43 protein-coding genes are annotated in these 47,861 nt (G+C 58.0%); 26 read left to right on the top strand and 17 right to left on the bottom strand.

The window, feature by feature from the left end; translation table 11 throughout:
• Together D8U69_RS26645 and clpS are read right to left on the bottom strand one after the other, a co-directional pair.
• Positions 1-1,472, bottom strand: a 1,472-nt coding sequence (locus tag D8U69_RS26645) for a Clp protease N-terminal domain-containing protein (protein WP_130908488.1), incomplete at its 3' end; no start/stop codon positions are given.
• Between the two features lie 30 nt (positions 1,473-1,502).
• On the bottom strand, positions 1,503-1,865 hold the full coding sequence (clpS, locus tag D8U69_RS26650; protein WP_015094394.1) for an ATP-dependent Clp protease adapter ClpS: 363 nt from the start codon (positions 1,863-1,865) through the stop codon (positions 1,503-1,505).
• A 224-nt stretch (positions 1,866-2,089) separates the two neighbouring features.
• Between clpS and cspD the strand changes: the two genes are divergently transcribed.
• Positions 2,090-2,356, top strand: a complete 267-nt coding sequence (gene cspD, locus D8U69_RS26655; RefSeq protein WP_130908489.1) for a cold shock domain-containing protein CspD — start codon at positions 2,090-2,092, stop codon at positions 2,354-2,356.
• An 81-nt stretch (positions 2,357-2,437) separates the two neighbouring features.
• Here the strand turns inward: cspD and icd are convergent, their stop codons facing one another.
• Complete coding sequence (icd, locus tag D8U69_RS26660; protein ID WP_007972065.1) at positions 2,438-3,694, bottom strand: NADP-dependent isocitrate dehydrogenase; 1,257 nt, start codon at positions 3,692-3,694, stop codon at positions 2,438-2,440.
• Between icd and D8U69_RS29555 the strand changes: the two genes are divergently transcribed.
• The 10 genes from D8U69_RS29555 to aceA all read left to right on the top strand — a co-directional run bounded on the left by D8U69_RS29555 (position 3,693) and on the right by aceA (position 14,812).
• The gene (locus D8U69_RS29555; RefSeq protein WP_177336584.1) at positions 3,693-3,860 is read left to right on the top strand and encodes a hypothetical protein; all 168 of its coding nucleotides are present in this window, start codon (positions 3,693-3,695) and stop codon (positions 3,858-3,860) included. The genes icd and D8U69_RS29555 overlap by 2 nt on opposite strands.
• A gap of 328 nt (positions 3,861-4,188) precedes the next feature.
• Positions 4,189-6,414, top strand: coding sequence for an NADP-dependent isocitrate dehydrogenase (locus tag D8U69_RS26665; RefSeq protein WP_056854610.1), 2,226 nt, complete (start codon positions 4,189-4,191; stop codon positions 6,412-6,414).
• 205 nt (positions 6,415-6,619) lie between these two features.
• Positions 6,620-7,066 (top strand): NUDIX hydrolase, encoded by a 447-nt coding sequence (locus D8U69_RS26670; RefSeq protein ID WP_130906288.1) that lies wholly within the window; start codon positions 6,620-6,622, stop codon positions 7,064-7,066.
• Positions 7,067-7,125: 59 nt separating this feature from the next.
• On the top strand, positions 7,126-8,271 hold the full coding sequence (mnmA, locus tag D8U69_RS26675) for a tRNA 2-thiouridine(34) synthase MnmA (RefSeq protein ID WP_056854612.1): 1,146 nt from the start codon (positions 7,126-7,128) through the stop codon (positions 8,269-8,271).
• The gene (hflD, locus tag D8U69_RS26680; RefSeq protein ID WP_056854613.1) at positions 8,268-8,891 is read left to right on the top strand and encodes a high frequency lysogenization protein HflD; all 624 of its coding nucleotides are present in this window, start codon (positions 8,268-8,270) and stop codon (positions 8,889-8,891) included. Before mnmA ends, hflD begins: the two co-directional genes overlap by 4 nt.
• Positions 8,892-9,015: 124 nt before the next feature.
• Complete coding sequence (gene purB, locus D8U69_RS26685) at positions 9,016-10,386, top strand: adenylosuccinate lyase (RefSeq protein WP_056854614.1); 1,371 nt, start codon at positions 9,016-9,018, stop codon at positions 10,384-10,386.
• A gap of 86 nt (positions 10,387-10,472) precedes the next feature.
• Positions 10,473-11,642 (top strand): cupin domain-containing protein, encoded by a 1,170-nt coding sequence (locus D8U69_RS26690; protein ID WP_130906286.1) that lies wholly within the window; start codon positions 10,473-10,475, stop codon positions 11,640-11,642.
• Positions 11,635-12,060, top strand: a complete 426-nt coding sequence (locus D8U69_RS26695) for a GNAT family N-acetyltransferase (protein ID WP_056854616.1) — start codon at positions 11,635-11,637, stop codon at positions 12,058-12,060. Before D8U69_RS26690 ends, D8U69_RS26695 begins: the two co-directional genes overlap by 8 nt.
• 188 nt (positions 12,061-12,248) lie before the next feature.
• Positions 12,249-13,010, top strand: coding sequence for a secretin N-terminal domain-containing protein (locus tag D8U69_RS26700; protein WP_056854617.1), 762 nt, complete (start codon positions 12,249-12,251; stop codon positions 13,008-13,010).
• A 476-nt stretch (positions 13,011-13,486) separates the two neighbouring features.
• Positions 13,487-14,812: an isocitrate lyase gene (gene aceA, locus D8U69_RS26705; protein WP_056854618.1), complete on the top strand. Its 1,326-nt coding sequence runs from the start codon at positions 13,487-13,489 to the stop codon at positions 14,810-14,812.
• Between the two features lie 293 nt (positions 14,813-15,105).
• On the opposite strand, the gene leuS is transcribed toward aceA, so the two are convergent.
• The 9 genes from leuS to D8U69_RS26750 form a co-directional block, all read right to left on the bottom strand.
• Entirely contained in the window at positions 15,106-17,697 is a 2,592-nt protein-coding gene (leuS, locus tag D8U69_RS26710) for a leucine--tRNA ligase (protein WP_130908490.1), read from the bottom strand.
• A 78-nt stretch (positions 17,698-17,775) separates the two neighbouring features.
• Positions 17,776-18,984, bottom strand: a complete 1,209-nt coding sequence (locus D8U69_RS26715) for an MFS transporter (protein WP_241668700.1) — start codon at positions 18,982-18,984, stop codon at positions 17,776-17,778.
• A complete protein-coding gene (locus D8U69_RS26720) occupies positions 18,981-20,096 on the bottom strand; it encodes a histidinol-phosphate transaminase (protein ID WP_130908491.1) in 1,116 nt (371 codons plus the stop codon). Before D8U69_RS26720 ends, D8U69_RS26715 begins: the two co-directional genes overlap by 4 nt.
• On the bottom strand, positions 20,093-20,836 hold the full coding sequence (locus D8U69_RS26725) for a class II aldolase/adducin family protein (RefSeq protein ID WP_015094383.1): 744 nt from the start codon (positions 20,834-20,836) through the stop codon (positions 20,093-20,095). Before D8U69_RS26725 ends, D8U69_RS26720 begins: the two co-directional genes overlap by 4 nt.
• A complete protein-coding gene (locus tag D8U69_RS26730) occupies positions 20,824-21,807 on the bottom strand; it encodes a C-terminal binding protein (protein ID WP_015094382.1) in 984 nt (327 codons plus the stop codon). Before D8U69_RS26730 ends, D8U69_RS26725 begins: the two co-directional genes overlap by 13 nt.
• Positions 21,808-21,867: 60 nt before the next feature.
• Positions 21,868-22,857: an ornithine cyclodeaminase family protein gene (locus D8U69_RS26735; protein ID WP_015094381.1), complete on the bottom strand. Its 990-nt coding sequence runs from the start codon at positions 22,855-22,857 to the stop codon at positions 21,868-21,870.
• Between the two features lie 106 nt (positions 22,858-22,963).
• The gene (locus D8U69_RS26740) at positions 22,964-23,488 is read right to left on the bottom strand and encodes a MaoC family dehydratase (protein ID WP_015094380.1); all 525 of its coding nucleotides are present in this window, start codon (positions 23,486-23,488) and stop codon (positions 22,964-22,966) included.
• A gap of 10 nt (positions 23,489-23,498) precedes the next feature.
• Complete coding sequence (locus D8U69_RS26745) at positions 23,499-24,326, bottom strand: CoA ester lyase (protein ID WP_015094379.1); 828 nt, start codon at positions 24,324-24,326, stop codon at positions 23,499-23,501.
• 9 nt (positions 24,327-24,335) lie between these two features.
• On the bottom strand, positions 24,336-25,574 hold the full coding sequence (locus tag D8U69_RS26750; protein ID WP_130906284.1) for an aminotransferase class I/II-fold pyridoxal phosphate-dependent enzyme: 1,239 nt from the start codon (positions 25,572-25,574) through the stop codon (positions 24,336-24,338).
• A gap of 383 nt (positions 25,575-25,957) precedes the next feature.
• On the opposite strand from D8U69_RS26750, the gene D8U69_RS26755 reads away from it, so the two are divergent.
• The 15 genes from D8U69_RS26755 to D8U69_RS26825 all read left to right on the top strand — a co-directional run bounded on the left by D8U69_RS26755 (position 25,958) and on the right by D8U69_RS26825 (position 42,827).
• Positions 25,958-26,719: an SDR family oxidoreductase gene (locus tag D8U69_RS26755; protein ID WP_015094377.1), complete on the top strand. Its 762-nt coding sequence runs from the start codon at positions 25,958-25,960 to the stop codon at positions 26,717-26,719.
• A 630-nt stretch (positions 26,720-27,349) separates the two neighbouring features.
• Entirely contained in the window at positions 27,350-27,763 is a 414-nt protein-coding gene (locus tag D8U69_RS26760) for an NADH-quinone oxidoreductase subunit A (protein WP_003223812.1), read from the top strand.
• A gap of 10 nt (positions 27,764-27,773) precedes the next feature.
• The gene (locus D8U69_RS26765) at positions 27,774-28,448 is read left to right on the top strand and encodes an NADH-quinone oxidoreductase subunit NuoB (RefSeq protein ID WP_008032725.1); all 675 of its coding nucleotides are present in this window, start codon (positions 27,774-27,776) and stop codon (positions 28,446-28,448) included.
• A 72-nt stretch (positions 28,449-28,520) separates the two neighbouring features.
• Positions 28,521-30,305, top strand: a complete 1,785-nt coding sequence (gene nuoC / locus D8U69_RS26770; protein ID WP_056854619.1) for an NADH-quinone oxidoreductase subunit C/D — start codon at positions 28,521-28,523, stop codon at positions 30,303-30,305.
• 2 nt (positions 30,306-30,307) lie between these two features.
• Positions 30,308-30,805 carry an NADH-quinone oxidoreductase subunit NuoE gene (nuoE, locus tag D8U69_RS26775; protein ID WP_008020715.1) on the top strand — a complete coding sequence of 166 codons (498 nt, stop codon included), beginning with the start codon at positions 30,308-30,310 and terminating at the stop codon, positions 30,803-30,805.
• Complete coding sequence (gene nuoF / locus D8U69_RS26780; RefSeq protein ID WP_130908492.1) at positions 30,802-32,157, top strand: NADH-quinone oxidoreductase subunit NuoF; 1,356 nt, start codon at positions 30,802-30,804, stop codon at positions 32,155-32,157. The genes nuoE and nuoF overlap by 4 nt, the downstream gene beginning before the upstream one ends.
• A 136-nt stretch (positions 32,158-32,293) precedes the next feature.
• Positions 32,294-35,008, top strand: coding sequence for an NADH-quinone oxidoreductase subunit NuoG (nuoG, locus tag D8U69_RS26785; RefSeq protein ID WP_056854620.1), 2,715 nt, complete (start codon positions 32,294-32,296; stop codon positions 35,006-35,008).
• Positions 35,005-36,012, top strand: coding sequence for an NADH-quinone oxidoreductase subunit NuoH (nuoH, locus tag D8U69_RS26790; protein ID WP_056723843.1), 1,008 nt, complete (start codon positions 35,005-35,007; stop codon positions 36,010-36,012). Before nuoG ends, nuoH begins: the two co-directional genes overlap by 4 nt.
• Positions 36,013-36,021: 9 nt before the next feature.
• On the top strand, positions 36,022-36,570 hold the full coding sequence (gene nuoI, locus D8U69_RS26795) for an NADH-quinone oxidoreductase subunit NuoI (RefSeq protein ID WP_047527653.1): 549 nt from the start codon (positions 36,022-36,024) through the stop codon (positions 36,568-36,570).
• A 9-nt stretch (positions 36,571-36,579) separates the two neighbouring features.
• Positions 36,580-37,083 carry an NADH-quinone oxidoreductase subunit J gene (gene nuoJ, locus D8U69_RS26800; RefSeq protein ID WP_056854621.1) on the top strand — a complete coding sequence of 168 codons (504 nt, stop codon included), beginning with the start codon at positions 36,580-36,582 and terminating at the stop codon, positions 37,081-37,083.
• A gap of 2 nt (positions 37,084-37,085) precedes the next feature.
• Positions 37,086-37,394, top strand: coding sequence for an NADH-quinone oxidoreductase subunit NuoK (gene nuoK, locus D8U69_RS26805; RefSeq protein WP_007946416.1), 309 nt, complete (start codon positions 37,086-37,088; stop codon positions 37,392-37,394).
• Positions 37,391-39,244, top strand: a complete 1,854-nt coding sequence (gene nuoL / locus D8U69_RS26810; protein ID WP_130908493.1) for an NADH-quinone oxidoreductase subunit L — start codon at positions 37,391-37,393, stop codon at positions 39,242-39,244. The genes nuoK and nuoL overlap by 4 nt, the downstream gene beginning before the upstream one ends.
• A 39-nt stretch (positions 39,245-39,283) precedes the next feature.
• Entirely contained in the window at positions 39,284-40,816 is a 1,533-nt protein-coding gene (gene nuoM / locus D8U69_RS26815; RefSeq protein ID WP_056854623.1) for an NADH-quinone oxidoreductase subunit M, read from the top strand.
• 7 nt (positions 40,817-40,823) lie between these two features.
• Positions 40,824-42,287, top strand: a complete 1,464-nt coding sequence (gene nuoN, locus D8U69_RS26820; RefSeq protein WP_056854624.1) for an NADH-quinone oxidoreductase subunit NuoN — start codon at positions 40,824-40,826, stop codon at positions 42,285-42,287.
• A gap of 207 nt (positions 42,288-42,494) precedes the next feature.
• Positions 42,495-42,827: a hypothetical protein gene (locus D8U69_RS26825; RefSeq protein WP_241667766.1), complete on the top strand. Its 333-nt coding sequence runs from the start codon at positions 42,495-42,497 to the stop codon at positions 42,825-42,827.
• Positions 42,828-43,416: 589 nt separating this feature from the next.
• On the opposite strand, the gene D8U69_RS26835 is transcribed toward D8U69_RS26825, so the two are convergent.
• The 5 genes from D8U69_RS26835 to D8U69_RS26855 form a co-directional block, all read right to left on the bottom strand.
• Positions 43,417-44,526: a polymorphic toxin type 44 domain-containing protein gene (locus D8U69_RS26835; RefSeq protein WP_241668552.1), complete on the bottom strand. Its 1,110-nt coding sequence runs from the start codon at positions 44,524-44,526 to the stop codon at positions 43,417-43,419.
• Positions 44,523-44,666 carry a hypothetical protein gene (locus tag D8U69_RS29560; RefSeq protein ID WP_177434341.1) on the bottom strand — a complete coding sequence of 48 codons (144 nt, stop codon included), beginning with the start codon at positions 44,664-44,666 and terminating at the stop codon, positions 44,523-44,525. Before D8U69_RS29560 ends, D8U69_RS26835 begins: the two co-directional genes overlap by 4 nt.
• 329 nt (positions 44,667-44,995) lie before the next feature.
• A complete protein-coding gene (locus tag D8U69_RS26845; RefSeq protein WP_056854626.1) occupies positions 44,996-46,738 on the bottom strand; it encodes an ABC transporter substrate-binding protein in 1,743 nt (580 codons plus the stop codon).
• A gap of 47 nt (positions 46,739-46,785) precedes the next feature.
• The gene (locus D8U69_RS26850) at positions 46,786-47,058 is read right to left on the bottom strand and encodes a DUF2160 domain-containing protein (RefSeq protein ID WP_056854889.1); all 273 of its coding nucleotides are present in this window, start codon (positions 47,056-47,058) and stop codon (positions 46,786-46,788) included.
• A 10-nt stretch (positions 47,059-47,068) separates the two neighbouring features.
• A partial coding sequence (locus tag D8U69_RS26855) for a carbohydrate ABC transporter permease (RefSeq protein WP_130908499.1) occupies positions 47,069-47,861 on the bottom strand: 793 nt, incomplete at its 5' end.

A 47,861-nucleotide genomic window follows, 5' to 3' on the forward strand; every position in this document is an offset into this window, starting at 1 on the left:
GGCTTGTCAGGCGACTTGAGGCCGGCACGGGAGAGCTTGATCGCGGTTGCCAGCGAGTCGATCGCCGCATCCTGGCCAAACACCGTCAGCTTCAGGTCACGCTCAAGGTTACGCAGCAGCTCCTTGTCGGAACTGGTGACGTGCTTTGGCGGAATCCGCGCGATTTTCGCAACGATGTCCTCGACCTGAGGCACTTCGATGCGCTTCACCCGCTTCTCGATCGGTTGCAGGCGCTGGAAGGCTCCCGCCTCGTCGATCACGTCGATCGCCTTGTCCGGCATATGACGGTCGTTGATATAACGCGAAGCCAGTTCGGCAGCGGCACGCAAGGCTTCATCACTGTATTCGATATTGTGATGAGTCTCGAAACGCCCTTTCAGGCCACGCAGAATACCAATGGTGTCTTCCACCGAAGGCTCCGACACGTCCACCTTTTGGAAGCGCCGTGCCAATGCTCGGTCCTTCTCGAAAATCCCACGGAATTCCTGGAAGGTGGTCGAACCGATGCACCGGATATCACCGGACGACAGCAACGGCTTGAGCAGGTTCGAAGCATCCATCACGCCACCGGACGCGGCACCCGCACCGATGATGGTGTGGATTTCGTCGATGAACAGGATCGCCTGCGGACGTTTTTTCAGTTCATTGAGCAACGCCTTGAAGCGCTTCTCGAAATCACCACGGTATTTGGTCCCGGCCAGCAGCGCGCCGAGATCAAGGGAGTAAACCACGCTGTTGGCCAGCAGGTCCGGAACCTGGTTGTCGACAATACGCTTGGCCAGGCCTTCGGCGATCGCGGTTTTACCCACGCCAGCCTCGCCCACCAGCAGCGGATTGTTTTTGCGACGACGCGCCAGGATCTGCGCGACGCGTTCGACTTCCAGCTCACGGCCTACCAACGGATCGATTCGACCCTGGCGCGCGAGTTCATTGAGGTTGCTGGCATAAGCATCCAGAGGATTGCCTGAAGAAGAAGACTCACCGCCCTCGTCGTCCTGCATATCTTGCTCACCTTCAGAGTGGTCGCCGTGCCCGGGCACCTTGGAAATGCCGTGGGCGATGTAGTTGACGACATCAATGCGGGCAACGCTCTGCTGTTTCAGCAGGAACACCGCCTGACTTTCTTGCTCACTGAAGATCGCGACCAGCACGTTGGCGCCAGTCACTTCACGCTTGCCCGAGCTCTGTACGTGAAACACAGCACGTTGCAGTACACGCTGGAAGCCCAGGGTTGGCTGGGTTTCACGATCTTCGTCATGCACGGGGATCAATGGCGTGGTGGAGTCGATGAACTCCTGCAGGTCATGCTTGAGTTTGTCGAGGTTTGCGCCGCACGCACGCAAAACGGTGGCGGCAGCCTCATTGTCCAATAGGGCCAGCAGAAGATGTTCGACGGTCATGAACTCATGACGCTTCGAACGAGCCTCCTTGAAGGCAAGATTGAGGGTGACTTCGAGCTCGCGGTTTAACATAGCTTCACCTCATACCCAAGTGGTCGGCGATTAACCGTCCTTCTCGATTTCACAGAGTAGCGGATGCTGGCTTTCCCTGGCGTACTGGTTGACCTGCATGGCCTTCGTCTCGGCGATGTCGCGGGTAAACACTCCACATACTGCCCGTCCTTCTGTATGAACGGCCAGCATGACCTTGGTCGCCAGCTCGCGATTCAGGTTAAAAAACACCTCGAGCACTTCGACGACGAAATCCATCGGTGTGTAGTCATCGTTGAACAAAACCACCTTGTACATCGGCGGCGCCTGTAAAGCAGGCTTGGCCTCCTGAACAGCAATGCCTGCGGAATCGTCGTCGTGTAAATCAGGGCGATCCTGATTGAATGTTAGTCGAATCTGGCTGATTGCATGCATGGAAAGAAAGGTTCGTCAGTTGTTCGAATACAGTGGTGGGGGCGGCTATCAGCGTTTTCAACTCCGACTGCCGGGTCAGCTTGACTATCGGCAAAAGGGTGTTACAAACAATAGAGCCCACAGTGGGTAAAAAAGGTCCGCGGAGTCAACTTTTTTCGAAGAAGTGACTGCGGATGAACTGGATGATACTCCAGTGATGGAGTCTGTTGCAGAGGGAGTTGGGTATGTCAGGTGTCAAGGTCAGCGGCAAGGTCAAATGGTTCAACAACGCCAAGGGTTACGGCTTCATCAATGAGGATGGCAAGACGGAAGATCTGTTTGCCCATTACTCGGCCATCCAGATGGACGGTTACAAGACCCTCAAAGCCGGGCAACCTGTGGTGTTCGAGATCATCCAGGGACCCAAGGGCCTGCATGCGGTCAACATCATGAATCCTGTGGATGCATCGAAACCGGTGACATCCACCACATCATCAGCTGTAACGGCCTGAGCCCGCACAACATCCAGTCATAAAAAAAACCGCCCGGCTCAAACACTTGAGCCGGGCGGTTTTCGCATGCCTGTCGTTCGCTTACATGTGCGAGATCAACGCATCGCCAAAGCCGGAAGAGGAAACCAGTTTGGCGCCTTCCATCAGACGTTCGAAGTCATAGGTCACGGTCTTGGCGGAAATCGCGCCGTTAGTGCCCTTGATGATCAGGTCTGCCGCTTCGGTCCAGCCCATGTGGCGCAGCATCATTTCCGCAGACAGGATCAGCGAACCCGGGTTGACCTGGTCCTTGCCGGCGTACTTCGGTGCGGTGCCGTGGGTGGCTTCGAACATGGCCACGGTGTCGGACAGGTTGGCACCTGGGGCAATACCGATACCTCCCACTTCAGCCGCGAGGGCGTCGGACAGGTAGTCCCCATTCAGGTTCAGGGTGGCGATTACATCGTACTCGGCCGGGCGCAGCAGGATCTGCTGGAGCATGGCGTCGGCGATGGCATCCTTGACGATAACGTTCTTGCCGGTTTTCGGGTTCTTGAACTGCATCCACGGGCCGCCGTCGAGCAGGGTCGCACCGAACTCTTCAGCCGCCACTTCGTAGGCCCATTCCTTGAAGGCACCTTCGGTGAACTTCATGATGTTGCCTTTGTGCACGATGGTCAGCGAATCACGATCGTTGTCGACCACATATTGCAGGGCCTTGCGCGCCAGACGCTTGGTACCTTGCAGGGACACCGGCTTGACGCCGATACCGCAGTTCTCGTCGAAACGGATCTTGGTAACGCCCATTTCTTCTTTCAGGAACTTGATGACCTTGGTGGCTTCCGGCGTGCCGGCTTTCCATTCGATGCCGGCGTAGATGTCTTCGGAGTTCTCGCGGAAGATCGTCATGTCGACGTCGCCTGGCTTCTTGACCGGGCTGGGCACGCCTTCGAACCAGCGCACCGGGCGCAGGCAGACGTAAAGGTCGAGTTGCTGACGCAACGCCACGTTGAGCGAGCGGATGCCGCCACCCACCGGGGTGGTCAGCGGGCCTTTGATGGAAACCACGTAATCCTTGACCGCGTCCAGGGTTTCCTGAGGCAGCCAGGTGTCCTGATCGTAAACCTGGGTCGCTTTCTCCCCGGCATAAACTTCCATCCAGGAAATCTTGCGCTCGCCGCCGTAAGCCTTTTTCACAGCAGCATCGACAACCTTGATCATGACCGGGCTGATGTCGACACCAATGCCGTCACCTTCGATGAAGGGGATGATCGGGTTATTAGGAACATTGAGAGAATGGTCTGCATTGACGGTGATTTTGTCGCCGACGGCTGGAACCTGAATCTTCTTGTAACCCATGCTGAACTCCATTGATTGGATTGAACATCTGGCTTGGTTCGAGCGTAACCCAGTTGAATCGGCGCGCAAACCCTATGTTCCATTCATCTGCCGCAAAGCCATACAACCAGCGCGCTACAAGCCTGAAAGCAAAGGGAAAAGCGCCAAACTCAAGCACGACGAATGACCATACGCCTTGCTCGCCCCTGCGACCTTTAGACCAATGGACGACAATCGTTGCATATGAACCATCGGCAGATTGCCAGCAACCTATGTATAATGCCGCCCGCTGACTAAAGGGTCACGATGGCTGAACGGCTCTATGACGAGCCTTTGCGCCGCACAATCTGGTCTGTTACCGCAGACCGGCTACTTGACGCCCTACTGATGCACCCAACATCACAGCAACGAAACCTCGATATTCGGCTCATGGATGACTTTGAACGAACGCGCTTACCCGGCGCCCCTCGAGTTTCTGCGCACGCTTTAGCAAAGAAGAGAGAGTTAATCCGAATATGCCCACCCGCTCGAAGATCATCTATACCTTCACCGACGAAGCTCCCGCCCTCGCCACCTATTCACTGTTGCCTATCGTAGAGGCGTTCACCGCCTCGGCTGATATCGCCGTGGAAACCCGCGATATCTCTCTTGCAGGGCGCATCCTGGCCAGCTTCCCCGAGCAATTGGGCGACAAAGCCGTAGCCGACCACCTCGCCGAACTGGGCGACCTGGCCGTTACGCCTGAAGCCAACATCATCAAGCTGCCGAACATCAGCGCCTCGGTTCCGCAATTGCAAGCCGCGATCAAAGAACTGCAAGCCCAGGGCTACGCACTGCCGGACTACCCGGAAACCGTGACCAGCGACGCCGACAAAGACGTCAAGTCGCGCTACGACAAGGTCAAGGGCAGCGCCGTGAACCCGGTTCTGCGTGAAGGCAACTCCGACCGTCGCGCCCCGCTGTCGGTCAAGAACTACGCGCGCAAACACCCGCACAAAATGGGCGCCTGGGCTGCTGACTCCAAGTCCCACGTTGCGCACATGAGCACCGGTGATTTCTACGGCAGCGAAAAAGCTGCCCTGATCGACGCCGCTGGCGCCGTGAAGATCGAACTGATCGCTCAAGACGGCACCACCACCGTCCTGAAAGAAAAGACCACCGTTCAGGCTGGCGAGATCCTCGACTGCGCCGTCATGAGCAAAAACGCTCTGCGCGCATTCATTGCCGCTGAAATCGAAAGCGCCAAGGCACAAGGCGTGCTGCTGTCGGTTCACCTGAAAGCGACCATGATGAAGGTTTCCGACCCGATCATGTTCGGCCAGATCGTTGCCGAGTTCTATAAAGACGCACTGGCCAAGCACGCTGACGTGCTGGCACAGATCGGCTTCAACCTGAACAACGGCATCGGCGATCTGTACGCTCGCATCAAGGCCCTGCCGGCCGAGCAGCAAGCGCAGATCGAAGCTGACATTCAAGCGGTCTACGCCGTTCGCCCTGCCCTGGCGATGGTCAACTCCGACAAAGGCATCACCAACCTGCACGTGCCGAGCGACGTCATTGTCGACGCCTCGATGCCAGCCATGATCCGTGACTCCGGCAAAATGTGGGGCACCGACGGCCAGCTGCACGACACCAAGGCTGTGATCCCGGATCGCTGCTACGCCACCATCTACCAGGCGGTGATCGAGGACTGCAAGGCCAACGGCGCCTTCGACCCAACCACCATGGGCAGCGTGCCGAACGTTGGCCTGATGGCGAAAAAGGCCGAAGAGTACGGTTCCCACGACAAGACGTTCCAGATCAAGACCAACGGCGTTGTCCGCGTGACCGACACCAATGGCACCCTGCTGCTGGAACAGTCGGTTGAAGCCGGCGACATCTTCCGCATGTGTCAGACCAAAGACGCGCCGATCCAGGACTGGGTCAAGCTGGCCGTCAACCGTGCTCGCGCAAGCAGCACGCCAGCGATCTTCTGGCTGGACCCGATGCGCGCCCACGATGGCGTGGTGATCGAGAAAGTTCAGGCTTACCTGAAGGATCACGACACTGCCGGCCTGGACATCCAGATCATGGCGCCGGTCGACGCAATGAAGTACACCCTGCAGCGCACCCGCGCAGGCAAGGACACCATCTCGGTGACCGGCAACGTACTGCGCGACTACCTGACCGACCTGTTCCCGATCATGGAACTGGGCACCAGCGCCAAGATGCTGTCGATCGTGCCGCTGATGAACGGCGGTGGCCTGTTCGAAACCGGCGCCGGCGGTTCGGCGCCGAAGCATGTTCAGCAGCTGCTGGAAGAAAACTTCCTGCGCTGGGATTCGCTGGGTGAGTTCCTGGCATTGGCCGCATCCCTGGAACACCTGGGCGTGACCTACAACAATCCAAAGGCGCTGGTTCTGGCCAAGACCCTGGACCAGGCCACAGGCCAGTTCCTGGACAACAACAAGTCGCCATCGCGCAAAGTCGGCAACATCGACAACCGCGGCAGCCACTTCTACCTGGCGCTGTACTGGGCTCAAGCCCTGGCTGCCCAGACCGAAGACACTGCACTGCAAGCGCAGTTCGCGACGCTGGCCAAGACCCTGACCGAGAACGAGGCAACCATCGTTGCCGAGCTCAACGCCGTTCAGGGCAAGCCAGTGGACATTGGCGGTTACTACCACGCCAGCGCCGAGCTGATCAGCAAGGCCATGCGTCCAAGCGCCACACTCAACGCGGCGATTGCTGCGCTGGTGTAAGGTTGTAAGGAAGTACCACAAACCCCGGCCCTGTGCCGGGGTTTGTGTTTTCGGTACTTAATGATTGGCACAAAAACCTGTGGGAGCTGGCTTGCCAGCGATGACGATTTATCATTCGACATCAACATTGACTGACCCACCGCTATCGCTGGCAAGCCAGCTCCCACAGGGACTGTGCTCCAGCATTCAACATCGAGGAAGCTTCATGACCTGGCAACCCCACATCACCGTCGCCACCATCGTCGAAGACAACGGCCGCTTCCTGATGGTCGAGGAACTCAAGCACGGTCGCGTCGTACTCAATCAACCGGCCGGCCACCTCGACCCGAACGAAACCCTGACCGAAGCCGCCGTGCGCGAAACCCTCGAGGAAACCGGCTGGGACGTCGAACCGACCGGCGTGCTGGGCATTTATCTGTACACCGCCCCGAGTAACGGCGTGACTTACCAACGGGTCTGCTTCATCGCCAAACCACTGAAACACCACCCGGATTATCAACTGGACGACGGCATCGTCGGTGCCAAGTGGTTGACCCGCGACGAATTAATCGAGCAGCGCGATAACTGGCGCAGCGAACTGATCATCCGCTGCATCGACGACTATCTGGGCGGCCAACACTTCAGCCTCGAATTGATCCGTCCTTCTCTTTAGCCTTGCGGGCCTGAGCCTGCTAGAATCGCGTCCTTTTTCAAGACACTCATTGAATCCCTATGCGTGATCCAGCCCCTTCTGACACAAAAAAGAAGCGCGTCATTGTCGGCATGTCCGGCGGCGTGGACTCTTCCGTTTCCGCCCTCCTGCTGATCGAGCAGGGTTATGAGGTGGAAGGCCTGTTCATGAAGAACTGGGAAGAAGACGATGGAACGGAATACTGCACCGCCATGGATGACCTGGCGGACGCCCAGGCCGTGTGCGACAAAATCGGCATCAAGCTGCACACCGCCAACTTCGCGGCGGAGTACTGGGACAACGTGTTCGAGCATTTCCTGGCCGAATACAAGGCCGGTCGCACGCCGAATCCGGACATCCTGTGCAACCGCGAAATCAAGTTCAAGGCGTTCCTCGACTACGCCATGATGCTGGGCGCCGACCTGATCGCCACCGGTCACTACGTGCGTCGCCGCGACATCGATGGCCGCACCGAATTGCTCAAAGGCCTGGACCCGAACAAGGACCAGAGCTATTTCCTGCACGCCGTCGGTGGCGAACAGATCGCCAAGACCCTGTTCCCGGTCGGCGAACTGGAAAAACCCCAAGTGCGCGCAATTGCCGAGAAATACCAGCTGGCGACCGCGAAGAAGAAAGACTCCACCGGGATCTGCTTCATCGGCGAGCGCCGTTTCAGCGATTTCCTCAAGCAATACCTGCCAGCTCAACCAGGCGAGATCAAGACCACCGAAGGCGAAATCATCGGCCGTCACCACGGCCTGATGTACCACACCATCGGCCAGCGCCAGGGCCTGGGCATCGGCGGTTTGAAAGACGCCAGTGACGAGCCGTGGTACGTGCTGGTCAAAGACCTGGAGCACAACGAGCTGATCGTCGGCCAGGGCAACGATCACCCGTGGCTGTTCTCCCGCGCCCTGCTCGCCTCGGACATCTATTGGGTCAACCCGATCGACCTGAGCCAGCCGCGCAAGCTGACCGCCAAGGTGCGCTATCGCCAGAGCGACCAGCCTTGCACCCTGGAAAAGACTGCCGACGGCTATCGCGCGACCTTCGATGACCCGCAGCGCGCGGTCACTCCAGGCCAATCGGTGGTGTTCTACGACGGCGAAATCTGCCTCGGCGGCGGCGTCATTGAAGTAGCAGAGCCATGGACCAGCAAAGGCGCTCTTGAAGGCGAGCAGCAATGACTCCCACCCAGGAACAACTGACGGCGCTGGGCGGCGTATTTCTCGCCGCCGTGCTGGTAGACAAGATCGCCAAGACCGGACAGACCAGCGAAGCCGGCTTGACCTGCATGCTCGGCAGCCTGTTGATCCGCGACCCCAAGGACACCCTGGAAGTCTACGGGGGCGACGACCTCAATCTGCGCGAAGGCTATCGCGCGCTGATCGGCGCCCTCGAACGCGACCCGAGCGCCCTGCAACGCGAGCCGTTGCGCTATGCGCTGGCCATGCTCGGTCTTGAGCGGCAGCTGGCCAAGCGCAGCGACATGCTGGATGTGATCGGCAAGCGCCTGCCGCAAATTCAATCCCAGGTCGAACACTTCGGCCCGGCCCACGAAAACGTGATCGCCGCCTGCGGCGCGCTGTATCAGGACACCTTGAGCACCCTGCGCCAACGCATCCAGGTGCATGGCGACATGCGCAACCTGCAGCAACCGAGCAATGCCTCGAAAATCCGCGCCTTGTTGTTGGCCGGCATTCGTTCGGCACGCCTGTGGCGGCAATTGGGCGGGCATCGCTGGCAACTGGTGATCAGCCGTCGCAAATTGCTCAAAGAACTTTACCCATTGATGCGTAACGAATAACTCGCATCGACGGAACCGAACCTAGCAATACGCGTAATACGCCGGTCAGTTGGCGACGGACCGGCGGATTTTTTCATGTATGATACGCGCCCCATTTCGTTGCCCGACTGTCCGAGAACACCCCATGCAGCTTTCTTCGCTCACTGCGGTTTCCCCTGTTGACGGCCGCTACGCCGGCAAAACCCAGGCCCTGCGCCCAATTTTCAGCGAGTACGGCCTGATCCGTGCCCGCGTTCTGGTTGAAGTGCGCTGGCTCCAGCGCCTGGCCGCTCACCCTGCCATCAGCGAAGTGCCGGCGTTCTCCGCCGAAGCCAACGCTGTATTGAATGCCCTGGCGGAAAATTTCTCTCTGGAACACGCCGAGCGCGTCAAAGAGATCGAGCGCACCACCAACCACGACGTCAAAGCCATCGAATACCTGCTCAAAGAGCAAGCGGCCAAACTGCCGGAATTGGCCAAGGTCAGCGAATTCATCCACTTTGCCTGCACCAGCGAGGACATCAACAACCTGTCCCACGCCCTGATGCTGCGCGAAGGCCGTGATGACGTGATGCTGCCGCTGATGCGCCAGACCGCCAACGCCATCCGCGAGCTGGCCATCCGCTTCGCCGACGTGCCGATGCTGTCGCGCACCCACGGTCAACCGGCCTCGCCGACTACCCTGGGCAAAGAACTGGCCAACGTGGTCTACCGTCTGGAGCGCCAGATCGCTCAAGTCGCTGCCGTGCCACTGCTGGGCAAGATCAACGGCGCTGTCGGCAACTACAACGCTCACCTGTCGGCCTACCCCGAGATCGACTGGGAAGCCAACGCCCGCGCCTTCATCGAAGACGAGCTGGGCCTGGGCTTCAACCCGTACACCACGCAGATCGAGCCGCATGACTACATTGCCGAGCTGTTTGACGCGATCGCCCGCTTCAACACCATTCTGATCGACTTCGACCGTGATATCTGGGGCTACATCTCCCTGGGTTATTTCAAACAGCGCACCATCGCTGGCGAAATCGGTTCGTCGACCATGCCGCACAAGGTCAACCCGATCGACTTCGAAAACTCCGAAGGCAACCTGGGCATCGCCAACGCACTGTTCCAGCACCTGGCGAGCAAACTGCCGATCTCCCGCTGGCAGCGCGACCTGACCGACTCCACCGTACTGCGCAACCTCGGTGTCGGCTTCGCCCACAGCGTGATCGCGTACGAAGCCAGCCTCAAGGGCATCAGCAAACTGGAGCTCAACGAGCAGAAGATTGCCGCTGACCTGGACGCGTGCTGGGAAGTATTGGCCGAGCCGATCCAGACCGTGATGCGTCGCTACAACATCGAAAACCCGTACGAAAAGCTGAAAGAATTGACCCGCGGCAAGGGCATCAGCCCGCAAGCGCTGCAGACTTTCATCGACGGCCTGGACATGCCAGCCGCCGCCAAGGCCGAGCTGAAATTGCTCACCCCGGCCAACTACATCGGTAACGCTGTAGAGCAAGCCAAACGCATCTGATCGACCGCTGGACCCCTTTAAGACGCCCGGCCGCGCCGGGCGTTTTTATTCCCGTATGAAAAGTGCTTTTTTTCAATAGGTTACACATGAATCCTGACACTCCTCTTCAACTTCTGGGCGGCATCACGGCACGGGAATTCCTGCGCGATTACTGGCAGAAAAAACCACTGCTGATCCGCCAGGCAATTCCTGATTTCGAAAGCCCGATCGACGCCGACGAACTGGCCGGCCTGGCGCTGGAAGAAGAAGTTGAATCGCGCCTGATCATCGAGAACGGCGAGCGTCCATGGGAACTGCGTCGCGGCCCGTTTGCCGAGGACGAATTCAGCAAGTTGCCGGAGCGCGACTGGACCCTGCTGGTTCAAGCGGTCGACCAGTTCGTACCGGAAGTCAGTGAACTGCTGGAAAACTTCCGCTTCCTGCCAAGCTGGCGCATCGACGATGTGATGATCAGCTTCGCTGCACCGGGTGGCAGCGTCGGTCCGCACTTCGACAACTACGATGTTTTCCTGCTGCAAGGCCACGGCAAGCGCAACTGGAAGATTGGCCAGATGTGCGATTCCGAAAGCCCGCTGCTGCAACACGCCGACTTGCGCATCCTCGCTGATTTCGAAGCGACCGATGAATGGGTCCTGGAGCCGGGCGACATGCTGTACCTGCCGCCGCGCCTGGCCCACTGCGGCGTCGCCGTCGACGACTGCCTGACCTACTCGGTCGGCTTCCGCGCACCGAGCGCCGCTGAAGTGCTGACTCACTTCACCGACTTCCTCAGCCAGTTCCTGCCGGACGAAGAACGCTACACCGACGCCGACGCCTTGCCGGCCGCCGACCCGCACCAGATCCAGCACGACGCCCTCGATCGCCTGAAAAGCCTGCTGGCCGAACACATGAGCGACGAGCGCCTGCTGCTGACCTGGTTCGGCCAGTTCATGACCGAGCCGCGCTATCCAGAGCTGGTGGTCGGCCCTGAAGACCTCGCAGAAGACGACGTCCTGGGTGCGCTGGAGCAAGGCGCCGTCTTGATCCGCAACCCGAGCGCGCGCCTGGCCTGGTCGGAAGTCGATGACGACTTGCTGTTGTTCGCCAGCGGCCAGAGTCGTTATCTGCCGGGCAAACTGCGCGAACTGCTGAAGATGATCTGCGCCGCCGACGCCCTGCACGTCGACAACCTTGGCGATTGGCTCAGCGACGAAGACGGTCGCGGCCTGCTCTGCGAGCTGGTCAAGCAAGGAAGCCTGGGGTTCGCCGATGAATAAGATTCACGTACGTGTCGCAGACTGGCAAAAGGACAACGCCGAGATACGGCGCATTCGTGAAACGGTGTTCGTCGCCGAGCAATGCGTACCGCCTGAACTGGAATGGGACGCCGACGATGCAACGGCTGTGCATTTCCTTGCATTCGAAGGCGACTTCCCCATTGGCACCGCACGCCTGCTGCCGGACGGTCACATCGGCCGGGTGTCGGTCCTCAAGGACTGGCGCGGCTTGAAAGTCGGCGACGCGCTGATGCAGGCCGTAATCGGTGAAGCCGAAGAACGCGGGCTCAAGCAGCAAATGCTCAGCGCCCAGGTGCAAGCCACGGCGTTCTATGAACGCCTGGGTTTCAGCATGGTCAGTGAGGAGTTCCTCGAAGCCGGAATCCCGCATGTGGACATGGTTCGCCATTCTGCCTGAGGTTTAAGGCTTAAAGTTTGATCCCTGTGGCGAGGGAGCAAGCTCCCTCGCCACAAAAGCTTCGATCGCATCACAAAACGCCCCGACATCGCGAGATGCCGGGGCGTTTTGCTGTCTAGGATTCAACTTGCCCCACCCCAGGCCGACAAACTGGCAATATCAAGCCTTTGATTGCGGAGATAACGGATATGTCCCTACGCACCCTGCTCACCACACTGCTGGTGAGCTGCAGTTTTTCGGTCATGGCAGCCACCGAAATCGTGCCTTTGAATTACCACACCAGCGCCGACATGTTACCCGTGGCACAAGACTTCATCGGCAAGGACGGCAACGTCAGCGCCTACGGAAATCAGTTAATAGTCAATGCCGATCAACGCAAGATCGACGAACTTAAAGCGCTGATCGGCCAACTCGACACCGCACCCAAGCGCCTGCTGATCACCGTCGACACCAACGACAACAACGTACAGGGCGATCAGGGTTATTCAGTCAACGGCGCCAAGCCCGGCCAAACTCGCATCATCAGCCGTAGCACCGCCAGTCGTGACGGCGGAATTCAACAAGTCCAGGCCACCGATGGCATGCCGGCGCTGATCCAGGTCGGCCAGAGCGTACCGCTGACCAGCACCCAGAGCGACTCCTACGGCGACCTGCGCAGCCAGACTGAATACCGCAACGTCACCCAGGGTTTTTACGTCACCGCCAACGTCACCGGCGAAATCGTCCACCTGTCGATCAGTACCAACCGTGACCGCTTGAGCCAGGAACGTCCCGATGTAGTGAACGTACAAAGTACCGACACAACCGTCACCGGACGTCTTGGTGAATGGATCCTGCTGGCCGGGGTCAATGGCCAGACCCAGGCCGACAAACAGGGCATAGCCCGCAGCTACTCGACACAGAGCCGCAATGACATGACCCTGCGCGTGAAAGTCGACACTTTGGACTAAGTCATCGAAAACTGACTGATTAGTCGTATTAGACCAAAGATGTAGTGCTTGAAAAAAAGCACTACAAAACGTTTGACGAGCCAAAAAAGCAAAGGCATGATGGCCTCGCTCCCGCTAATCAGGGGCCCTGGCAAGGGCCTTCGAGGCGACGTTCGCACCTACCCCGCGAACCGCTTCGTGTCTGTACCGCCCACAAGGTGTGTTTGACGAGGTTGCCGACTGGAACGAAGTTGTCCCGAGGGACGGAAGCGTATTTAGGTAAACCCGGCATCACACTGAAGTTCGCACCAAGGCCCACGACGCCCCAATGCGCCCACCAGTTCGCCCTTACCTGCTCACTTCCCCTCGAGCCCATCGTTCATCCCGTCGCCACCCCCGCCGAATCCGACTTGACCGCCTAAGCTTCTGGTCAGCGAGCGCAGGAATTTTCCACCGCAGAACAACTTTTCATAAAGACGCGACGAGGTTTATCTCCCATGGCACTGACACGCGAACAGCAAATTGCAGCCCTCGAAAAAGACTGGGCTGAAAACCCGCGCTGGAAAGGCGTGACACGCACTTACTCCGCTGCTGACGTCGTCCGCCTGCGTGGCTCGGTTCAACCTGAGCACACCTTTGCAAAAATGGGCGCCGAGAAGCTGTGGAACCTGGTTACCCAGGGTGCCAAGCCAGCCTTCCGTCCTGAGAAAGATTTCGTCAACTGCATGGGCGCCCTGACCGGCGGCCAGGCTGTGCAACAAGTCAAAGCCGGTATCCAGGCAATCTACCTGTCGGGCTGGCAAGTGGCTGCGGACAACAACTCCGCCGAATCGATGTACCCGGACCAGTCGCTGTACCCGGTGGACTCGGTTCCAACCGTGGTCAAGCGCATCAACAACTCGTTCCGTCGTGCCGACCAGATCCAGTGGAAAGCCGGCAAGAACCCGGGCGACGACGGCTACATCGACTACTTCGCACCGATCGTGGCTGACGCTGAAGCCGGTTTCGGCGGCGTACTGAACGCTTACGAGCTGATGAAGAGCATGATCGAAGCAGGCGCCGCCGGCGTTCACTTCGAAGACCAATTGGCTTCCGTGAAGAAATGCGGCCACATGGGCGGCAAAGTACTGGTTCCTACCCAGGAAGCCGTACAGAAGCTGACCGCTGCACGTCTGGCTGCTGACGTTGCCGGTACGCCGACCATCATCCTGGCTCGTACCGACGCGAACGCTGCGGACCTGCTGACTTCCGACTGCGACCCGTACGACCAGCCGTTCGTAACGGGCGAACGCACCCAGGAAGGTTTCTACAAAGTGCGCGCCGGCCTGGACCAGGCGATCGCTCGTGGCCTGGCTTACGCTCCGTACGCCGACCTGATCTGGTGCGAAACCGCCAAGCCAGACCTGGAAGAGGCGCGTCGCTTCGCTGAAGCGATCAAGAAGGAATACCCGGACCAACTGCTGTCCTACAACTGCTCGCCTTCCTTCAACTGGAAGAAGAATCTGGACGACGCGACCATCGCCAAGTTCCAGCGCGAACTGTCCGCCATGGGCTACAAGCACCAGTTCATCACCCTGGCCGGCATTCACAACATGTGGCACAGCATGTTCAACCTGGCGCACGACTACGCCCGCAACGACATGACTGCCTACGTGAAGCTGCAAGAGCAGGAATTCGCTGACGCATCGAAGGGCTACACCTTCGTGGCTCACCAGCAGGAAGTGGGCACCGGCTACTTCGACGACATGACCACCGTGATCCAGGGTGGCTCGTCTTCGGTAACCGCACTGACCGGCTCGACTGAAGAAGAACAGTTCCACTGATCTGCTTCTTGAGTAAACAGCCGCTGCGGACCGGATAGAAAGCTAACCGCAGCGCTGCACATCTGACGCCCCGACCGCCTGGTTCGGGGCGTTTTTTTGTCTGCGATTTAACCAACACTGCAAAACCCCGGTAGGAGCTGACGAGTGAAACGAGGCTGCGATGTTTTGATCTTGCTTCTAAAAAACAAAGTCAAAAGATCGCAGCCTCGTTTCACTCGTCAGCTCCTACAAAGGTCGGCGGCAGTCTGGGCAAAAACGTTGCTCCATCTCTAAGCGGAGTGAGCGACCGGGAATCAGATAACGAAGTTAACCAGTCGATTGGGCACCACAATCATCCTGCCCGCGCCTTCCAGATAACTGCGCAACACCGGATCAGCCAATGCCTGGCTCCGTATCGCATCGTGATCGGCATCAACCTGGATCATGATGTCCCCACGCAACTTGCCGTTGACTTGCACCATCATTTTTACTTCGTTCTGTTTCAAGGCTTCATTGTCGGGTACCGGCCACGAACTGTCGTAGATGTCACCTGCGAAACCCAGTTCCGCCCAGAGTGTCTGGGCGATGTGCGGCGTAACGGGATACAGGACCTGCAACAGGATCGCCATCCCCTCGCGGGCCGCGTGCGGGCCAGCCGACCTGCCGCCCTCCAGCACCTTGAACATCTTCATCGCACCCGAAACCACAGTGTTGTATTGCAGCCGTTCGTAATCGTTGTTGATCTGCTGCAGCAAGCGATGTATCTCAAAGCGCACGCGTCTGGATTCGGCAACGTCCTCAACCCGAGCATCCCCACCATCCGGGGCCCGGCTGTCACAGGCAAAAGTCCATAGCCGGCGCAGGAAGCGATAAGCACCCTCCACCCCACTGTCGCTCCAGATCGTGTCCTGGTCGGGAGGTCCCGCGAAAATAGTAAACAAACGGGCAGTGTCGGCGCCGAACGTGTTGATGATGTCCTTCGGCTCGACGACGTTGTTCTTCGACTTGGACATTTTCTCCACGCCGCCAATGGTGACGGGCAAACCGTCCTCAAGCGCCGTAGCCTTTACCGGGCGACCTTTTTCATCGTACTCGACCGTCACCTGCGCGGGATAAAACCATCGCCGACTGCCATCATCCGCTTTGCGGTAATAACTTTCCCGCAACAGCATGCCTTGGGTGAACAGGTTCTTGAACGGTTCGCTGAACGCCACCAGCCCTTCATCCCGCATAGCCCGGGTCCAGAACCTGGCGTACAGCAAATGCAGCACAGCATGCTCGATACCGCCGATGTATTGATCGACGGGCATCCAGTATTGGCTGCCTGGCCCCACCATCGCGGTAGCACTGTCGGGATCGCAGTAGCGCATGAAGTACCAGCTTGAGTCGACGAAGGTATCCATGGTGTCCGTTTCTCGAAGCGCCGGCGCCGCGCAGCGAGGGCAAGCCACATGGCGAAATCCTTCATGTTCCAGTAACGGGTTTGCGCTGCCGTCGGGAACACAATCGGTGGGTAACACCACGGGCAGATCTGCGTAAGGTACCGGGATGTCGCCACATTGTTCACAATGGATGATGGGAATTGGGGTTCCCCAGTACCGCTGCCGTGAAATCCCCCAATCGCGCAGGCGCCACGTGGTGGTTTCCTCGCCCATGCCACATTCAACCAACGCCGCGACGATGGCCTGAGTGGCCTGTTCGACTGTCAGCCCATCGAAGGTGCCGGAGTTGATCAGATGGCCGTCCCGACGGGTGTAATCGTCTGACCAGACCTCGGGCTCGTACGCCTGATCATCGGAGGCAATGACCTGGCGAACAGGCAAACCGTATTGATGGGCAAAGTTGAAGTCACGCTCATCGTGGGCAGGCACGGCCATCAGGGCCCCTTCACCGTATTCGCTGAGCACATAGTTGGTAATCCACAGTGCGACAGGCTCACCGGTCAACGGGTGCTCGACGTGCAAACCGCTGGGAACGCCGATCTTGACCTGAACGCTGGAGGCGGGACCGGCATCCGCCGCTTGACGACACGCCCGCACCTGCAACTCCAGGCTCGGATCAAGCTCCAGAGCCCGCCTGGCCAGTGCATGCTCGGGAGAAATGGCACAGAAGGTCACCCCCATCAGCGTATCCACCCGGGTTGTGAACACCCACAGCTTGCCTGCATCGATAAGTTGCTCCGACGCATCCCGGATCTGGTGGGCAAATACCAGACGAACACCGCTGGCCTTGCCGATCCAGTTGCGCTGCATGGTGCGCACCCTGTCGGGCCAGCCATCCAGCGTGTCGATGGCCGATAGCAACTCTTCGGCATATTGCGTGATACGCAGGTAGTACCCGGGAATTTCCCGCTTCTCGACCAGCGCCCCCGAGCGCCAGCCTCGACCTTCGATCACCTGCTCATTGGCCAGCACCGTTTGGTCGACAGGATCCCAGTTGACTATCTGGGTTTTCTTGTAGGCCACGCCCTTTTCCAGCAACTTGAGGAAGAACCACTGACTCCATTTGTAATACTGTGGGTCGCTGGTGGCGATCTCGCGCGACCAATCGAAGGCCAGCCCCAGCGGCTGCATTTGCGCCTTCATGTCCGCAATGTTCAGTCGTGTCCACTCGGCGGGAGAAACACCCGACTGCATGGCCGCATTCTCTGCCGGCAAACCAAAAGCATCCCAGCCCATCGGCATCAGGACATTGAACCCTTTCATGCGTAAATGACGGGCCAACATGTCGTTGATCGTATAGTTGCGAACGTGCCCCATATGCAACTTTCCCGATGGATAGGGAAGCATCGAGCAGGCATAAAACTTCGGCCGACTTTGATCTTCGACCGCCCTGAATACATCACCTTGAAGCCATTTGGCCTGAGCCGTACTTTCAACCCAGACTGGATCATACTGTGGTCGCATAGAGGTTCCTCAACATTGCAGGAGCTGAACAACGACTCGCTCGGCTCACACTCCTTAAAAGTTACCGGTCGATTTGCTTCAGTTCCTGTCCGGCGATGAAACACGGGGCGCTACAGCCCACCTGGCAGCAACCAAAAGACAGCCGCCTCCGAACAGGAGGCCCAACAGCCCATAAAGACTCCAACTCAGCTGGAAACCGACCCCGCTGATCAACGAGGCGCCCAGCCCTACGGATACCATCCTCGCCCCCGCCAGCACGATCGGAATAAGGGAAAAAAGACTGGCCTGGGTTTGCAATGTGGTTTTCTGCGAAATCAGCGCGGTGATGTAGGTAATGCCGAGAATCTCACCCAGCGTCCAGAAGAAAACAAACGACAGGATCAGAACTGTCTGCTCGAAAAAGGCATAGGCGCCAAATCCGATACCGTAAAAAACCGCAGCCAGGGACAGATTGGTGAGCGCCCCGAAACGCGACGTCAACGCTATCAGTGGTTGCGTCAACACGATCACCATCAACGCATTGACGATACCTACAGCACCGAACACGCTGGCGGCCTTCCCCGCCGTTACCACGTCAAGCCATAGAGGCAGCTGATATTCACGCTGCGCATCCAGCACCGACAACGCAAAGAACATTGCGCCCGCAACGATCACGATCCTTGGCACATCAACCAGTGCGCCGATGGAAGCCCTTCTGGCTTCAGGTACGGCGCTCTGGCGTTCCGGCAGAGCCAGAAAGATACTCGCCAAAAGGCACAACACACTCACGACCATCGCAAAAATCATCAGGTAGTGACTGTCCAGGCCGAGCAAATACCCACCAATCACGAACAGCAGCGCGCCCCCCAGATTGCTGGCCAGGTGTAAATAGCCAAAGTTGGCGACGCGATTGCTTTCATCCGCCACCAAGGACGTGAGGACACTAAATACCGGCGTGATCAGGCCCGCACACAGCATGAACAGCAGCACCATCACAATGGATGCGATCGATGAGCTGAACAGTGCAGCCAACAACAAAAACACCGATGAACAAGACGAGGTACAGATCAATAGCACCCGGAAGGAACAACGACCGATCAGCACCCCGCCCAACAGATTGCCCAACAGATAGAACGCCGACATCAGCGTGATTACCAAGGCCACCGCCGAACTGTCGAGCTGGTAGTGGCGCTGGAAAAACAAAGCAGCAAAAGGCCCCAAGGCATTCGCCATGACGAACAGCAACCGAAGCAAAACGATATTGCGCATCCCTTCTGCCATACCGATCCTTTTCAGCAATTCCTTCACTTGAGAATCACCTCGACGCTGCGCAAGTGAGCAACGCTGGCAGCCGTACTGCCGCTGCCAAGCAATATTGCCATCAGGAATGTTTTGAGATCCGACGAAGCAGGAATGGCCACACGCAACATATTGTCGAGCAGGCCGAAGCTGTGGGGGTACTGCGAACAGTCGCTGACGCGAATTTTGGCCTGAGCGAAAGCGTTGGCCAGACGACCGTCGGACTGATCCTGCAACAGCAAAAAATTCGTATCGCTTTCGTATACGACGATCGCGTTGGCCCGACAGACTTCGATTATTTCACGCTTGATCTGCGCGAGTTTATCGTGAGCCCGCTGCAATGCTTCCCGGTTCTGCAAGCAGAACAGCGCAGCTTTCACCGCCACATGGTTTACATCCCAGGGTCCGCGCACCTTCATCAGTTCACGGATTGATTCCGGTCGCGTGATCACATACCCCAGACGCAACCCGGCAAGGCCAAAGTACTTTGAGAACGAACGGATGACGAACAACTGCCTGGCCGTGTTGAATGTATCCAGACACGAGTGTTGCAGGTACTCAAAGTAGCATTCGTCAACGATCATCGGCTTGTCTTGTCTTACACAAGTCTCGACAAGAGCTTTCAATTGCTCAGGATCAATACGTACGCCCAGAGGATTGTTGGGGTTACACAGGATCAGTCCCTGACAGGTTTGCAAAGCCTCGAGCACAGCCTCGGTCGGCAGCACGAATCTTTGGGCTTGTTTCTCGAAGCCCACGATCACCGGCGCCACGCCATTGACGTCGAGCATCTGGTAATAGAAGGAAAAAACCGGAGAAGGAACTACCACCCGATCCCCGGGCGAAAACACCGACCGTATCACCAGATCGATTGCCTGATCCGCCCCATTGCTCAACAGCAAGCTGTCGGTCGACACCTTGCAGTACTTTGCCAGCTCGCTAAGGAGTGGCTGATAATTGGGGTAGGTGAACAGATCCCGAGGCTTCAATTCGGTGGCCATGAACCGCGCCAGAAACTCATGTAGAAACTGGTTTTCATTCAGATCCAGCAACACCGACGAGAGATCGCGTTCCGGAGACTTCCATAATCCGGAACGCAAGATGCGTCCGTGAAACTTCATTTGTGCATCCCTCCGTAGATCACCTGTTCGCCGAGCTCATACATCTGCCTGACCTCTTCGTCGCTGGCATACACCACCGACTTCCCTGTGGCCGCCGATAAATACTGGCTCGTAATCAATCGACTGATTTCCGCAGTGAATGCCACGGCACGATGAAACGCCTCGGACAGGTCGCGGCCAAAACAGGTAATGCCATGACTGGGCATGACAATGCAGTTGGTGTCGCTGGCGCAGCGGCCAATGGCACTGACATCCAGTTCGACATTCACACCCTCACCAAGAATGCACGGTGGCTTGCCCATCACCAGTGCCGTGTCGTTCGACACGTACTCCATTTCACGCCATTGCATGACAGCGAAGAAGGAAATGACTTCATTGGGATGAAGATGCACCGTGGCATTGACATCAGCGCGACAGCGCATGATTTCCCGGTGCATCTGGTGCCCCAGGCTGGGTCTGAAACGACCGTGCAAAAGCTCATCGGACTGCATATCCAGCACAGCCAGATGTTCAAGACCGCACTCTTCCAGGGAGACGCCGCGGTGTTTGGTGTAGATCACTTCGCGCTGCCAGTATGCGCAGTGGCTTCGTACAGCGATATTGCCCAGCGTATTGACCAACAGCTGTCGCGCCGCCAAGCGCTGACCGTATTGAAGAATACTGCTGCCGATCGCCACGTCGAACCAGGCTGGCAACCCGGATCGGGAAGTTTCAAGTCCCGCCAGTTTTAATTCAGGCATATCCCTTTGCCTCCCCCCGATACGCAATCGGGATTGACCACGGTTTTGATCTTTGTCCCCTGTAGCAGACCCAGAATCGTTTCCAGGGCATTGGCCTTCAAATCGGCCAGAGAGCGTTCGCTGTAAAACGCGGCATGCGGCGTCAATAACACACGCTCATGTTCGATCAGGGCCTGGGGAGGTGCCGGTTCCTCCTGCACGACATCCAGCAGTGCCATTGACACTACCCCGGACTGCAGGGCCAGAAGCAGAGCATTGGTATCGACGATGCCACCTCGCGCAGTATTGACCAGGGTCGCACCGTGCTTCATCCGCGAAAATCGCGCATCGTTCATCAAATGCGCAGTGTCCGGATTAAGAGGCAAATGCAGCGATATGACATCGGCCGTATCGAGCAACGACTCCAGCGTGCCGCCCTGCGCAATACCTTCGACACAGCGCTCGACCCAAGGATCGTAAAAACAAATCCGGTAACCCAGGGCCACCGCTCTGCGCGCCAATGCTCGCCCTGTTGCGCCATAACCGATCAACCCCAGGACCGTATCTGCGCAGGCTTTGACCTCGCCAGTATGAGCTCGCCAGCTCCAGCCGCCCTGCCGGGTGTGCCTGGCGTAGTCGAGAAGCTTGCGCTGGGCAAAGAGAATCAACGCCATGGCGTGCTCCGCGACTTCCTCCGCCCCCACAGAGCCGATGTTGGAGCAAAGAATGCCTTTCGCGCTCAAAGCCTCGACATCCACATCATCAAGGCCAATGGTCGCCTTCACCAACGCGCGGCATCGATGCATCCTGGCCACCAATGGCGCGTCGATGACAACCGAATGAAAGGCGATGATCCCGTCGGCGCGGGCCAATTGTTCATCCGAGGGCCGGGATGTGACCTCCAGGCTATAGGGCTGATGCGCCGAACCCGAGACATACTCCCCAGGGTCGACATAATTCACTCTCCGCGAATCGATCATCAGAATATTCATGAGCTTCTCCTCCTTCCCTAGCAGTAGCATTGCCGATTCAAATTTCGCGCCTGGCAGCCCTCAGCCGCTGAGGTAGTCGCAGTGTTTGCCGATGTTCCGTGCCATGGCCACGTCATATAGGCAGGCAGCGACCACCATGTCCTGACTGGCGTGGCCGACGCTGCGGAAATAACTCAGACCTTGTTTATGCGTTACTGGCGAAGGCTGCTCGACGGCTAAAGCACCGATTTCCCGGATGTCCTTTACACCAATCACCGACAACGCCAACGCCTGAGCAATTTCGCCCGACTCACGACATGCGGCGTCCAAATGATCGACATGAACTTGAGCGTTGCCCAGTAACCGGGGATCGATCTCGCATGCCTGAAGCGTACTGCCACCAATGGCATTGATATGGGCATCGGATTTGAGCTGATGCACTCCAATCAAGGGCAGTGGACTGTCATGGGAGGTCGTCGTGCAGACTATGTCCGCATCAGCCAGCGCCTCCTCCATGCGGTTGACGGCCTCGACCGGCAGCGCAAGCTCAATGGACAGGCGCTCGGCCAAAGCGACACTTTTGGCCAGGCAACGGGAAAATATCCTGACCTGCCCCAGATCTCTGATAGCGGCCATCGCCTTGGTATGCGCTGCGGCCTGAGCCCCAGCACCGATCACCGCCAGATTGAGTCGCTCCCGCGGGCAGAGCTTGTCCGTCGCCAGGGCACTCATGGCACTGGTACGAATCGCCGTCAGGGCTGCACTGTCAATCATGGCTAGCAACCTCCCGCTGTCGATATCGATCAGCAAAACCGCGCCATTGACCCCCGATAACCCATGCATAGCGTTGCCGGGATGAAACGACGACACTTTGATGCCCAGCGTCTGGCTTCCGGGCAAAAAGGCCGGCATGAACAAAGAGAATGCTTTCTGTCGCTCGTGTGTGATGATCGAACGTTGCGGAACCACAGGAGGCGAGAGTGCAAACCCCCGGTGGGCTTTTTCGAGTGCGCGAACAAGCGTTAGTAACTCGACACAACGCCCGATATCTTCGCGATTAAGAAGCAGCATGGCTTTTACTTTTCCATCAAAGCTTTTCGAAGATACGGGCCATCCTCGAGCCGGCAGCACTCATGCTTGAGTGCCTCCATCCATCGACATCGCCATCCCGAGACGCCTAGCCGACCGGGTAGTCTTGGGAATGCCCTTGCTTGGGAACCAAAAAGGTGCGCAGGTAAGTGATCACGGGGGTGTCATCCTGCTTACGACCAATCACCCTGATGGTGACAATGCCTTGCCCCGGACGCGATCGGGATTCACGCTTGGAGACAACCTCGCTCTCGGCGTACAAGGTGTCGCCGACATAAACCGGATTTGGCAGACGAATTTCGTCCCAGCCCAGGTTTGCGATCGCCCGGGCACTCATTGTCGCTACCGTCATGCCGCTGATAATCGACAAGGTCACCGAACTGTTGACCAGCAATTTCCCGAATTCGGTGCGCTGGGCATAAGCAACGTCGATATGTGCAGGATGGTTGTTCATGTTCACCAGTGACTGCCAGATGTTGTCCAGCTCAGTCACAGTTCGGCCGGGGCGGTGCTCGAATACATCCCCCACCACAAACTCTTCGTAGTGCAAGCCATAAGACTCCCGGTAGCGATTTGCACCGATCCGTACATGGGCCGAAATCATCGGTTCCATAACCTTCTCCTCAAAGGCCCAGTTCCTGGGCGCGCTGGATAAGTTTCCTGGCTTGCTTCACAAACGGCGGTCCCACCATGAGGTTTTTCAACCGGGTGATTTTTTCACCACTGTTCTCCGCAGCCTGCACAACTGCCAAAGCATGTTCGTACTCAGCGATGGAAGGAGTGAACACATCATTGATGATGGGAATCTGCCTTGGGTGAATGGAGGTCTTGCCACTGAATCCCAACTCCCGGGTGTCCTGGCATTCCTTCAGCAGCCCCGCCTCGTCGTCGAGATTGAAGTAAGCGGTGTCGAACGCGGGAATACCCGCGGCGCTTGCGGCCGCGACGATGCTCCCACGGGCATGCAGGATGTTGCTCCAGCCACCGATCTGCACCCCCAGGCTGGCCGCATAGTCGGCGGAACCAAAGATCAGTCCATCGGCACTCGATGCAATGGCGTAAATATCCCGCAGACAGGCCGGTGTTTCGACGGTGACCAGTATTTTCGGACTTTCTCCATCACGACTTAAATTGGCGCGCACCACCTCTATCTCCGCCGCCGCTTCGGTCATTGCCAGGACAACGAACTCGGGCCGCTGGTCAAGTGATTGCACCAGCAGCAGATCGAGCAACCCTTGATTGTCCCGCAGAGGATTGATACGCAGTGCTGTACGCTGCGTAACACGGGAACGATAGAACTGTTCGACACACAACCGGGCTTCAGCTTTCCCAGAGAGCGGAACACCGTCCTCCAGATCAATCACCATGACATCCGTCAGAGCACTCTTGGCGTATTGCTCAGGGTGCAAGGCGGAGCAATACAGCAAACTTCTTGGTGTGGGATTGGACATCGCAACCTCTCAACGCTGGACAGGTTTCAGGTTCAGACGGGCCTCTTTGACCGCTGCCTGGACAGCGGAGCAGAAGCTCCGGACATCTTCTTGGGACATGTCTGCACGCATCATCACGCGCAAACCGGATTTGTTCCTGGCCACGATGGGAAAGAATACTGCCGAGGTGTAATACCCGCGTTTGAAGACACCCTCCGAAACAGAAATCGCCATATCCGGACTGTCTAATGGGATAACCCGAATCGGTAGACCCGACCCCGCGTGCTCCGTCGCAAACAAGCTGTCGAACAGGCAAATATTGGCACTAAGCTTCTGCTGCAAAACGCCAAGCTCACTGGTCTTGTGAATATCCAGAGAAGCCATGGCAGCGCCTATAGCGGCGGGATTCACATATTGCGAATAGGACATTGGCCCGCCAAAACGACGGAAAATCTTCTGATAGTTGGCCTTCTCCGACATGAATATACCGCCTCCATTGGCGCCAAATGCCTTGGCCAATGAATAAACCAACAGGGTCCGCGGATTGAGCTCAGGCAGGAAAGTACGAATATAACCTTCACCCCGCTCGCCATAGGCGCTCAATGAATGAGAATCATCGAAGTAGAGAAACAGCCCAAACTTGTCCTGCAAAGCCAACAGCCGCTCAATAGGCGCACTTCCCCCCATACTGTAAGCACCGTCAGCAACATACGCGACCAAAGGATGACGCTTGCACATATCCTCGATGAAATCGACATCATTGTGATTGCAAGTGACAACCTGCGTTTCATCACCGCAGATGGCCTTGACCTGGTTCAGTGCAAAATGGGCATGTTTATCAAAGATCAAAAAGGGGCGCTGGCCATCAGTAAACATACCGGCTGCCAGCAGGGGAAGAGACGCGACGATGCCCGCGCTGCAGGAAGTCGCTGTGAATGCTCGACAATTGAAATGGGCAGATAAGGCGTCTTCAAGCTCATCGAGCTCTTTCAACCTTATTCGGATACGCGAAGTGGGCAAATTCACGGTACCGCAACTCAGCACATAATCTGCAGCACGTCGCGCCAGACGTTCATCGACCTCAAGCCCCAAATATGAACAAGAGCACATGTTCATGAATTCATGACCGTTCTGGTCTTGCATGCGCCCCTGTCGAGTATGCTCGATACTCAAATCGGTAAGCCCCGACTCTTGTGCAAGCCCCCAGGAGGGATTACCCATTTCGACGGATCTGGCAGTGTTGATATATTTATTTTTTTGCTCTGACATACACGACCTCTCTATGACCGATGACACATGAAGAGCCAGTACAACAGCAAAATTCAATACACCAGCCACTTCATGCCAGCCCAATTAGCCTTACACACTCATTTCTTTCCGGCAACTCAGAAAAGTCTGTAATTTACGAATGAAAGTTCCGTAGGAATTTTCGCCAAAACCAAACCGAAATACTAACAAAGCTTCAACAGATAGATATTTACGCAAGTGCAATCCTGATGAGAAATTATACCCAACGCCGCTCTGAATTATCATGTAACAAACCAAGATAGTTTTGTTAGATCCCACGCCAGCAAAATGCAGATCCCTCTCTATATTCAAACGTTACGCCTACTTGAACTATTTGCACCCAACCACCAAACGGAGGTTCCTTCATGGAAGGAAGATTAAAAGGTAAGCGAGCTCTAATAACAGGCGCATCGGCAGGCATTGGAAGAGCAATAGCCGAAGCTTTCATTGCGCAGGGGGCCGACGTTTTCATTACCGCACGCACTGATGAAGCCGGCGCGCGTGCAGTTATTGAAATAGCCGAGCGTCTTGAACAGCGGGCCAGTTTCATGCTTATGGATGCCGAAAGCTGTAGCGTAAATGCGCTCTTCGAGAAAGCGCACGCAGACATCGGACCGATAGATATACTTGTCAATAATCCCGCATTCATAACCCGCACTCCATTTCTGGAGCTGAGCGGCGATGAGTACGAACGCACCCTTGCAGTCAACCTCCGCTTCCCCTTCTTTGCAACTCAACGCTTTGCAAAAGATTGCATAGCACGCAAACAGGGCGGCAGCATCATTAACATTTCATCGGTCAGCGCCTTCAAGGCAGTCAGCCGAATGTCAGCGTATCAAGCCAGCAAGGCAGCACTGTCGATGCTTACACGAAGCTGTGCCTTGGAACTGGCTCCCTATGGCATCAGGGTCAACACCCTTTCACCTGGACTGACCGCCACCAACGGCAACGCCAACCAGTGGCGGGACGCTCCAGAGCTATGGCAGAACAGAAAAAAAGAGATTCCAATGCAGCGCGCCGGAATTCCCTCGGATATGACGGGCGCTGCCATCCTCCTGGCATCCGATGAGTCATCATGGATGACCGGTGCTGATCTGGTAATTGATGGGGGGCACAGCTGTATTTAGAGAACCTTAAAGTCGCAGCAGACTTTATGTTTTTTTCCTATTGGCACGAGGCATAGCAAGGTCGTACCTGTCGCCTCTGATCTGCTTGGCCTAAACAACTGGCCGTTGCGGACCGAAAGCCAACCGCAACGCCGCACATCTGATACCCCGACCTGGTTCGGGGCGTTTTTGCCTGAGATATACAATCACCGCCGAACCCTGTGGGAGCGGGCGATGGTGATTCAGGGAAAAACATTGTTCCAGAGCAGTTTCTCGCTCGGAAAACCAAGGTAAAAATGCCCCGTCCGCTGCTCGCAGTAGCGCGCATGTAAGACAACTTCCCGACCACTCACCCGTTAAACAGTTTGAAAACCGACTCAAACAATATTGATTATCATTTGGCGACAACTATGTTCGTTACATTCCCTACAAAACATAATTGATGAAAACCCTGCTAATGCCCGCATCGCATGGGCTGCGGGGCTTTGGAGGTGCGCTATGTCCTTATTCCTATAAATAATTTCGCTATAGGAATTTTACTTGCGGGGTGTTTAGCCATAAAATCAGCGGGATTGATTGCTGCGACATATCGTCACTGCTTTGTTCTTTTTCAAGCTCAGAGACCTTTGCTCTCTGTTAAGGATTACCAGCATGCCCGAAGCGACAGGACTCATGGCCCACAACTGGGGCTTTGCCATTTTCCTTCTAGGCGTCGTCGGCCTCTGTGCCTTCATGCTGGGCGTCTCCAGCCTCCTTGGGTCAAAAGCCTGGGGCCGCAGCAAAAACGAACCGTTCGAGTCCGGCATGCTACCTACAGGTGGCGCCCGCTTGCGGCTCTCAGCCAAATTCTATCTGGTCGCGATGCTATTCGTGATCTTCGATATCGAAGCCCTCTTTCTCTTTGCATGGTCTGTGTCCGTCCGCGAAAGCGGCTGGACCGGATTCGTCGAAGCTCTCGTTTTCATAGCAATTCTGTTGGCAGGTCTTGTCTACCTATTCCGAGTGGGCGCCCTTGATTGGGCACCGGAAGCTCGGCGCAAGCGGCAAGCGAAGCTGAAACAATGAGGCTTTGGCAATGCAATACAATCTCACCAGGATCGACCCCGATGCTCCTAACGAGCAGTATCCGATTGGCGAACGGGAAACCGTTTCCGATCCGTTAGAAGATCAAGTCCACAAAAACATTTTCATGGGCAAGCTCGAAGACGTGCTTAACGGCACGATCAACTGGGGGCGCAAGAACTCCCTGTGGCCGTATAACTTCGGCCTTTCGTGCTGCTATGTGGAAATGACCACCGCCTTCACGGCGCCCCACGACATCGCGCGCTTTGGCGCCGAAGTTATCCGGGCATCGCCGCGTCAGGCGGATTTCATGGTTATCGCCGGTACCTGCTTCATCAAGATGGCGCCGATCATTCAGCGTCTCTACGAGCAAATGCTCGAACCCAAATGGGTCATTTCCATGGGTTCGTGCGCCAACTCCGGTGGCATGTACGACATCTACTCTGTCGTTCAAGGGGTGGACAAGTTCCTGCCCGTGGACGTCTACGTGCCTGGCTGCCCGCCCCGTCCTGAAGCTTTCCTGCAAGGCCTGATGCTGTTGCAGGAGTCGATTGGACAGGAGCGTCGTCCGCTTTCCTGGGTCGTTGGTGATCAAGGCGTATACCGCGCCGAGATGCCTTCCGAGAAGGACAAGCGCCGCGAACAGCGAATCGCAGTCACCAACCTGCGCAGCCCCGACGAAGTCTGATCCAGATCTGCTTCTTTTATAGAACGAGAAACTGGCTTCATTCTTTACGTTGACCGAAAGCGATAAATAACCATGACTACAGGCAGTGCTCTGTACATCCCGCCTTACAAGGCAGACGACCAGGATGTGGTCGTCGAACTGAACAACCGTTTTGGCCCGGAGGCGTTCACCGCCCAGCCTACCCGCACCGGCATGCCGGTGCTTTGGGTTGCCCGCGCCAAACTCGTCGAAGTCCTGACGTTCCTGCGTAACCTGCCCAAGCCGTACGTCATGCTTTATGACCTGCACGGCGTGGACGAGCGTCTGCGCACCAAGCGTCAAGGGTTGCCAAGCGGCGCCGATTTCTCCGTGTTCTACCACTTGCTGTCGATCGAACGTAATAGTGACGTGATGATCAAGGTCGCCTTGTCCGAGAGCGACCTCAGCTTGCCGACCGTCACCAGCATCTGGCCGAACGCCAACTGGTACGAGCGTGAAGTCTGGGACATGTACGGCATCGACTTCAAAGGCCACCCTCACCTGTCGCGCATCATGATGCCGCCGACCTGGGAAGGTCACCCGCTGCGCAAGGACTTCCCGGCGCGCGCCACCGAATTCGATCCGTTCAGCCTGACCCTGGCCAAGCAACAGCTCGAGGAAGAAGCCGCGCGCTTCAAGCCAGAAGACTGGGGCATGAAACGTTCCGGCCCGAACGAGGACTACATGTTCCTCAACCTCGGTCCGAACCACCCTTCGGCGCACGGTGCGTTCCGCATCATCCTGCAGCTGGACGGTGAAGAAATCGTCGATTGCGTTCCGGACATCGGTTACCACCACCGTGGCGCCGAGAAAATGGCCGAGCGTCAGTCCTGGCACAGCTTCATCCCGTACACCGACCGTATCGACTACCTCGGCGGCGTGATGAACAACCTGCCGTACGTGCTCTCGGTCGAGAAGCTGGCCGGCATCAAGGTGCCGGAGAAAGTCGACGTCATCCGCATCATGATGGCCGAGTTCTTCCGGATCACCAGCCACCTGCTGTTCCTGGGTACCTACATCCAGGACGTCGGCGCCATGACCCCGGTGTTCTTCACCTTCACCGACCGCCAGAAGGCGTACACGGTGATCGAAGCCATCACCGGTTTCCGTCTGCACCCGGCCTGGTACCGCATCGGTGGCGTCGCCCACGACCTGCCGCGCGGCTGGGAAAAACTGGTGAAGGATTTCGTCGAGTGGATGCCCAAGCGTCTGGACGAATACCAGAAAGCCGCACTGGACAACAGCATCCTGCGTGGCCGGACCATCGGCGTCGCCGACTACAACACCAAACAAGCCCTGGAATGGGGCGTCACCGGTGCCGGCCTGCGTGCCACCGGGTGCGACTTCGACCTGCGTAAAGCGCGTCCGTACTCGGGTTACGAGAACTTCGAATTCGAAGTGCCGCTGGCTGCCAATGGCGATGCCTACGACCGCTGCATCGTGCGCGTCGAAGAAATGCGCCAGAGCATCAAGATCATCGAGCAGTGCATGCGCAACATGCCGGAAGGCCCGTACAAGGCGGATCACCCGCTGACCACGCCGCCGCCGAAAGAGCGCACCCTGCAGCACATCGAAACCCTGATCACGCACTTCCTGCAAGTTTCGTGGGGCCCGGTCATGCCGGCCAACGAATCCTTCCAGATGATCGAAGCGACCAAGGGCATCAACAGTTATTACCTGACGAGCGATGGCGGCACCATGAGCTACCGCACCCGGATTCGTACCCCAAGCTTCCCGCACCTGCAGCAGATCCCTTCGGTGATCAAAGGCAGCATGGTCGCGGACTTGATCGCGTACCTGGGTAGTATCGATTTCGTTATGGCCGACGTGGACCGCTAAGCATGAACAGCACGCTTATCCAGACAGACCGTTTCACCTTGAGTGAAACCGAGCGCTCGGCCATCGAGCACGAGTTGCATCACTACGAAGACCCGCGCGCGGCGTCGATCGAAGCCCTGAAGATCGTCCAGAAGGAACGTGGCTGGGTGCCGGACGGCGCTCTGTACGCCATTGGCGAGATCCTCGGTATCCCGGCGAGCGACGTTGAAGGCGTGGCGACGTTCTATAGCCAGATCTTCCGTCAGCCGGTGGGCCGTCACATCATTCGCGTCTGCGACAGCATGGTCTGCTACATCGGTGGCCACGAGTCGGTGGTCAGCGAAATCCAGAGCAAGCTCGGCATCGGCCTGGGTCAAACCACCGCCGACGGTCGTTTCACCCTGCTGCCGGTCTGCTGCCTCGGCAACTGCGACAAGGCGCCGGCGTTGATGATCGACGACGACACGTTCGGTGATGTGCAGCCAGCAGGCGTTGCCAAATTGCTCGAGGGCTACGTATGACCCTGACTTCTTTCGGCCCGGCCAACCGCATCAAGCGTTCGGCCGAGACTCACCCGCTCACCTGGCGTCTGCGTGACGACGGCGAAGCCGTATGGCTCGACGAGTACCAGGCCAAGAACGGCTACGCCGCTGCGCGCAAGGCCTTCGCCGACATGGCTCAGGACGACATCGTCCAGACCGTGAAAGATTCCGGCCTCAAGGGTCGCGGCGGTGCAGGCTTCCCCACTGGCGTGAAGTGGGGCCTGATGCCCAAGGACGAATCCATCAACATCCGCTACCTGCTGTGCAACGCGGATGAAATGGAGCCCAACACCTGGAAAGACCGCATGCTGATGGAGCAACTGCCCCATCTGCTGATCGAAGGCATGCTGATCAGTGCCCGCGCACTGAAAACCTACCGTGGCTACATCTTCCTGCGTGGCGAATACACCACTGCCGCCAAGCACCTGAACCGTGCCGTGGAAGAAGCCAAGGCCGCGGGCCTGCTGGGCAAGAACATTCTGGGTTCGGGTTTTGATTTCGAGCTGTTCGTCCACACCGGTGCCGGGCGTTATATCTGCGGTGAAGAAACCGCACTGATCAACTCCCTCGAAGGCCGCCGCGCCAACCCGCGCTCCAAGCCGCCCTTCCCTGCCGCCGTTGGCGTGTGGGGCAAGCCGACTTGCGTGAACAACGTCGAGACCCTGTGCAACGTGCCGGCGATCATTGCCGACGGCGTGGACTGGTACAAATCGTTGGCCCGCGAAGGCAGTGAAGACATGGGCACCAAGCTCATGGGCTTCTCCGGCAAGGTCAAGAATCCGGGTCTGTGGGAACTGCCTTTTGGCGTCACCGGTCGCGAACTGTTCGAAGACTACGCCGGCGGCATGCGCGACGGTTACAAGCTCAAGTGCTGGCAGCCAGGCGGCGCCGGTACCGGCTTCCTGTTGCCGGAACACCTGGACGCCCAAATGTACGCCGGCGGCATCGCCAAAGTGGGCACCCGTATGGGTACCGGCCTGGCCATGGCGGTGGACGACAGCGTCAACATGGTGTCCCTGCTGCGCAACATGGAGCAGTTCTTCGCTCGCGAATCCTGCGGTTTCTGCACCCCGTGCCGCGATGGTCTGCCATGGAGCGTCAAGCTCCTGATGGCCATCGAACAGGGCAAGGGCCAGCCGGGCGACATCGAGACCCTGCTGGGTCTGGTCGGTTTCCTCGGCCCGGGCAAGACCTTCTGTGCTCACGCACCGGGCGCCGTGGAGCCGTTGGGCAGCGCAATCAAATACTTCCGCCATGAGTTCGAAGCCGGTATCGCGCCTGTCAGCGCCGCCGTCCCGCCTCTGGCGAGGCCGATCGTAGTCGGCGCGTAAACGCTTAAAGAAGCGAAGGGTCCGTGCCCTTCGCTTTTCGTGTGATGACGCCGTAAGCGGCTGTGTTGATTCACGCGGACAACAAGATTCCATTAGCCACGCCCGCTGACACCGGGCCAACGAAGAACTTTGAACCATGGCCACTATCCACGTAGACGGCAAAGAGCTCGAAGTCGATGGGGCAGACAACCTGTTACAGGCATGTCTGTCGCTAGGCCTCGATATCCCTTATTTCTGCTGGCACCCTGCCCTCGGCAGCGTTGGCGCTTGCCGCCAGTGCGCGGTCAAGCAGTACACCGACGAGAACGACACCCGTGGTCGTATCGTCATGTCCTGCATGACCCCTGCCACCGACAACACCTGGATCTCCATCGAAGATGAAGAGTCCAAGGCGTTCCGCGCCAGTGTTGTCGAATGGCTGATGACCAACCACCCTCACGACTGCCCGGTCTGTGAAGAAGGCGGTCACTGCCACCTGCAAGACATGACGGTAATGACCGGCCACAACGAGCGCCGTTACCGCTTCACCAAGCGTACCCACCAGAACCAGCAACTGGGCCCGTTCATTTCCCACGAGATGAACCGCTGCATCGCTTGCTACCGCTGCGTGCGCTTCTACAAGGACTACGCCGGCGGCACCGACCTCGGTGTATTCGGCGCCCACGACAACGTTTACTTCGGTCGCGTTGAAGACGGCACCCTGGAAAGCGAGTTCTCCGGCAACCTCACCGAGGTCTGCCCGACCGGTGTGTTCACCGACAAGACTCACTCCGAACGCTACAACCGTAAATGGGACATGCAGTTCTCGCCGAGCATCTGCCATGGCTGCTCCAGCGGTTGCAACATTTCCCCGGGCGAACGTTACGGTGAACTGCGTCGCATCGAAAACCGTTACAACGGTTCGGTGAACCAGTACTTCCTGTGCGACCGTGGCCGTTTCGGCTATGGCTACGTCAACCGCGAAGACCGCCCACGTCAGCCACTGCTGGCCAACGGCACCAAACTGAGCCTCGACGAAGCGCTGGATAAAGCCGCCGACCTGCTGCGCGGTCGCAACATCGTCGGTATCGGCTCGCCTCGCGCCAGCCTCGAAAGCAACTACGCGTTGCGCGAACTGGTCGGTGCCGAGCACTTCTATTCGGGTATCGAAGCCGGCGAACTGGAGCGCATCCGTCTGGTCCTGCAAGTGCTGAAAGACAGCCCGTTGCCAGTGCCGAACATGCGTGACATCGAAGACCACGATGCGATTTTCGTCCTCGGTGAAGACCTGACCCAGACTGCCGCCCGTGTTGCGCTGTCGCTGCGTCAGTCGGTCAAAGGCAAGGCCGAAGACATGGCCGACGCCATGCGCGTTCAGCCTTGGCTCGACGCCGCCGTGAAGAACATCGGCCAGCACGCGCTGAACCCGCTGTTCATCGCCAGCCTGGCTGAAACCAAGCTCGACGACATCGCCGAAGAGTGCGTTCACGCCGCTCCGGACGATCTGGCCCGTATCGGTTTCGCCGTGGCTCACGCCCTCGACACCAGCGCTCCAGCCGTTGAAGGCCTGGACGCTGAAGCGCTCGAACTGGCCCAGCGCATCGCCGATGCCCTGCTCGCGGCCAAGCGCCCGCTGATCATCGCCGGTACTTCCCTGGGCTCCAAAGCCCTGATCGAAGCCGCCGCGAACATCGCCAAGGCCTTGAAGCTGCGTGAGAAGAACGGTTCCATCAGCCTGATCGTGCCTGAAGCCAACAGCCTCGGCCTGGCCATGCTCGGTGGCGAATCGGTCGACGCCGCGCTGCAAGCGGTGATCGATGGCAAGGCCGACGCCATCGTCGTGCTGGAAAACGATCTGTACACCCGTACCGACAAGGCCCGTGTCGATGCCGCGCTGACTGCCGCGAAAGTGGTCATCGTTGCCGACCATCAGAAGACCGCCACCAGCGATCGCGCGCACCTGGTGCTGCCAGCCGCCAGCTTCGCTGAAGGCGACGGTACCCTGGTCAGCCAGGAAGGCCGCGCCCAGCGCTTCTTCCAGGTCTTCGATCCGAAGTACATGGACGCGAGCATCCTGGTTCACGAAGGCTGGCGCTGGCTGCATGCCCTGCGCGCGACCCTGCTGAACCAGCCGATCGACTGGACCCAACTGGACCACGTCACCGCCGCTGTCGCTTCCAGCACTTCGATCCTGAACCGCATCGTCGACGCCGCACCGTCCGCCGCGTTCCGCATCAAGGGCATGAAACTGGCCCGTGAACCGCTGCGCTACTCCGGTCGTACCGCCATGCGCGCCGACATCAGCGTGCACGAACCGCGTACCCCGCAGGACAAGGACACCGCATTCGCCTTCTCGATGGAAGGTTACTCGGGCTCCGCCGAACCGCGTCAGCAAGTGCCGTTCGCCTGGTCTCCGGGCTGGAACTCGCCGCAGGCCTGGAACAAGTTCCAGGACGAAGTCGGCGGTCACATCCGCGCTGGCGACCCGGGCACCCGCCTGATCGAAAGCACCGGTGATTCGCTGAACTGGTTCGCCAGTGTTCCGCGCGCCTTTAACCCGGCCCAGGGTACCTGGCAGGTTGTACCGTTCTTCCACCTGTTCGGCAGCGAAGAAAACTCTTCGAAAGCCGCGCCGGTTCAGGAACGTATTCCAGCAGCCTACGTTGCACTGGCCAAGTCCGAAGCCGACCGCCTGGGTGTCAACGACGGTGCCATGCTGAGCCTGAACGTGGCAGGCCAGACCTTGCGTCTGCCGCTGCGCATCAATGAAGAGCTGGGCGCTGGTCTGGTTGCATTGCCTGCGGGCATCGCCGGCATTCCGCCAGCGATCTTTGGCAAATCCGTTGACGGTCTGCAGGAGGCAGCGCAATGACCTTGTTCACTCCTGAAGTGATCGACGTGATCATCGCGGTCCTCAAGGCCGTGGTGATTCTGCTTGCCGTGGTGGTCTGCGGTGCTCTGCTGAGCTGGGTCGAGCGTCGCTTGCTCGCCCTCTGGCAGGACCGTTACGGTCCGAACCGCGTCGGTCCGTTCGGCGCTTTCCAGATCGCCGCCGACATGATCAAGATGTTCTTCAAGGAAGACTGGACGCCTCCATTCGCCGACAAGATGATCTTCACCCTGGCACCGGTAGTCGCCATGAGCGCCCTGCTGATTGCCTTCGCGATCATCCCGATCACCCCGACCTGGGGCGTGGCGGACATCAACATCGGCATCCTGTTCTTCTTCGCCATGGCTGGCCTGTCGGTCTACGCGGTGCTGTTCGCCGGCTGGTCGAGCAACAACAAGTTCGCCCTGTTGGGCAGCTTGCGTGCCTCGGCCCAGACCGTGTCGTACGAAGTGTTCATGGGCCTGTCGCTGATGGGTATCGTGATCCAGGTCGGCTCGTTCAACATGCGCGACATCGTTGAATACCAGGCGCAGAACCTGTGGTTCATCATTCCGCAGATCTTCGGTTTCCTGACCTTCTTCATCGCTGGCGTGGCCGTGACTCACCGTCACCCGTTCGACCAGCCGGAAGCGGAGCAGGAACTGGCCGACGGTTACCACATTGAATACGCCGGCATGAAATGGGGCATGTTCTTCGTCGGCGAGTACATCGGCATCGTGCTGATCTCGGCGCTGCTGGTGACCCTGTTCTTCGGTGGCTGGCACGGTCCGTTCGGCATTCTGCCGCAGATCCCGTTCATCTGGTTTGCACTGAAAACCGCGTTCTTCATCATGATCTTCATCCTGTTGCGCGCTTCGATTCCGCGCCCACGGTATGACCAAGTGATGGATTTCAGCTGGAAGTTCTGCTTGCCGCTGACCCTCGTCAACATGCTGGTGACCGCTGCGATCGTGTTGCTCAACACGCCCGCCGTCGCGGCTCAGTGAGGATAGAGAATCATGAAGTACATATTTGACATCGTGCATGGCCTCTACACCCAGCTTCGCAGCCTGGTGATGATCTTCGGCCACGCCTTCCGCAAGCGCGACACGCTGCAGTACCCGGAAGAACCGGTCTACCTGCCGCCGCGCTACCGTGGCCGTATCGTCCTGACCCGCGACCCCGACGGTGAAGAGCGCTGTGTAGCCTGCAACCTGTGCGCCGTGGCGTGCCCGGTCGGCTGCATCTCGCTGCAGAAAGCTGAAACCGAAGACGGTCGCTGGTACCCGGACTTCTTCCGCATCAACTTCTCGCGCTGCATTTTCTGCGGCCTCTGCGAGGAAGCCTGCCCGACCACCGCGATCCAGCTCACGCCGGATTTCGAAATGGCCGAGTTCAAACGTCAGGACCTGGTTTACGAGAAAGAAGATCTGCTGATCTCCGGCCCCGGCAAAAACCCTGATTACAACTTCTATCGTGTTGCAGGTATGGCGATTGCCGGGAAGCCGAAAGGCTCCGCGCAGAATGAAGCCGAACCGATCAACGTGAAGAGCTTGCTGCCTTAAGGAAGAAAGATGGAATTCGCTTTCTATTTTGCATCGGGTATCGCTGTAGTGTCCACGCTCCGCGTGATCACCAACACCAACCCTGTGCACGCCCTGCTCTACCTGATCATTTCGCTGATCGCCGTGGCCATGACGTTCTTCGCCCTCGGCGCACCGTTTGCCGGTGTCCTGGAAGTGATCGCCTACGCTGGCGCCATCATGGTGCTGTTCGTGTTCGTGGTGATGATGCTGAACCTTGGCCCGGCCTCGGTTCAGCAAGAGCGCGTCTGGCTCAAGCCCGGTATCTGGGGCGGCCCCGTCGCCCTCGCCGCGCTGCTGCTGGTTGAACTGCTGTACGTGCTGTTCTCCCACCAGAGCGGTGAAGCCATCGGCCACACCACCGTAGACGCCAAGGCCGTGGGCATCAGCCTGTTCGGTCCTTACCTGCTGGTGGTCGAACTCGCCTCGATGCTGCTGCTCGCCGCAGCCGTCACGGCGTTCCACTTGGGCCGCAACGAAGCCAAGGAGCAATGACGATGCCTGCTATCCCCATGGAGCATGGTCTGGCGGTCGCCGGCATCCTGTTCTGCCTCGGCCTGGTCGGCCTGATGGTCCGTCGCAACATTTTGTTCGTGTTGATGAGTCTTGAAGTGATGATGAACGCCTCTGCACTGGCGTTCATCGTTGCCGGTAGCCGCTGGGCGCAGCCGGATGGACAGATCATGTTCATCCTGGTGATCAGCCTGGCAGCCGCCGAGGCCAGTATTGGCCTGGCGATCCTGTTGCAACTGTATCGCCGCTTCCACACGCTCGATATCGACGCTGCCAGTGAGATGCGCGGATGAACCTACTCTTTCTGACTTTCGTATTCCCTCTCATTGGTTTTCTGCTGCTGTCGTTCTCCCGTGGACGCCTCTCGGAAAACCTGGCCGCGCTGATCGGCGTGGGCTCCATCGGTCTGTCGGCAATCGTTACCGCCTACGTGATCTGGCAATTCAACGTCGCCCCGCCAGAAGGCGGCCACTACACCCAGGTGTTGTGGCAGTGGATGGCGGTGGAAGGCTTCACGCCGAACTTCGCGCTGTATCTGGACGGCCTGTCCGTGACCATGCTCGGCGTGGTTGTCGGCGTCGGCTTCCTGATCCACCTGTTCGCATCCTGGTACATGCGCGGTGAAGCCGGTTACTCGCGCTTCTTCGCCTACACCAACCTGTTTATCGCCAGCATGCTGTTCCTGGTGCTGGGCGATAACCTGTTGTTCCTGTACTTCGGTTGGGAAGGCGTGGGCCTGTGCTCGTACTTGTTGATCGGTTTCTACTACAGCAACCGCAACAACGGTAACGCTGCACTCAAAGCCTTCATCGTGACCCGAATCGGTGACGTGTTCATGGCCATCGGCCTGTTCATTCTGTTTGCCCAACTGGGCACGCTGAACGTCCAGGAACTGCTGGTGCTGGCACCGCAGAAATTCCAGGCCGGCGACTTCTGGATGGTCATGGCCACCCTGATGCTGCTCGGTGGCGCTGTCGGTAAATCCGCACAACTGCCGCTGCAAACCTGGCTGGCAGACGCGATGGCCGGTCCAACGCCGGTTTCGGCACTGATCCACGCTGCAACCATGGTGACAGCAGGCGTTTACCTGATTGCCCGTACCCACGGCCTGTTCACCCTGGCGCCGGAAATCCTGCACCTGGTGGGCATCGTTGGTGGCGTGACCCTGGTTCTGGCTGGCTTCGCAGCCCTGGTCCAGACCGACATCAAGCGTATCCTCGCCTACTCGACCATGAGCCAGATCGGCTACATGTTCCTGGCCCTGGGTGTCGGCGCCTGGGATGGCGCGATCTTCCACCTGATGACCCACGCCTTCTTCAAGGCCCTGCTGTTCCTTGCTTCCGGTGCGGTGATCGTTGCCTGCCACCACGAGCAGAACATCTTCAAGATGGGTGGTCTGTGGAAGAAGCTGCCACTGGCCTACGCCAGCTTCATCGTCGGCGGCGCGGCCCTGGCGGCCCTGCCTCTGGTCACCGCGGGCTTCTACTCCAAGGACGAAATCCTCTGGGAAGCGTTCGCCAGCGGTAACGAAGGTCTACTGTATGCAGGTCTGGTCGGCGCGTTCATGACCTCGTTGTACACCTTCCGCCTGATCTTCATCGCGTTCCACGGTGAAGCGAAGACCGAAGCCCACGCCGGTCACGGCATTGCCCACTGGCTGCCACTGTCGGTGCTGATCATACTGTCGACTTTCATCGGCGCAATGATCGTTCCACCGCTGCACGGTGTGCTGCCGCAAAGCGTCGGCCATGCCGGCGGCGAAGCCAAGCACAGCCTGGAAATCGCTTCGGGCGCCATCGCCCTGGCCGGTATCCTGCTGGCCGCGCTGCTGTTCCTCGGCAAGCGTCGCTTCGTCACCGCCATCGCCAACAGCGGCATCGGCCGTTTCCTTTCGGCCTGGTGGTTCGCTGCCTGGGGCTTCGACTGGATCTACGACAAACTGTTCGTCAAGCCTTACCTGGCGATCAGCCACATCCTGCGCAAAGACCCGCTCGATCAGACCATCGGTTTGATCCCGCGCATGGCCAAAGGCGGTCACACCGCCCTGAGCCGTACCGAGACCGGTCAACTGCGTTGGTATGCCGCCTCGATGGCTGCTGGTGCCGTGCTGGTTATTGGCGCCGTCGTGCTGGTAGCGGTCTGATATGAACCTTGCGAATTTGCGAAAGGAAACGAGCCCGTCATGATTCTGCCTTGGCTAATCCTGATCCCCTTCATCGGCGGCCTGCTGTGCTGGATGGGTGAGCGCTTCGGCGCCACCCTCCCCCGCTGGATTGCGCTGATCACCATGTCCCTGTTGCTTTGCCTCGGCCTCTGGCTGTGGGCCAACGGTGATTATTCATTTGCCCCGGCGCCTGGCGCCGACCCGACCTGGGCGCTTGAGTTCAAGCACGTCTGGATCCAGCGGTTTGGCATCAACGTGCACCTGGCCCTCGATGGCCTGTCGCTGTTGATGATCATGCTGACCGGTCTGCTAGGTGTACTTTCGGTACTCTGCTCGTGGAAAGAGATCCAGCGTCACGTTGGCTTTTTCCACCTGAACCTGATGTGGATCCTGGGCGGTGTCGTCGGCGTGTTCCTCGCCCTCGACCTGTTCATGTTCTTCTTCTTCTGGGAAATGATGCTGGTGCCGATGTACTTCCTCATCGCGCTCTGGGGTCACAGTTCTTCGGACGGCAAGAAAACCCGGATCTACGCAGCGACCAAGTTCTTCATCTTCACTCAGGCTTCCGGCCTGATCATGTTGGTGGCGATCCTCGGCCTGGTGCTGGTCAACTTCAACGAAACCGGCGTGATTACTTTCAACTACGCCGACCTGTTGAAAACCAAGATGTCGATGACCACCGAGTACATCCTGATGCTCGGCTTCTTCATCGCCTTCGCGGTCAAGCTGCCAGTCGTACCGTTCCACTCCTGGCTGCCTGATGCTCACGCCCAGGCACCGACCGCAGGTTCTGTCGACCTCGCCGGTATCTTGCTGAAGACCGCTGCCTACGGCCTGTTGCGTTTCGCCCTGCCGCTGTTCCCGAATGCCTCGGCCGAGTTCGCGCCGATCGCCATGACCCTGGGTCTGATCGGGATTTTCTACGGCGCGTTCCTGGCTTTCGCACAAACCGACATCAAGCGCCTGATCGCCTTCTCGTCCGTTTCCCACATGGGCTTCGTACTGATCGGCATCTACTCCGGCAGCCAACTGGCACTGCAAGGTGCAGTGATGCAGATGCTGGCGCACGGTCTGTCGGCCGCGGCACTCTTTATCCTGAGTGGCCAACTGTACGAACGCACCCACACCCGCGACATGCGTGAAATGGGTGGCCTGTGGTCGAAGATCGCTTACCTGCCGGCCCTCAGCCTGTTCTTTGCAGCAGCGTCGTTGGGTCTGCCGGGTACCGGTAACTTCGTCGGTGAGTTCCTGATCCTGATCGGCAGTTTCCCGATCGCTCCATGGGTCACCATCATCGCCACCACCGGCCTGGTGTTCGGTTCGGTCTACTCGCTGATCATGATCCACCGTGCGTACTTCGGTCCGGCCAAATCGGACGCGGTACTGCATGGCATGGACGGTCGCGAACTGATCATGGTGGTCGGTCTGGCTGCACTGCTGATCTACCTCGGCGTGTACCCACAACCGTTCCTCGATACCTCTGCCGCTACGATGCATGGCGTGCAGCAATGGCTCGGCACCGCCTTCACTCAACTCGCTTCGGCCCGGTAAGAGCGCTATGGAATTCACGACTCAACACTTTATCGCGCTTGCGCCGTTGTTGATCACCAGCGCCACGATCATCGTGGTGATGCTGGCGATCGCCTGGCGCCGCAACCACTCGCAGACCTTCCTGATTTCCGTGGCGGGTCTGAACCTGGCTTTGCTGTCGATCCTGCCGGCTCTGAAGGTTGCGCCTCTGGCCGTGACCCCATTGCTGCAAATCGACACCTTCGCCTGCCTGTACATGGCGCTGATCCTGGTCGCCACCCTCGCCTGTGTCACCCTCGCCCACGCCTACCTCGGCGATGGCGGTTCGGGTTACCCGGGCAACCGTGAAGAACTGTACCTGCTGATCCTGATGGCTGCCGCCGGTGGCCTGGTTCTGGTCAGCGCGCAGCACCTGGCCGGGTTGTTCATCGGCCTGGAACTGCTGTCGGTGCCGGTCTATGGTCTGGTGGCCTATGCCTTCTTCAACAAGCGCTCGCTGGAAGCCGGCATCAAGTACATGGTGCTGTCGGCCGCCGGTTCTGCATTCCTGTTGTTCGGTATGGCGCTGCTGTACGCAGACTCGGGTTCCCTGAGCTTCGTCGGCATCGGTCAGGCATTGGCGGCTACCGGTCTGCCAAGCTCGCTGGCACAACTGGGCCTGGGCATGATGCTGATCGGCCTGGCATTCAAGCTGTCGCTGGTCCCGTTCCACCTCTGGACCCCGGACGTTTACGAAGGTGCTCCGGCGCCGGTTGCAGCGTTCCTCGCTACCGCTTCCAAGGTTGCCGTGTTCGCGGTGATGGTGCGTCTGTTCCAGATCTCGCCAGCGGCAAGCAGCGGCATCCTGAGTGATGTGCTGACCATCATCGCCATCGCGTCGATCCTGTTCGGTAACCTGCTGGCACTGACCCAGAGCAACCTCAAGCGTCTGCTGGGTTACTCGTCCATCGCTCACTTCGGTTACCTGCTGATCGCCCTGGTGGCGAGCAAAGGCCTGGCCGTGGAAGCCATCGGCGTGTACCTGGTCACCTACGTGATCACCAGCCTCGGCGCCTTCGGCGTGATCACCCTGATGTCCTCGCCGTACAACGGCCGTGACGCCGACGCCCTGTACGAATACCGGGGCCTGTTCTGGCGCCGTCCGTACCTGACCGCCGTACTGACCGTGATGATGCTCTCCCTGGCCGGTATTCCGCTGACCGCGGGCTTCATCGGCAAGTTCTACATCATCGCTACTGGCGTCGAGTCGCATCAATGGTGGCTGGTTGGCTCGCTGGTACTGGGCAGCGCCATCGGCGTGTTCTACTACCTGCGTGTCATGGTCACCCTGTACCTGATCGAACCGAACCTGCGTCGCCACGATGCGCAACTGCACTGGGAACAGAAAGCAGGCGGCGTGATGCTGCTGGCCATCGCTCTGGTCGCGTTCTTCCTCGGCGTCTACCCACAACCGCTGCTGAACCTGGTTCAGCAATCGGGGCTGGTGGGTTGATCGCTTGAGCGACACTCGGTAGAAAACAGAAACGGCACCTTCGGGTGCCGTTTTTGCGTTTGTGGGATTTGTTACCGCTGCCCTGCCCTCTTTCGGAAATCCCGGAACGATCTTGCACACTACTCAGGGCCGTCCTACATCCCGTATTGATCATTTGGCTTTATCTTCAATGGCCTCAGAGTTAATAAATCAACGCGGGGAAGAACAATAGGACGTGACGTTTTTTCCGAACTGTTACACGGCCTCGACGACTTGGCCGACGAGCGCCAGGGCAAGCTCACGTTGCGTACGCACAAGCTCAAACTGCCGAAGCCGCAACCTCTCTCAGTCGAGCAATTGGTAGCGTTGGAGTCGAATCAAGCGATAGAGGCAGAGCAGTTACATAACAAGCGAATTGGTGCAATGAAGGACAAGCTTGTACTCCCCGGAGACTACGACACGCCGCTGCCTGATGAGATCCTTGATGCGTTCGAGGCTCTCGAATCTGAAGCTACTGGGTCATTGCCCGGTTACCCAGGCTCGGTTGATGAATGTGGGTGACTGAGCCGACCCCATTTTCGGAACGCCGCCCGGACCATGCTCCCACAGGTTGTGAGTCTGCCCGCAGATTTTGAATACGGCATAAATCCATTTTGGGAGCTTGCTCGCGATTGTGGTGACATAGTCACCGCAACAAAAAACGGCACCTTGCAGTGCCGTTCGTGATTATGGTTTCACCAAATCCCATTGACACTCTTTCAGCCTGACTCCATCAAGAACACTCCCTTTCTGGATATCAATGTTGCCGTCAGCGTCGAGGAAGATATCCGTGTTGGGCCACTTCGGTGTGATGCTGATGCAATGCCAACGCTCGTTTTCGACAGCCCACGAAAACTCCATGAAAAAATGGGTATCCGGAATTAGATATCCGTGGTCACTGACTGCATCTCCGGGAGATATCCGTCCCCGGTATATTCGATCTTTGACATTCCATGTGTACCGCAATACCTGCTTGGCATCCTTGGAGTAATTTACGGTTGCGCTGGGTAGAACATAAATATTCCATAGGGCGATCAAACACAACACCAGCAGCGGCAGGAGTAGTGGGAGCAATGGAATCCAGAGCCATCTTATGTACCGGAATCGTGGTTTATTGACAGATGTGGACACTGACTCCGTCTCCCCAGTCCTTTGGAGCTACTGCCAACACTTTATTCATGATGATCTGCGCTGTTATTCCGCCATCAGGGTACAGATTGGCAAGTTTTATACCGATACCTATCGACACTCTATCAGCTACATCATCCCATGATCGCAGTTGAGTCCAAGGACTGGCCGTGGGACGAGGACCAGGAAGTGCTCTGTTCTTTTTGGGGATTATTCGTAACTCTTCCGCCTTGCGCAGGGCATCTGATGCAATTTGTTCAGCCCCTGCGCCGTCTAGCAGCAAGCGATCGGAAAGTCCCCCTATAATTCCGACGTAACCGTAGTGGATGTTCGACCAAATATCGTAGTAATAGAGATACCCCCCTTGCTTGTGCCTGACTCCGGGGAATCGTTCCCGAAGCTTTGGCTTGTGGTCCCACTCCATATCCTGACCCACTTGTTTAGTCCAAATCGCCATCGCTTCAACCTTCTTCGTCAATGCGATAGCGTTGAAATTCGGTGATCCGGCCAGTCTGGCATACCACGGTAGCTCCTGAAATTGCCTGGCAGCCGCGCTACTGTCGTAGTTGAGCAGCTCTTTCATTTTCAACACGGCTGGATGCAGGATATTTCGGTTCATCTCTCCAGCAATGTAGACGGCAAGCTCTTCCATTTGATCCGGGTGATTACAGCGTGGGGTTTTACCGGGGTCGCCGGGTGCGGTTGAGGTTTTCCGTGCAAGCGTTGGCTCAGCCAGTCGGGATTCTGTCGCCTTTACTTTTTCGGACTGATTAGCTGGCTGTACAAAGGCCCTGCCCATTGGCGGAGCAGAATCCTCGTTTCGATAGCTGGCCGTAACCACCGATGGAATCAGCTGAGCTCTACAAGGGCAATTGCTGTGGCTGTCCAGCGTGCCTGCCATGGCTTTGCCGTGGCTGATCATGTGCGAGATGCCACCGACGATCTGATAGGTATTCCCATCCTTACCGCAAGTGACCCGGTCACCTTCTAGTGCATGGGCGATGCCATACCACATGAAACTGGTGTCGCCATCCAGGACTGTGCCGCCACAGGTGGTCTTGTCATGCTGACCAATGAAATGCCCTTCGTTCATTGAGGTTCTCCTTGCTCGATGCAAGGCAGAAAACCCTCGGCCATCGGTACGCCTTCACGCACCACTAACAACATGCAGCCATGTGATGTGGTGATGATCTCGACTTCGGAGGTGGATGAAGGGTACAGAAGAGCATTCATGTGCAACGTCCTTATTGTCATCGATTTGAATTGCCTTCCCTCTCCTTCCTGCAGAAGTACTGAGTAGAAAGCGTATCGGTCGAGGACGAATGAGACGGCGGGACGCATGCTGGCAGCAATCCCGATGGCATTGCCGAAACAACGAATAGGAAATTTCACAGAAGCCAACAACCCACTTCCTACAGTGATTGGAGCAACTAGCGATTTTTCGCAAGTTCTGGGTATGCCACCAATCCTGTGGGAGCGAGCCTGCCCGCGATTGCGGTATCACAGACACCAAAGAAAAACGGCACCTTCCAGTGCCGTTCGTCTTTCACAGTCCCACCAGTTTACTTACGCGCCGCCTCCCACGATTTCAGCAGTTCGGCGTAGCTCACGGTCTCGCCTTTCGGCTTCTCGTTTTCCAGTTTCGGTTTCGGAGCACCCGGTTGATCGAACCAGTATTGCGCGTCGCGCTCGGGGTTCATTTTCGGGGCGCAGGTGGCTTGGGCTTTCGAGCGTTCCAGGCGGGACATGATGGCGTCCTGATCCTTGGCCAGACCGTCGAGTGCCTGTTGCGGGGTTTTCTCGCCGCTGGCGGCTTCAGCAATGTGGCTCCACCACAACTGTGCGAGACGCGGATAGTCCGGCACGTTGGTTCCGGTCGGCGTCCATTGCACGCGGGCCGGGCTGCGATAGAACTCCACCAGACCGCCGAGTTTCGGTGCCAGATCGGTCATGGCCTGCGAGTTGATGTCCGACTCGCGGATCGGCGTCAGGCCGACGATGGTTTTCTTCAGAGAGACGGTTTTCGAAGTCACGAACTGCGCATACAGCCAGGCCGCCAGTTTTTGCTTCTCAGGCGTGGATTTCATGAACGTCCACGAACCCACGTCCTGATAGCCCAGCTTCATGCCCTCTTCCCAGTACGGTCCCCGTGGCGACGGCGCCATGCGCCATTTCGGCGTGCCATCGGCGTTCATCACCGCCAGACCCGGTTTGGTCATGTCGGCGGTAAATGCGGTGTACCAGAAAATCTGCTGGGCGATGTTGCCTTGGGATGGCACCGGCCCGGACTCGGAGAAGGTCATGCCCGCCGCTTCCGGTGGCGCGTACTTCTTCATCCAGTCCACGTATTTGGTGGTCGCGAACACCGCCGCCGGGCCGTTGGTGTCGCCGCCACGAGTCACGCTGGAACCGACCGGATGGCAATTCTCGACGCGGATACCCCACTCGTCCACCGGCAATCCGTTCGGAATACCCTTGTCGCCACCACCGGCCATGGAGAACCAGGCATCGGTGAAGCGCCAGCCCAGGGACGGGTCTTTCTTGCCGTAGTCCATGTGCCCGTAGACGCGTTTGCCGTCGATTTCCTTGACGTCTTCAGTGAAGAACTTGGCGATGTCTTCATAGGCTGACCAGTTCACCGGCACGCCCAATTCGTAGCCGTACTTTTCCTTGAACTTGGCTTTGAGGTCCGCACGTTCGAACCAGTCGGCGCGGAACCAGTACAGGTTGGCGAATTGCTGGTCAGGCAATTGGTAGATTTTGCCGTCCGGTGCGGTGGTGAAGGAGATGCCGATAAAGTCCTTGATATCCAGGGTCGGCGAAGTGAAGTTCTTGCCTTCGTTGGCCATCAGGTCGGTGATCGATTCAGTCTTTCCGTAGCGGAAGTGCGTACCGATCAAGTCCGAGTCGTTGACCCAGCCGTCATAGATGTTCTTGTCCGACTGCATCTGGGTCTGCAGCTTTTCCACCACGTCGCCTTCCTGCAGCAAGTCGTGGGTCAGCTTGATCCCGGTGATCTCACTGAAAGCCTTGGCCAGCACCTTGGACTCATACTCGTGAGTGGCGATGGTTTCCGATACCACTTTGATGCTCATCCCGCGAAACGGCTCCGCGGCCTTGATGAACCACTTCAGTTCTTCGAGTTGTTGATCGGCCGTCAGGGTGGACGGCTTGAATTCACTGCCGATCCATTTCTTTGCGGCATCTTCGTAGGCATCGGCCCAGGCCGAAGCGCTCAAACCGCTGAGTGCCAGCATGGCTGCCAATGAAATGCTATGTCGCAGCTTATTGTTTTTGTCGAACATAGAGACCTCCTGTTTAAGTTTCGGAGCAACATTGCCGAGCGATTCGACTAGCCCCAACGCATCACAGCCAACAGCCACACCAGGGACAACGCGAACGCTACCCAGATGCTCCAGTCGGTGACGCCGATTACCAGCAAATGCAGGTAGGCGCTGCCGAGAAGACCGATAAACAAACGATCGCCACGGGTGGTGGCAATCGGTAAAAAACCACGCCGAAGGACACTTGGCGAACGCAATTCCCAAGTGGTCATACCCACCAGGATCAAACCGATAACACCGAAAAACGCCGCCGTCGGGACGGTCCAGCTCATCCATTCCATCATCAGTTCCTCATACCCGGCCCAGGGCAAAGCCCTTGGCCACGTGGTTGCGAACAAACCAGATCACCAGCATGCCCGGAAGGATAGTCAGCACCCCCGCCGCCGCCAGCACCCCCCAGTCGATACCCGACGCCGAAACCGTGCGCGTCATGACTGCCGCGATGGGCTTGGCGTTCACCGAGGTGAGGGTTCGCGCCAGCAGCAGTTCGACCCAGGAAAACATGAAGCAGAAAAACGCCGTGACGCCGATGCCGGAGCCGATCAACGGGATGAAAATCTTCACGAAGAACTTGGGGAAACTGTAGCCGTCAATGTAGGCGGTTTCGTCGATTTCCTTCGGAACGCCAGACATGAAGCCTTCCAGAATCCACACCGCCAGCGGCACGTTGAACAGACAGTGAGCCAGGGCCACCGCGATGTGCGTGTCGAACAGGCCAATCGACGAATACAGCTGGAAGAACGGCAACAGGAACACCGCCGGTGGCGCCATACGGTTGGTCAGCAACCAGAAGAACAGGTGCTTGTCACCGAGGAAGCGGTAGCGCGAAAACGCATACGCCGCCGGCAAAGCCACGGTCAGGGAAATGATCGTGTTCAGGCTCACGTAATACAGCGAGTTGATGTAGCCGGTGTACCAACTCGGGTCGGTGAAAATCACCTTGTAGTTCGCCAGCGTAAAGTCCTGTGGGAAAAGGGTCAGCCCGCCGAGGATTTCGGTGTTGCTCTTGAACGACATGTTCAGCAGCCAGTAGATCGGCACCAGCAGGAACAGGATGTAGATCAGCAGTGGGATCAGCTTTCTC

It is taken from the genome of Pseudomonas sp. Sample_16, assembly GCF_004307665.1.
GTDB lineage: Bacteria > Pseudomonadota > Gammaproteobacteria > Pseudomonadales > Pseudomonadaceae > Aquipseudomonas.

Excerpts from the sequence above, each read along its gene's own strand:
- clpS (WP_015094394.1), bottom strand. The coding sequence starts at position 1,865 with ATGCATGCAATCAGCCAGATTCGACTAACATTCAATCAGGATCGCCCT.
- cspD (WP_130908489.1), top strand. The coding sequence starts at position 2,090 with ATGTCAGGTGTCAAGGTCAGCGGCAAGGTCAAATGGTTCAACAACGCC.
- D8U69_RS29555 (WP_177336584.1), top strand. The coding sequence starts at position 3,693 with ATGCTGAACTCCATTGATTGGATTGAACATCTGGCTTGGTTCGAGCGT.
- icd (WP_007972065.1), bottom strand. The coding sequence starts at position 3,694 with ATGGGTTACAAGAAGATTCAGGTTCCAGCCGTCGGCGACAAAATCACC.
- D8U69_RS26665 (WP_056854610.1), top strand. The coding sequence starts at position 4,189 with ATGCCCACCCGCTCGAAGATCATCTATACCTTCACCGACGAAGCTCCC.
- D8U69_RS26670 (WP_130906288.1), top strand. The coding sequence starts at position 6,620 with ATGACCTGGCAACCCCACATCACCGTCGCCACCATCGTCGAAGACAAC.
- mnmA (WP_056854612.1), top strand. The coding sequence starts at position 7,126 with ATGCGTGATCCAGCCCCTTCTGACACAAAAAAGAAGCGCGTCATTGTC.
- hflD (WP_056854613.1), top strand. The coding sequence starts at position 8,268 with ATGACTCCCACCCAGGAACAACTGACGGCGCTGGGCGGCGTATTTCTC.
- purB (WP_056854614.1), top strand. The coding sequence starts at position 9,016 with ATGCAGCTTTCTTCGCTCACTGCGGTTTCCCCTGTTGACGGCCGCTAC.
- D8U69_RS26690 (WP_130906286.1), top strand. The coding sequence starts at position 10,473 with ATGAATCCTGACACTCCTCTTCAACTTCTGGGCGGCATCACGGCACGG.
- D8U69_RS26695 (WP_056854616.1), top strand. The coding sequence starts at position 11,635 with ATGAATAAGATTCACGTACGTGTCGCAGACTGGCAAAAGGACAACGCC.
- D8U69_RS26700 (WP_056854617.1), top strand. The coding sequence starts at position 12,249 with ATGTCCCTACGCACCCTGCTCACCACACTGCTGGTGAGCTGCAGTTTT.
- aceA (WP_056854618.1), top strand. The coding sequence starts at position 13,487 with ATGGCACTGACACGCGAACAGCAAATTGCAGCCCTCGAAAAAGACTGG.
- leuS (WP_130908490.1), bottom strand. The coding sequence starts at position 17,697 with ATGCGACCACAGTATGATCCAGTCTGGGTTGAAAGTACGGCTCAGGCC.
- D8U69_RS26720 (WP_130908491.1), bottom strand. The coding sequence starts at position 20,096 with ATGAAGTTTCACGGACGCATCTTGCGTTCCGGATTATGGAAGTCTCCG.
- D8U69_RS26725 (WP_015094383.1), bottom strand. The coding sequence starts at position 20,836 with ATGCCTGAATTAAAACTGGCGGGACTTGAAACTTCCCGATCCGGGTTG.
- D8U69_RS26730 (WP_015094382.1), bottom strand. The coding sequence starts at position 21,807 with ATGAATATTCTGATGATCGATTCGCGGAGAGTGAATTATGTCGACCCT.
- D8U69_RS26735 (WP_015094381.1), bottom strand. The coding sequence starts at position 22,857 with ATGCTGCTTCTTAATCGCGAAGATATCGGGCGTTGTGTCGAGTTACTA.
- D8U69_RS26740 (WP_015094380.1), bottom strand. The coding sequence starts at position 23,488 with ATGGAACCGATGATTTCGGCCCATGTACGGATCGGTGCAAATCGCTAC.
- D8U69_RS26745 (WP_015094379.1), bottom strand. The coding sequence starts at position 24,326 with ATGTCCAATCCCACACCAAGAAGTTTGCTGTATTGCTCCGCCTTGCAC.
- D8U69_RS26750 (WP_130906284.1), bottom strand. The coding sequence starts at position 25,574 with ATGTCAGAGCAAAAAAATAAATATATCAACACTGCCAGATCCGTCGAA.
- D8U69_RS26755 (WP_015094377.1), top strand. The coding sequence starts at position 25,958 with ATGGAAGGAAGATTAAAAGGTAAGCGAGCTCTAATAACAGGCGCATCG.
- D8U69_RS26760 (WP_003223812.1), top strand. The coding sequence starts at position 27,350 with ATGCCCGAAGCGACAGGACTCATGGCCCACAACTGGGGCTTTGCCATT.
- D8U69_RS26765 (WP_008032725.1), top strand. The coding sequence starts at position 27,774 with ATGCAATACAATCTCACCAGGATCGACCCCGATGCTCCTAACGAGCAG.
- nuoC (WP_056854619.1), top strand. The coding sequence starts at position 28,521 with ATGACTACAGGCAGTGCTCTGTACATCCCGCCTTACAAGGCAGACGAC.
- nuoE (WP_008020715.1), top strand. The coding sequence starts at position 30,308 with ATGAACAGCACGCTTATCCAGACAGACCGTTTCACCTTGAGTGAAACC.
- nuoF (WP_130908492.1), top strand. The coding sequence starts at position 30,802 with ATGACCCTGACTTCTTTCGGCCCGGCCAACCGCATCAAGCGTTCGGCC.
- nuoG (WP_056854620.1), top strand. The coding sequence starts at position 32,294 with ATGGCCACTATCCACGTAGACGGCAAAGAGCTCGAAGTCGATGGGGCA.
- nuoH (WP_056723843.1), top strand. The coding sequence starts at position 35,005 with ATGACCTTGTTCACTCCTGAAGTGATCGACGTGATCATCGCGGTCCTC.
- nuoJ (WP_056854621.1), top strand. The coding sequence starts at position 36,580 with ATGGAATTCGCTTTCTATTTTGCATCGGGTATCGCTGTAGTGTCCACG.
- nuoK (WP_007946416.1), top strand. The coding sequence starts at position 37,086 with ATGCCTGCTATCCCCATGGAGCATGGTCTGGCGGTCGCCGGCATCCTG.
- nuoL (WP_130908493.1), top strand. The coding sequence starts at position 37,391 with ATGAACCTACTCTTTCTGACTTTCGTATTCCCTCTCATTGGTTTTCTG.
- nuoM (WP_056854623.1), top strand. The coding sequence starts at position 39,284 with ATGATTCTGCCTTGGCTAATCCTGATCCCCTTCATCGGCGGCCTGCTG.
- nuoN (WP_056854624.1), top strand. The coding sequence starts at position 40,824 with ATGGAATTCACGACTCAACACTTTATCGCGCTTGCGCCGTTGTTGATC.
- D8U69_RS26835 (WP_241668552.1), bottom strand. The coding sequence starts at position 44,526 with ATGAACGAAGGGCATTTCATTGGTCAGCATGACAAGACCACCTGTGGC.
- D8U69_RS29560 (WP_177434341.1), bottom strand. The coding sequence starts at position 44,666 with ATGAATGCTCTTCTGTACCCTTCATCCACCTCCGAAGTCGAGATCATC.
- D8U69_RS26845 (WP_056854626.1), bottom strand. The coding sequence starts at position 46,738 with ATGTTCGACAAAAACAATAAGCTGCGACATAGCATTTCATTGGCAGCC.
- D8U69_RS26850 (WP_056854889.1), bottom strand. The coding sequence starts at position 47,058 with ATGGAATGGATGAGCTGGACCGTCCCGACGGCGGCGTTTTTCGGTGTT.